The sequence below is a fragment of the Streptomyces sp. NPDC088732 genome (assembly GCF_044751205.1).
GTDB lineage: Bacteria > Actinomycetota > Actinomycetes > Streptomycetales > Streptomycetaceae > Actinacidiphila.
Genome location: NZ_JBIVLI010000007.1, coordinates 1 through 57,671, shown reverse-complemented (window position 1 = coordinate 57,671; position 57,671 = coordinate 1). Strand labels below are relative to the sequence as shown.

At 71.9% G+C, this 57,671-nt stretch carries 48 protein-coding genes and 1 riboswitch (1 of these 49 running past the window's edge); of the genes, 38 read left to right on the top strand and 10 right to left on the bottom strand.

What is annotated here, in order from left to right:
- Positions 1-35, bottom strand: the start of a protein-coding gene (locus tag ACIP9H_RS14360; protein ID WP_401580173.1) for a hypothetical protein. The gene continues 793 nt to the left of window position 1, outside the view; 35 of the gene's 828 nt are visible here — the first part of the coding sequence; its start codon is at positions 33-35; its stop codon lies beyond the left edge, outside the window.
- 341 nt (positions 36-376) lie between these two features.
- Here ACIP9H_RS14360 and ACIP9H_RS14355 point away from each other — a divergent pair, with 341 nt between their 5' ends.
- Genes ACIP9H_RS14355 through ACIP9H_RS14345 form a run of 3 tightly spaced genes read left to right on the top strand, consistent with a single transcriptional unit; the run spans position 377 to position 3,629 of the window.
- On the top strand, positions 377-1,168 hold the full coding sequence (locus tag ACIP9H_RS14355) for an SDR family NAD(P)-dependent oxidoreductase (protein WP_401959230.1): 792 nt from the start codon (positions 377-379) through the stop codon (positions 1,166-1,168).
- A 39-nt stretch (positions 1,169-1,207) separates the two neighbouring features.
- Positions 1,208-1,972, top strand: a complete 765-nt coding sequence (locus ACIP9H_RS14350) for a lysophospholipid acyltransferase family protein (RefSeq protein ID WP_401959228.1) — start codon at positions 1,208-1,210, stop codon at positions 1,970-1,972.
- A complete protein-coding gene (locus ACIP9H_RS14345) occupies positions 1,929-3,629 on the top strand; it encodes an FAD-binding oxidoreductase (protein WP_401580167.1) in 1,701 nt (566 codons plus the stop codon). Before ACIP9H_RS14350 ends, ACIP9H_RS14345 begins: the two co-directional genes overlap by 44 nt.
- Positions 3,630-3,802: 173 nt before the next feature.
- Here the strand turns inward: ACIP9H_RS14345 and ACIP9H_RS14340 are convergent, their stop codons facing one another.
- Complete coding sequence (locus ACIP9H_RS14340; protein WP_401580165.1) at positions 3,803-4,846, bottom strand: LacI family DNA-binding transcriptional regulator; 1,044 nt, start codon at positions 4,844-4,846, stop codon at positions 3,803-3,805.
- 467 nt (positions 4,847-5,313) lie between these two features.
- On the opposite strand from ACIP9H_RS14340, the gene ACIP9H_RS14335 reads away from it, so the two are divergent.
- The 7 genes from ACIP9H_RS14335 (at position 5,314) to ACIP9H_RS14305 (ending at position 11,470) form a co-directional block, all read left to right on the top strand.
- Positions 5,314-6,639: an ABC transporter substrate-binding protein gene (locus ACIP9H_RS14335; protein WP_401580163.1), complete on the top strand. Its 1,326-nt coding sequence runs from the start codon at positions 5,314-5,316 to the stop codon at positions 6,637-6,639.
- Between the two features lie 284 nt (positions 6,640-6,923).
- A complete protein-coding gene (locus ACIP9H_RS14330) occupies positions 6,924-7,916 on the top strand; it encodes a carbohydrate ABC transporter permease (protein WP_401580161.1) in 993 nt (330 codons plus the stop codon).
- Positions 7,917-7,930: 14 nt separating this feature from the next.
- A complete protein-coding gene (locus tag ACIP9H_RS14325) occupies positions 7,931-8,851 on the top strand; it encodes a carbohydrate ABC transporter permease (protein WP_401580159.1) in 921 nt (306 codons plus the stop codon).
- Positions 8,852-9,035: 184 nt separating this feature from the next.
- Positions 9,036-10,487: a GH1 family beta-glucosidase gene (locus ACIP9H_RS14320; protein WP_401580157.1), complete on the top strand. Its 1,452-nt coding sequence runs from the start codon at positions 9,036-9,038 to the stop codon at positions 10,485-10,487.
- A gap of 131 nt (positions 10,488-10,618) precedes the next feature.
- On the top strand, positions 10,619-10,876 hold the full coding sequence (locus tag ACIP9H_RS14315; protein WP_401580155.1) for a type II toxin-antitoxin system Phd/YefM family antitoxin: 258 nt from the start codon (positions 10,619-10,621) through the stop codon (positions 10,874-10,876).
- On the top strand, positions 10,873-11,133 hold the full coding sequence (locus tag ACIP9H_RS14310; protein ID WP_401580153.1) for a Txe/YoeB family addiction module toxin: 261 nt from the start codon (positions 10,873-10,875) through the stop codon (positions 11,131-11,133). Before ACIP9H_RS14315 ends, ACIP9H_RS14310 begins: the two co-directional genes overlap by 4 nt.
- Positions 11,134-11,161: 28 nt before the next feature.
- The gene (locus ACIP9H_RS14305) at positions 11,162-11,470 is read left to right on the top strand and encodes a hypothetical protein (RefSeq protein ID WP_401959224.1); all 309 of its coding nucleotides are present in this window, start codon (positions 11,162-11,164) and stop codon (positions 11,468-11,470) included.
- Between the two features lie 76 nt (positions 11,471-11,546).
- Here ACIP9H_RS14305 and ACIP9H_RS14300 read toward each other — a convergent pair whose 3' ends face one another.
- The 4 genes from ACIP9H_RS14300 to gcvT form a co-directional block, all read right to left on the bottom strand.
- Entirely contained in the window at positions 11,547-12,929 is a 1,383-nt protein-coding gene (locus ACIP9H_RS14300) for an L-serine ammonia-lyase (protein ID WP_360909674.1), read from the bottom strand.
- A gap of 154 nt (positions 12,930-13,083) precedes the next feature.
- The gene (glyA, locus tag ACIP9H_RS14295; RefSeq protein WP_401959223.1) at positions 13,084-14,355 is read right to left on the bottom strand and encodes a serine hydroxymethyltransferase; all 1,272 of its coding nucleotides are present in this window, start codon (positions 14,353-14,355) and stop codon (positions 13,084-13,086) included.
- A 64-nt stretch (positions 14,356-14,419) separates the two neighbouring features.
- The gene (gene gcvH / locus ACIP9H_RS14290; protein ID WP_401959222.1) at positions 14,420-14,800 is read right to left on the bottom strand and encodes a glycine cleavage system protein GcvH; all 381 of its coding nucleotides are present in this window, start codon (positions 14,798-14,800) and stop codon (positions 14,420-14,422) included.
- Between the two features lie 86 nt (positions 14,801-14,886).
- Positions 14,887-15,999: a glycine cleavage system aminomethyltransferase GcvT gene (gene gcvT / locus ACIP9H_RS14285; protein ID WP_401580147.1), complete on the bottom strand. Its 1,113-nt coding sequence runs from the start codon at positions 15,997-15,999 to the stop codon at positions 14,887-14,889.
- A gap of 183 nt (positions 16,000-16,182) precedes the next feature.
- Positions 16,183-16,285: riboswitch (glycine riboswitch) on the bottom strand.
- Between the two features lie 172 nt (positions 16,286-16,457).
- Here gcvT and ACIP9H_RS14280 point away from each other — a divergent pair.
- Positions 16,458-17,147 (top strand): AAA family ATPase, encoded by a 690-nt coding sequence (locus ACIP9H_RS14280; RefSeq protein ID WP_401580145.1) that lies wholly within the window; start codon positions 16,458-16,460, stop codon positions 17,145-17,147.
- A 56-nt stretch (positions 17,148-17,203) separates the two neighbouring features.
- On the opposite strand, the gene ACIP9H_RS14275 is transcribed toward ACIP9H_RS14280, so the two are convergent.
- Entirely contained in the window at positions 17,204-17,884 is a 681-nt protein-coding gene (locus ACIP9H_RS14275) for a hypothetical protein (protein ID WP_401959221.1), read from the bottom strand.
- A gap of 205 nt (positions 17,885-18,089) precedes the next feature.
- Between ACIP9H_RS14275 and ACIP9H_RS14270 the strand changes: the two genes are divergently transcribed.
- Together ACIP9H_RS14270 and ACIP9H_RS14265 are read left to right on the top strand one after the other, a co-directional pair.
- Positions 18,090-18,860 (top strand): enhanced serine sensitivity protein SseB, encoded by a 771-nt coding sequence (locus ACIP9H_RS14270; protein ID WP_401581090.1) that lies wholly within the window; start codon positions 18,090-18,092, stop codon positions 18,858-18,860.
- A gap of 54 nt (positions 18,861-18,914) precedes the next feature.
- Entirely contained in the window at positions 18,915-19,694 is a 780-nt protein-coding gene (locus tag ACIP9H_RS14265; RefSeq protein WP_401959220.1) for an enhanced serine sensitivity protein SseB C-terminal domain-containing protein, read from the top strand.
- 63 nt (positions 19,695-19,757) lie between these two features.
- Here ACIP9H_RS14265 and ACIP9H_RS14260 read toward each other — a convergent pair whose 3' ends face one another.
- Positions 19,758-21,269 carry a DUF885 family protein gene (locus tag ACIP9H_RS14260; RefSeq protein ID WP_401580139.1) on the bottom strand — a complete coding sequence of 504 codons (1,512 nt, stop codon included), beginning with the start codon at positions 21,267-21,269 and terminating at the stop codon, positions 19,758-19,760.
- Positions 21,270-21,554: 285 nt separating this feature from the next.
- Between ACIP9H_RS14260 and ACIP9H_RS14255 the strand changes: the two genes are divergently transcribed.
- The 21 genes from ACIP9H_RS14255 (at position 21,555) to ACIP9H_RS14155 (ending at position 48,303) form a co-directional block, all read left to right on the top strand.
- Positions 21,555-22,553, top strand: coding sequence for an ABC transporter permease (locus ACIP9H_RS14255; RefSeq protein ID WP_401580137.1), 999 nt, complete (start codon positions 21,555-21,557; stop codon positions 22,551-22,553).
- A 65-nt stretch (positions 22,554-22,618) separates the two neighbouring features.
- A complete protein-coding gene (locus ACIP9H_RS14250; RefSeq protein ID WP_401580135.1) occupies positions 22,619-24,385 on the top strand; it encodes an ABC transporter substrate-binding protein in 1,767 nt (588 codons plus the stop codon).
- 78 nt (positions 24,386-24,463) lie between these two features.
- Positions 24,464-25,477, top strand: coding sequence for an ABC transporter permease (locus tag ACIP9H_RS14245; RefSeq protein ID WP_401580133.1), 1,014 nt, complete (start codon positions 24,464-24,466; stop codon positions 25,475-25,477).
- Between the two features lie 218 nt (positions 25,478-25,695).
- Positions 25,696-26,757, top strand: a complete 1,062-nt coding sequence (locus ACIP9H_RS14240) for an ABC transporter ATP-binding protein (protein WP_401581087.1) — start codon at positions 25,696-25,698, stop codon at positions 26,755-26,757.
- Between the two features lie 11 nt (positions 26,758-26,768).
- On the top strand, positions 26,769-27,833 hold the full coding sequence (locus ACIP9H_RS14235) for an ABC transporter ATP-binding protein (RefSeq protein ID WP_401580131.1): 1,065 nt from the start codon (positions 26,769-26,771) through the stop codon (positions 27,831-27,833).
- A gap of 72 nt (positions 27,834-27,905) precedes the next feature.
- Positions 27,906-28,571, top strand: coding sequence for a trimeric intracellular cation channel family protein (locus ACIP9H_RS14230; protein WP_401580129.1), 666 nt, complete (start codon positions 27,906-27,908; stop codon positions 28,569-28,571).
- A gap of 109 nt (positions 28,572-28,680) precedes the next feature.
- The gene (locus ACIP9H_RS14225) at positions 28,681-29,850 is read left to right on the top strand and encodes a cysteine desulfurase family protein (RefSeq protein ID WP_401580128.1); all 1,170 of its coding nucleotides are present in this window, start codon (positions 28,681-28,683) and stop codon (positions 29,848-29,850) included.
- 24 nt (positions 29,851-29,874) lie between these two features.
- Positions 29,875-31,038, top strand: a complete 1,164-nt coding sequence (gene mnmA / locus ACIP9H_RS14220) for a tRNA 2-thiouridine(34) synthase MnmA (protein ID WP_401580126.1) — start codon at positions 29,875-29,877, stop codon at positions 31,036-31,038.
- Positions 31,039-31,093: 55 nt separating this feature from the next.
- A complete protein-coding gene (locus ACIP9H_RS14215) occupies positions 31,094-31,633 on the top strand; it encodes a TIGR00730 family Rossman fold protein (RefSeq protein ID WP_401580124.1) in 540 nt (179 codons plus the stop codon).
- Positions 31,634-31,658: 25 nt separating this feature from the next.
- Positions 31,659-32,348 carry an SDR family oxidoreductase gene (locus tag ACIP9H_RS14210; RefSeq protein ID WP_401580122.1) on the top strand — a complete coding sequence of 230 codons (690 nt, stop codon included), beginning with the start codon at positions 31,659-31,661 and terminating at the stop codon, positions 32,346-32,348.
- 9 nt (positions 32,349-32,357) lie between these two features.
- Positions 32,358-33,392 (top strand): methionine synthase, encoded by a 1,035-nt coding sequence (locus tag ACIP9H_RS14205; protein WP_401581084.1) that lies wholly within the window; start codon positions 32,358-32,360, stop codon positions 33,390-33,392.
- A gap of 7 nt (positions 33,393-33,399) precedes the next feature.
- Entirely contained in the window at positions 33,400-35,628 is a 2,229-nt protein-coding gene (gene ligA, locus ACIP9H_RS14200) for an NAD-dependent DNA ligase LigA (protein ID WP_401959216.1), read from the top strand.
- Between the two features lie 214 nt (positions 35,629-35,842).
- The gene (locus ACIP9H_RS14195; protein WP_401580120.1) at positions 35,843-37,951 is read left to right on the top strand and encodes a putative bifunctional diguanylate cyclase/phosphodiesterase; all 2,109 of its coding nucleotides are present in this window, start codon (positions 35,843-35,845) and stop codon (positions 37,949-37,951) included.
- Positions 37,952-38,155: 204 nt separating this feature from the next.
- Positions 38,156-38,452: an Asp-tRNA(Asn)/Glu-tRNA(Gln) amidotransferase subunit GatC gene (gene gatC, locus ACIP9H_RS14190; protein WP_319659825.1), complete on the top strand. Its 297-nt coding sequence runs from the start codon at positions 38,156-38,158 to the stop codon at positions 38,450-38,452.
- 5 nt (positions 38,453-38,457) lie between these two features.
- Positions 38,458-39,951: an Asp-tRNA(Asn)/Glu-tRNA(Gln) amidotransferase subunit GatA gene (gene gatA / locus ACIP9H_RS14185; RefSeq protein ID WP_401580118.1), complete on the top strand. Its 1,494-nt coding sequence runs from the start codon at positions 38,458-38,460 to the stop codon at positions 39,949-39,951.
- On the top strand, positions 39,948-40,187 hold the full coding sequence (locus ACIP9H_RS14180; RefSeq protein WP_401580116.1) for a hypothetical protein: 240 nt from the start codon (positions 39,948-39,950) through the stop codon (positions 40,185-40,187). The genes gatA and ACIP9H_RS14180 overlap by 4 nt, the downstream gene beginning before the upstream one ends.
- 25 nt (positions 40,188-40,212) lie before the next feature.
- On the top strand, positions 40,213-41,721 hold the full coding sequence (gene gatB, locus ACIP9H_RS14175) for an Asp-tRNA(Asn)/Glu-tRNA(Gln) amidotransferase subunit GatB (protein WP_401580114.1): 1,509 nt from the start codon (positions 40,213-40,215) through the stop codon (positions 41,719-41,721).
- 261 nt (positions 41,722-41,982) lie between these two features.
- Positions 41,983-44,187, top strand: a complete 2,205-nt coding sequence (locus ACIP9H_RS14170; RefSeq protein WP_401580112.1) for an MMPL family transporter — start codon at positions 41,983-41,985, stop codon at positions 44,185-44,187.
- Between the two features lie 17 nt (positions 44,188-44,204).
- Positions 44,205-44,840, top strand: coding sequence for a hypothetical protein (locus tag ACIP9H_RS14165; RefSeq protein ID WP_401580110.1), 636 nt, complete (start codon positions 44,205-44,207; stop codon positions 44,838-44,840).
- A 149-nt stretch (positions 44,841-44,989) separates the two neighbouring features.
- On the top strand, positions 44,990-45,217 hold the full coding sequence (locus ACIP9H_RS14160; protein ID WP_401580108.1) for a hypothetical protein: 228 nt from the start codon (positions 44,990-44,992) through the stop codon (positions 45,215-45,217).
- A 50-nt stretch (positions 45,218-45,267) separates the two neighbouring features.
- On the top strand, positions 45,268-48,303 hold the full coding sequence (locus ACIP9H_RS14155; protein ID WP_401581080.1) for an AAA family ATPase: 3,036 nt from the start codon (positions 45,268-45,270) through the stop codon (positions 48,301-48,303).
- 159 nt (positions 48,304-48,462) lie between these two features.
- On the opposite strand, the gene ACIP9H_RS14150 is transcribed toward ACIP9H_RS14155, so the two are convergent.
- Positions 48,463-49,635: a PQQ-dependent sugar dehydrogenase gene (locus tag ACIP9H_RS14150; RefSeq protein WP_401959213.1), complete on the bottom strand. Its 1,173-nt coding sequence runs from the start codon at positions 49,633-49,635 to the stop codon at positions 48,463-48,465.
- Between the two features lie 118 nt (positions 49,636-49,753).
- The gene (locus ACIP9H_RS14145) at positions 49,754-50,746 is read right to left on the bottom strand and encodes an aldo/keto reductase (RefSeq protein ID WP_401581078.1); all 993 of its coding nucleotides are present in this window, start codon (positions 50,744-50,746) and stop codon (positions 49,754-49,756) included.
- 56 nt (positions 50,747-50,802) lie between these two features.
- On the opposite strand from ACIP9H_RS14145, the gene ACIP9H_RS14140 reads away from it, so the two are divergent.
- The 4 genes from ACIP9H_RS14140 (at position 50,803) to ilvN (ending at position 57,506) form a co-directional block, all read left to right on the top strand.
- Positions 50,803-51,756 carry a 2-hydroxyacid dehydrogenase gene (locus tag ACIP9H_RS14140; protein WP_401580104.1) on the top strand — a complete coding sequence of 318 codons (954 nt, stop codon included), beginning with the start codon at positions 50,803-50,805 and terminating at the stop codon, positions 51,754-51,756.
- 282 nt (positions 51,757-52,038) lie between these two features.
- Positions 52,039-54,858, top strand: coding sequence for an EAL domain-containing protein (locus tag ACIP9H_RS14135; RefSeq protein WP_401580102.1), 2,820 nt, complete (start codon positions 52,039-52,041; stop codon positions 54,856-54,858).
- Between the two features lie 212 nt (positions 54,859-55,070).
- Positions 55,071-56,948, top strand: a complete 1,878-nt coding sequence (locus tag ACIP9H_RS14130) for an acetolactate synthase large subunit (protein WP_401580100.1) — start codon at positions 55,071-55,073, stop codon at positions 56,946-56,948.
- A gap of 30 nt (positions 56,949-56,978) precedes the next feature.
- Positions 56,979-57,506 (top strand): acetolactate synthase small subunit, encoded by a 528-nt coding sequence (gene ilvN / locus ACIP9H_RS14125; protein ID WP_401580098.1) that lies wholly within the window; start codon positions 56,979-56,981, stop codon positions 57,504-57,506.
- Positions 57,507-57,671 lie beyond the last annotated feature (165 nt).

Sequence of the window (57,671 nt, the reverse complement as noted above, 5' to 3'; positions counted from 1 at the left end):
GGTGGCGCGGTCGCCGCCTCGTCGTGTGAGTGCATGCGCGGGCTTTCTGGGGGTGGGGGGAATTCCTGCGGGGCACCGGAACGCGCGAAACGCCGCCGGGGGCCATTACCTGCGACCGGGCCAGGGGCCGATGTGTGACAGGCGGGGCGATTCCCGAGTTCGCGTGATCACGCCCGAAAACGGGTGTCACAGGATCGGCGCATGCCCGGTCGAAGGATGTGAGCCGGAAAACAGGGGTGTGCTGTGCCCGCTTTCCGGCCCGCCCGTCGGACGGCTCGGAAGACCGCTTCCGGATCACCGGCGTGAAAGCGCTTGCCATCTCATATCGCCGTTATGAACGGGGAGTTCGTATGCCGATCAGATGCCCTGTGAAACCATGTTGAGCGGCACGCGGGTCGCGCTCGTCACCGGTGCCACGTCGGGAATCGGCGCGGCGTTCGCACGCGCTCTGGCCGACCGCGGATGGGACTTCGTCTTGGTGGCGCGCGACCGCGAGCGGCTCGCCCGGACGGCGGCCGAACTCGAGTCCCGGGGCCGCGCCGTCGAGGTGCTGCGCGCCGACCTGTCCGACCGCGCCGACGTCCGGCGGGTCGCCGCCCGGCTGGCGGACCCCGCCCGTCCGGTGGACATGCTGGTCAACAACGCCGGCTTTGGCGTGCACGCATTGATGACCTCGGCCGACACCGTGCCGCACGACCAAGCGATCGAGGTCATGGGGCGCGCGGTCATGGTGCTCGGCGGCGCCGCCGGGCGGGCCATGCGCGAGCGCGGCCGCGGCGCGATCATCAATGTGTCGAGCACGGCCGGCTTCGTCACGATGGGCAGCTATTCGGCCGTCAAGGGCTTTGTGACCCTGCTCACCGAGGGCCTGGCGAACGAACTGCGCGGCACGGGCGTCACCGTGACGGCGCTTTGTCCGGGCTGGGTCCGTACCGAATTCCACACCAGGGCCGGAATCCGCTCGTCGGGCATTCCCGACTTCCTCTGGCTCGACGCCGACCGGCTCGTGGCGGCGAGCCTGCGCGACGTACGGCGCGGACGGGTCATTTCCATACCGAGTTTCCGGTACCGGCTGCTCATCTGGGGCACGCGCCATCTTCCGCGCCGCTCGGTGCGATGGATCTCGCGGCGGATCTCGTCCAGCCGCAACGACACTCCCACTCCCTGAAAGAAGCAGTGCGGGCGAGCCCGCACCGGAAGGAAGCGGATGGCCGCGACGATGCGCGACCGTTTCACCTCACGCTCCCACGCCGCCGCGCGGTTCGTCGCGCAGCGCGGGCTGCTGAAGCCCGTCGTCTGGAGCGTGACCACCGTCACGGTGCTCGGGCGCGAGCGGCTGGCGGCCGTCGAGGACACGTACGTCGTCGTCGCCAACCACACCTCGCACCTCGACACGCCCCTCATCATGGGCGCGCTGCCCCGCCGGCTGGCGCGCTACCTCGCGGTCGGGGCCGCCGCCGACTACTTCTTCGACGTGTGGCGGCGGCGGGGCCTGACCGCCCTGTTCTTCAACGCCTTCCCGGTCGACCGCAGCGGGACCAACGCCCGCAAGGTGAGCGCCAGATCACTGCTGAACCGGGGAGTGCCGCTGCTGATCTTCCCCGAGGGCACCCGCTCGCGCGACGGATCGCTCGGGGCGTTCAAGCCCGGGGCGGCGGCGCTCGCCTCGTCGGCCGCGGTGCCGGTGCTCCCCGTCGCGGTCATCGGCGCGCACGCGGCGCACCCCCGCGGATCGAACTGGCCCCAGCCGGGCCGCCTGCCGGTCGGGGTGGTCTTCGGCGAACCGCTCACCGCCCGTCCCGGCGAGCCGGTGGGCGAGTTCAGCGAACGCATCCGCTCGGCGGTCGCCGCCCTGGCCGAGGAGCACACCGACCGGATCCTCGGCCCGCACACACCACCGCACGCCGTCACATCTGAAGGAGACCCCCGTGACCGAACCCGCCCGCCGCACCGAGGCACCGCGCACCGATGAGGTGACACACATGAAGTGGTGGGGCTGGGGCGTGGAAGGCGTCGGCTTCCACCACGAGGACAAGCCCGCCTTCGCCCCGTTCGTCCACCGGGCCGTCGGGCTCGACCTCCGGGCGGCCGCGCGCACCGAGCGGCCCGACTTCTCGCAGGTCGAGGTGCCCGCCTCGACGGCGCCGGAGGAGTTCGTCGCGGCGCTGCGCGGCATCGTCGGACCCGGGAACGCCGTCGTGGACGACCTGGCCCGGGTCGTCCACACGTACGGCAAGAGCCTGCGCGACCTGGTCCGCCTGCGCGCCGGAAAGATCGCGCGCTGTCCCGATGTGGTCGTCTACCCGGCCGACGAGGCGCAGGTGCGGGGCGTCGTCGACGCCGCCGTCGCGGCGGACGCCGTGATCATCCCCTTCGGGGGCGGCAGCAACATCGCGGGCAGCCTGGAGCCGCACCCGGACGAGCCGCGGGTGGTCGTCTCGCTCGACCTCGGCCGCCTGCGCCGGGTGCTGGAGATCGACACGGACTCCGGCCTGGCACGCATCCAGGCCGGGACGCTCGGACCCGACCTGGAGGAGCAACTCAACCGGCACGGCTGGACGATGGGCCACTTCCCCGACTCGTTCACCCACTCCTCGCTCGGCGGGTGGGTCGCCACGCGCTCGTCCGGCATGCAGTCGGACAAGTACGGCGACATCGCAGACATCGTGAAGGGGCTGCGGGTCGTGCGGCCCGGCGGGGTCCTGGTGATCCGCGCCGTTCCGAGCGCGTCGACCGGGCCGAGCGTGCGGGAGATGGTGGTGGGCTCGGAAGGGCGGCTCGGCGTCATCACCGAGATCACGGTGCAGGTGCACCGGATCCCCGAGCGGCGCGCCATCCACGCGTACTTCTTCAAGGACTTCGACCACGGCCTCGCCGCCATGCGGGAGATCGCCGAGAGCGACGTCCCGCCCTCGGTCACCCGGGTCTCGGACGCACACGAGACGGGCTTCTCCCTGGCGACGGGCAAGGAGTCCAAGGGCGTCAAGAAGGCGGCCCAGGCCGCGCTGACGGCGTACCTCAAGAGACGCGGCTGGAAGCTCGACGAGATGTGCCTGTCCTTCATCGGCTTCGAGGGCGGCGAGGCGCACGTGAAACTCCAGAAGTCGCACATCGACCGGATCGTGCGCAAGCACCAGGGCATCGGCGTCGGCAAGGGACCCGGCGCGCTCTACGACCGGAAGAAGTTCGACACGCCGTACATCCGCGACTTCCTGCTCGACCGCGGCGCCGCCGGCGACGTGAGCGAGACCGCCGGTCCCTGGTCGAGGCTGCGTGACATCCATGCGGCGGTCTACGCGGCGGCCGACCGCGCGTACGAGGAGATCGGCCGCAGGGGATGGACGATGTCGCACCTGTCGCACTCGTACCACTCCGGTGCCTGCCTGTACTTCACCTTCGCCTTCGTCTTCGGCGACGACCCGCTCGGCGAGTACGACACGGTCAAGCGCGCGATCCAGCAGGCGTTCGCCGACGCCGGCGGCACGGTCTCGCACCACCACGGGGTGGGCCTGGAGCACGCGCCGTGGCTGGCGGAGGACATCTCGGCGCAGGGTGTCGCGGTCATGGCGGGGCTCTTCGAGGCCGCCGACCCGGGCGGCAACTTCAACCCGCGCAAGATCGTGGTCTGAGCGTGGCGGTGCGTCGCCGCCGGGTTCCGCACGCGCCGCCCCGAGGGCACGCGGGGCCCCGGCCGGTGCCGCGCGCGGGTGCGGGTCCGCCTGGTGGCCGCGCCGGCGACGCCGTGACCGCGACTCCGCGGCCGGCGCGTTCCGGCGCGCCCGGGCTCACCGCCCGGGAGCGCTCACGCGGACTGCCGCACCACCAGCCGCGTGGGCAGGACGACTTCCTGCCGGCCCGTGCCGAACTGGGCGATCTCGTCGAGGAGCAGTTTCGCCATCCGGTGGCCCATCTCCTCGATCGGCTGGCGGACGCTGGTCAGCGGGGGATCGGTGTGCCGGGCCACGATCGAGTCGTCGAAGCCGATGACGGCGACGTCGTCGGGTATCCGGCGTCCTGCCGCGCGCAGTTCGAGGATGGCGCCCGACGCCGTCACGTCGGAGGCGGCGAAGACGGCGTCCAGTCCGGGGCGCCGCCGCAGCAGTTCGCGCATGGCGGCCCGCCCGCCGTCCTCGGTGAAGTCACCGGCCGCGACGAGCCCTTCGTCGGCCACGACACCGGCGGCGTGCAGGGCGTTGCGGTAGCCGTCGAGGCGCCCCCGGGCGACGTCCATGTCCAGCGGGCCCGTGATGGTGGCGATGGTGCGCCGGCCCCCGTCGAGCAGGTGCCGGACCGCGGCCCGCGCGCCGCCCTCGTTGTCGGCGCGGACGTGCCCGAGGGGCTCCTCGGCGCCGCGGCGCCCCGCCAGCACCGTCGGGATGGCGCGCTCGGCCAGCAGGTCGGGGAGCGTGTCGTCGCGGTGGACCGCCACCATCAGCACGCCGTCCACGCGCTGTTCGGTCAGGTACGTGGCGAGCCGGGCCCGCTCGCTCTCGTCGCGCACGAGCACCAGCAGCAACTGCATGTCGGAGTCGGCGAGGCCGGAACTGACGCCCCGGATGATGGCCGAGAAGTACGGCTCGGAGAAGAGCCGGGTCTCGGACTCGGGGACGACCAGGGCGATGGAGTCGGTACGGCTGGTGACCAGCGAACGGGCCGCGCGGTTGGGGACGTAGCCGAGTTCGGCGATGGCCTTCTCGACGGCGGCGCGGGCCTGCGGGCTGACCTTGGGCGAGCCGTTGATCACCCGGGAGACCGTGCCGCGGCCCACACCGGCGCGAGCGGCCACCGCGTTCAGCGTGGGGCGTCTGGCTCGGGTGACCTCTGGTGGCTGTGCGGCAGGACTCATGATTCACCTTCCGGCGTACTGCGCGGGCTGCTTCATTGTGACCCCGGAGACCGGGAGGGCGGTCCTCGGGTGGCCCACCGGCCGCACTCCCGCGGCCTCTCAACCGTGACCTGCGAGGATTGTGCACCACGCTTCCGCGGCGCGACACATCCATGTGACGCGACGGACACGCTTGCGCAACGACGTCGTTTTCAACTCTTGACATCTGGCCCGTCACGAACGAGTCTTCCGGCATGCCGCATGGGAGCGGTCCCACGGTTCGCCGGGGGCGTCTCGCGCGGCGCCGAAGAACCGCAGGCCTTTCCCTCCGATCGTGCATCGAATGCCGTATGACCAGTGCTTTTTCGCCGTGCGTGGCGCTCTTGCACTGGCCGGCGCTCGACCCGCGAGGGACTGGTCAGGACCGTCGACCGCTGACGGCCCGAATCCTGAGGTCCGTTCCCCCACTGGAACAAGGAGTAGTGGAAATGCGCATAACTGGCACCGGCGGCGGTCGCGGCCGCAAAGTGGCGGTCCTGACCACGTCGGTCCTGGCGGCCTCGGCTCTGCTGCTCACGGGATGCAGCAGCAGTGACGACGGCGACTCGGACGCGTCCGCCTCCGGCGGCGGCATCACTCTCACCGTGGCCGACTTCGGACAGTTCGGCTACAAGGAAGCCGACCTGTTCGCCAAGTACCACCAGCTCCACCCGAACATCACGGTGAAGGAAGAAGTCACTGCGAACGAGCAGGACTACTACCCGAAGCTTCTTCAGCAGCTGAACACGGGGAGCGGTCTCGGGGACGTCACCGGCATCGAGGTCGGCCGCATCAAGGAGGTCGTCGACACCCAGGCCGACAAGTTCGCAGACCTGAGCAAGTCGATCAACGTGAGCGACTGGGTGTCCTGGAAGGAGAAGCAGGCCACCACGAAGGACGGCGCGGTCATCGGCGCGGGCACGGACATCGGCCCGATGTCGCTGTGCTACCGCAAGGACCTCTTCCAGCAGGCGGGCCTGCCGACCGACCGGGCGGAGGTCGCCAAGGCGGTCGCCGGCGGCTGGGAGGACTACCTCAAGCTCGGTGAGAAGTACAAGGCGAAGGCCCCCGCCGGGACCTTCTTCATGGACTCCGCGAGCGCCATGTACAACGCGGTTGTCAGCTCGGACGCCAAGCAGTACTACGACGCCGACGGCAACCCGATCTACAAGGACAGCCCGGCCGTGCAGCAGGGCTGGAACCTGGCCGCCGAGGCCGCGCAGAAGAAGCTGAGCCAGGGCCTGCCGCAGTTCACCGACGCCTGGACGGCGGCGCTGCGCAAGGGCTCCGTGGCCACCGTGGCCTGCCCGGCGTGGATGGCCAACCAGATCTCCAACAACTCCGGTGACGCCTACAAGGGCAAGTGGGACATCTCCCGCGCGCCCGGCACCACCGCGGCCAACTGGGGCGGTTCCTTCCTGGCCGTTCCCAAGGGCGGCAAGCACGTCAAGGAGGCCACCGACCTGGTCAAGTGGCTGACGGCCCCCGAGCAGCAGGCCGCCGTGTTCAAGGCGGCCGGCATCTTCCCGTCGAACCAGGGCGCCTACGAGCTCCCCGACGTGAAGAACGCCACGCTCGCGTACTTCAGCGACGCCCCCATCGGCCAGATCTACGCCGAGGAGGCCAAGTCCATCCCCGAGGCCGTGCTCGGCCCGAAGGACGGCGTGATCAAGGACACGATCTCCACGCAGATCAACAACATGGAGCAGCGGGGCACCAAGCCCGACGACGCGTGGAAGGCCGCGACCGACACGATCGACAAGGCCATCGGCTGACGCACTCCGGTGCGGGCGGCTCTGGCTGCCGCCCGCACCGGCCCGGGTGCCCGGGCCGCGCGGCGGGTCAGGGCCCGCCGCGGGGGCGGGGCACCCGGGCCCGTGAGGGCGAGGGCGTCGCGGCGCCCGCCGCGCGGTCCCGGTACGGTGCCGTGCCGTGCCGGCCGTGCCGCGCCCGGAACCGTACCGACCCGCTTCGGGGGATGAGGGGACCGGCGCCCGGCCCAAGGACGCGACTTCGGTCCCGAACGTACCCGGCCGAACCCCAGAGAAGGACCTCCTCCGTGGCAACAACGACCCCCACCCCGGACGCCGTCAGCCCGCCGCCCAGCGGCTCCGGCACCGCGTCGAAGAGCAGGCAGGCGTGGCGCAGCCGGCTGTGGCGCTTCGACGACAAGGCCTCCCCCTACGCGTACATCGCGCCCTTCTTCCTCATCTTCGGCGCCTTCGGCCTCTACCCGCTGCTCTACACCGGGTGGATCGCCCTGCACCGGGTGGAGATGACGAGCCTGGACCAGTCCCAGTGGGTGGGCTTCGACAACTTCACCAAGATCCTCCAGGACTCCGAGTTCTGGACGGCCGTCGGCAACACCTTCGTGATCGGCGTCATCTCCACCGTCCCCCAGCTGCTCGTCGCGCTGGGCCTCGCGCACCTGCTCAACTACAAGCTGCGCGCCAGCACCGTGTGGCGGACCGTCATCCTCACCCCGTACGCGACCTCGGTCGCGACCGCGGCCCTGGTGTTCGCCCTGGTCTTCCGGGCCGACGGCGGTCTGCTCAACTGGGTGCTGCACTTCGTCGGGTTCCACAACATCGACTGGGGCAACGGGGAGTGGACGTCCAAGATCGCCATCTCGGTGATCGTGATCTGGCGCTGGACGGGCTACAACACGCTGATCTACCTGGCGGCCATGCAGGCCGTGCCGGCCGACCTGTTCGAGGCGGCGGCGATCGACGGGGCGTCGCGGTGGCAGCAGTTCCGCAAGGTGACCATTCCCTCGCTGCGGCCGACGATCCTGTTCACGATCGTCATCTCCACCATCGGCTCGATGCAGCTCTTCGGTGAGCCGCTGCTGTTGCAGGGCGGAACCCTCGGATCCATCGGCGGCAGCGAGCACCAGTACGAGACCCTCAGCATCTATCTCTTCAATTACGGCTGGAAGCTGGGGCACTTGGGCCCGGCCGCGGCCGTGGCCTGGGCGATGCTCGTCCTGCTGCTGCTCATTGCCCTGATCAACTGGATCGTCGGCCGGCTCGTGCGCAAGAGCGCGGCCTGACGGGAGCGACTTCGATGACCACGACCAGTCCCACCAGCACCGCACCCGACCTCCGTGCGGCAGGTCTGCCCAAGCCCCAGGGCCGGGGCCGGGGCCGCCTCAAGCTCGGCGCCGGCCAGCAACTCAAGGCCGGCCCGCTGACCTACACCGCTCTCGTCGTCGTCGGCCTGGGTTCGATCTTCCCCCTGTACTGGACCCTGGTCGCCGCCTCGCACGACCAGCAGCGCGTCCTGGACACGCCGCCGCCGCTCGTGCCGGGCGGCCGCCTGTGGAGCAACCTCCAGGCGGCCTGGGAGCAGGCGAACCTGGGCAAGGCGATCGTCAACAGCATCGTGGTGTCCGGCTGCATCACGCTCGCCACGCTGTTCTTCTGCACCCTGGCCGGATACGCCTTCGCCAAGATGCGGTTCCGCGGGCGCGGCGCCCTGATGACGGCCGTCATCGCCACGCTCACCATTCCGCCGCAGCTCAGCGTCGTCCCGCTGTTCATGATGATGTCGGACATCGGCTGGGGCGGAAAGCTGGAGTCGGTGATCTTCCCGACCCTCGTCGGCGCCTTCGGTGTCTTCTTCATGCGCCAGTACCTCATCGAGGCACTGCCCTACGAACTGATCGAAGCCGCCAAGGTGGACGGCGCGAACAACCTCCGGATCGTCTGGAGCGTGGTCCTGCCGGTGGCACGCCCCGCGATGATGGTGCTGGGCATGCTCACGTTCGTCCAGGCGTGGAACGACTTCTTCTGGCCCTTCCTCGCGTTGAACCAGCAGAACCCCACGATCCAGGTGGCCCTCGGCCAGCTCAGCGCCTCCTACACCCCGGACCAGAGCATCGTCATGGCCGGCGCCCTGATCAGCACCCTGCCGCTGCTCCTGGTGTTCGTGATCTTCGGCAAGCAGATCGTCGGAGGCATCATGGCGGGCGCCGTGAAGGGCTGACACCGACCGCACCGGGCCGGAGGCCGCGGCAGCCCAGGTGCCGCCGCGTCCACCGTGCCCCGCGGCCCGCCCCGAGGGCGGGCCGCACCCGGCGGGCGCCCACGCCCACTTCCCCGCCGCACTTCCCGCGAGCCGGACCCCGCTGTCCAGGCCGTTCACCCGATACTTTGGGAGCGTTCTCACGATGACCGCCGTACGACCCGAGGCGAGCCCCCGGCCGGCCTCGGCCTCTTCCTTCCCGCAGGGCTTCATCTGGGGAGCCGCCACCGCCTCGTACCAGGTCGAGGGAGCCGCAGCCGAGGACGGCCGGACCCCCTCCATCTGGGACACCTTCAGCCACACCCGCGGAAAGGTCAGAAACGGCGACACGGGGGACATCGCCGCCGACCACTACCACCGCTACCGCGACGACGTCGCGCTCATGAAGGACCTCGGACTCCAGGCGTACCGCTTCTCCGTCTCCTGGTCCCGCGTGCAGCCCACCGGCCGCGGGCCCGCGGTCGAGCGCGGCCTGGACTTCTACCGCCGGCTCACCGACGAGCTGCTGGAGGCCGGCATCACCCCGGTCGCCACCCTGTACCACTGGGACCTGCCCCAGGAGCTGGAGGACGCGGGCGGCTGGCCGCACCGCGACACCGCCCACCGCTTCGCCGAGTACGCCGACATCATGGCCCGCGCCCTCGGCGACCGGGTCGGCGTCTGGACCACCCTCAACGAGCCGTGGTGCTCGGCGTTCCTCGGTTACGGCTCCGGCGTGCACGCGCCGGGCCGCACCGACGCGGCCGCCACCCTGCGCGCCGCCCACCACCTCAACCTGGGCCACGGCCTGGCGATCGGCGCCCTGCGGGCCGCGCTGCCGGTGTCCGCGCAGACCTCCATCACGCTCAACCTGCACCAGGTGCGCCCGCTCACCGACAGCGCGGGCGACGTCGAGGCCGCGCGCCGTATCGACGCCGTCGGGAACCGGGTCTTCACCGGCCCGATCCTGGACGGCGCCTACCCCGAGGACCTGCGCCAGGACACCCGGCACCTGGTCGACTGGGACGCCCTGGTGCACGACGGCGACCTGGCGGAGATCTCCCGCCCGATCGACGTTCTCGGCGTCAACTACTACTCCCCGACGGTCGTCTCGCTGCCCGCCGACGGCGCCGGCACCACGAAGAACGACGGGCACGGCGCCAGCGACCACTCGCCGTGGAGCGGCTCCGAGCACATCGCCTTCCACCTCGCCAACGACAACCTCACGGCGATGAACTGGGCCATCGACCCCAGCGGACTGCGCACCCTGCTGACCGACCTGGCGGCCTCGCACCCCGAACTCCCCCTGATGGTCACGGAGAACGGCGCCGCCTTCGACGACTACGTCTCGCCCGAGGGCGTGGTCAACGACCCGCAGCGGATCAGCTACCTCCACGCCCACCTGGACGCGGTGCGCGAGGCCATCGCCCAGGGCGCGGACGTGCGCGGCTACTTCCTGTGGTCCCTGCTGGACAACTTCGAGTGGTCCTACGGGTACTCCAAGCGCTTCGGCACGATCTACGTCGACTACGCGACCCAGCGCCGCATCCCGAAGGCGAGCGCGCACTGGTACGCGAACGTGATCCGGGAGAACGCGCTCCCCGCCGGCGAGGAGTAAGCGCCGACCTGTCGCGGGTCCGAAGGGCGCCGGGGGTGCCGCCGTGTGGGGCGGCGGCACCCTCGGCGCCCGTTCCGTTGCCCGCTCGCACCGCAGGACGTACAATTTTTTGTACCTATAGGAGGCCGACTGTGAAGACCATGTCGTACTCGGAATCGCGGGCGAAGTACGCGGAAGTGCTCAACGCGGTGACCGACGACCGCGAAGAGATAGTGATCACGCGCGCCGGGCACGAGCCGGTTGTCATCGTCTCCCTCGAGGACTACGAGTCCTTGAAGGAGATGGCGTATCTCCTGCGCAGCCCCGCGAACGCACGCCGCCTCCTGGCTTCCATCGAGGAGTTGGAGAACGGTGGCGGCACGGTGCGGGAGCTGACGGACCCGGAGTGAAGATCACCTTCTCCTCCCGTGCCTGGGAGGACTACCTCTGGTGGCAGGTCCAGGACCGCAGGATTCTGAAGCGGATCAACACGCTCATCGCAGATGTGGCACGCAACGGCAATGAGGGAATCGGCAAACCCGAACCCCTCAAGCACGGCTTCCCTGGCTATTGGTCGCGCCGCATCAATGACGAGCACCGACTGATCTACAAAGTCACGGACGACTCGATTCTGGTCGCGCAGTGCCGATACCACTACGAGAGCTGACGACTGCGTTTCCGGGAGACGGATACTGATGTCCGCCATGGTGGGATTCAGCGACGGAAGCGACTGGTCGGTCGGCCGGCGCGGCTGGAACAGCCTGCTGGACCGGACCCGAGAGCAGCTTCGCGCGCAGGGGCTCGACAGCCTGCAGTGGGAAATCTTCGACTACGGCGTGGATTTCGAGGCGCACCCGGAGCACATTCGCCGTCCCCTGGCGCGGGCACTCCTCGCCGCGGCTCGCGGGCTGCAGATCGAGCTCGGTGCCCAGGAGGGCTGGGACGCCGGCAACGGCCCCTACTTCGGCAGCCTGGTGGAACTGCTCGAGCGCGAAGCGGCCTGACGGCACCGTACATGGGACGGCGGAGCCCCCCGCGAGGTTCTCGCGGGGGGCTCCGGGCCAGGTATGACCCCGCGGGCTAGCACTCGATGACGTTCACCGCGAGACCGCCCCGCGCGGTCTCCTTGTACTTGACCTTCATGTCCGCCCCGGTCTCCTTCATGGTCTTGATGACCTTGTCGAGGGAGACGTGGTGCCGCCCGTCCCCGCGCATCGCCATCCGCGCGGCCGTGACGGCCTTGACCGCGGCCATGCCGTTGCGCTCGATGCAGGGGATCTGGACGAGGCCGCCGACGGGGTCGCAGGTGAGGCCGAGGTTGTGCTCCATGCCGATCTCGGCGGCGTTCTCGACCTTCTCCGGGCCGCCGCCGAGGACCTCGGCGAGCCCGCCCGCGGCCATCGAGCAGGCCGAGCCGACCTCGCCCTGGCAGCCGACCTCGGCGCCGGAGATCGAGGCGTTCTCCTTGAACAGCATGCCGATCGCGCCCGCCGCGAGGAGGAAGCGGACGACGCCGTCCTCCTTCTCCGCCTCCGTCGACGCCTGGGCCACGAAGTTCACGTAGTAGTGGAGGACGGCCGGGATGATGCCGGCGGCGCCGTTGGTGGGCGCGGTGACGACGCGGCCGCCCGCCGCGTTCTCCTCGTTGACGGCCATGGCGTACAGCGTCACCCACTCCATGGCGTGGGCGGCCGTGTTGCCCTCCGCGCGCAGCTGCCGGGCGGTGGCCGAGGCGCGGCGGCGGACCTTGAGGCCGCCGGGGAGGATGCCCTCGCGGGTCATGCCCGCGGCGACGCACTCCTTCATGACGCCCCAGATCTCCAGCAGCCCGGCCCGGATCTCCGCCTCGGAGCGCCAGGCCTTCTCGTTCTCCAGCATCAGGCCGGAGATGGACAGACCGGTCTCCTGGGTGAGGCGCAGCAGCTCGTCGCCGGTGCGGAAGGGGTACTTCAGCACGGTGTCGTCGAGCTTGATGCGGTCCTCGCCCACCGCGTCCTCGTCGACGACGAAGCCGCCGCCCACCGAGTAGTAGGTCTTCTCCAGCACGGGCGCACCGGACTCGTCGTAGGCGAAGAGCGTCATGCCGTTGGCGTGGTACGGCAGGGAACGGCGCCGGTGCAGGACGAGGTCGTTGTCGGCGGAGAAGGGGATGTCGTGGGCGCCGAGCAGGTTGATGCGGCCGCTGCTGCGGATGAGCTCGACACGCTCGTCGGCGGTCTCCACGTCGACGGTGCGGGGGGACTCGCCCTCGAGGCCGAGCAGGACCGCCTTGGGGGTGCCGTGGCCGTGCCCGGTGGCGCCGAGGGACCCGAAGAGCTCGGCGCGCACGGAGGCGACACCGACGAGCAGTCCGTCGTTCTTCAGGCGCTGGGCGAACATCCGGGCGGCCCGCATCGGGCCCACGGTGTGCGAGCTGGAGGGGCCTATGCCGATCGAGAAGAGGTCGAAGACGGAGATGGCCACGGTGAAGGACTCCTCGGGTTCACGGACCCCGTTGTCCGTGGGTGGCCGGCGGGATCGCCGCCGGGTGGTGCGGATGGCGTGCACGGGTGTGGCGCGCAAGGTCCAGTGTGCGGGACCGCCCGCCCGGGCGGTCCCGCACACGGGGTGACGGCCGTTACTTCAGGCCGGGGTACAGCGGGTGCTTCCCGGCGAGCGCGGCGACCCGGGCGCCGAGCGCCTTGGCGGTCTCCGCGTCGAATCCGGGCTTGAGGGCCTCGGCGATGACGTCGGCGACCTCGCGGAAGTCGTCGGTGCCGAAGCCGCGGGTGGCCAGCGCGGGCGTGCCGATGCGCAGACCGGAGGTGACCATCGGCGGGCGCGGGTCGTTCGGGACGGCGTTGCGGTTGACCGTGATGCCGATCTCGTGGAGCCGGTCCTCGGCCTGCTGCCCGTCCAGCTCGCTGTCGCGCAGGTCGACCAGGACCAGGTGCACGTCCGTGCCGCCGGACAGGACCGAGACGCCGGCCTCGGCGACGTCGGACCGCGTCAGCCGCTCGGCGAGGAGCTTCGCGCCCTCCAGGGTACGGACCTGGCGGTCCTTGAAGTCCTCGCTCGCCGCGACCTTGAAGGCCACCGCCTTCGCCGCGATGACGTGCTCCAGCGGGCCGCCCTGCTGGCCCGGGAAGACCGCCGAGTTGATCTTCTTGGCGAGTTCGGCCGTGCTCAGGATGACGCCGCCGCGCGGGCCGCCCAGGGTCTTGTGCGTGGTCGTGGTGACGACGTGCGCGTGCGGCACGGGGGAGGGGTGGAGCCCCGCCGCGACCAGGCCGGCGAAGTGCGCCATGTCGACCATGAGGTAGGCGCCGGCCTCGTCGGCGATCCGCCGGAAGGCCGCGAAGTCCAGCTGGCGCGGGTACGCGGACCAGCCGGCGATGATCAGCTTCGGCCGGGACTCCTTGGCCAGCCGCTCGACCTCGGCCATGTCGACCTGGCCGGTCTCGGCGTCCACGTGGTAGGCGACCACGTTGTAGAGCTTGCCGGAGAAGTTGATCTTCATGCCGTGGGTCAGGTGCCCGCCGTGGGCGAGGTTCAGGCCCAGGATCGTGTCGCCGGGGTTCAGCAGCGCGAACATCGCGGCCGCGTTGGCCTGCGCGCCCGAGTGCGGCTGGACGTTGGCGTGCTCGGCGCCGAACAGCGCCTTGACCCGGTCGATGGCGAGCTGCTCGACGACGTCGACGTGCTCGCAGCCGCCGTAGTAGCGGCGGCCGGGGTAGCCCTCGGCGTACTTGTTGGTGAGCACCGAGCCCTGGGCCTGGAGCACCGCGACCGGAGCGAAGTTCTCCGAGGCGATCATCTCCAGGGTGGACTGCTGGCGGTGCAGTTCGGCGTCGACGGCGGCGGCGACGTCGGGGTCGAGCTCGTGCAGGGAGCTGTTGAGAAGCGACATCTGGGGGGTCATCCGTCCGGAGGTCGGGGTGGGCAGGTCGGGGCGGCGGGGCGCCGCGGCGGCGTCAGCTGCCGGTGAAGGCGGTGTACTCGTCCGCCGAGAGCAGGTCGGCGGGCTCCTCGGACACCTTCACCTTGAACAGCCAGCCGCCCTCGAAGGAGGCCGAGTTCACCAGGGAGGGGTCGTTGACGACGTCCTCGTTGACCTCGGTGACCTCACCGGAGACGGGGGAGTACAGGTCGCTGACCGACTTGGTGGACTCCAGCTCGCCGCAGGTCTCGCCCGCGGACACCGAGTCGCCGACCGCCGGGAGCTGGACGTAGACGACGTCGCCGAGGGCGTTCGCCGCGTGCTCGGTGATGCCCACCGAGGACACGCCGTCCGCGTCCGCGGCCGACAGCCACTCGTGCTCCTTGCTGTAACGCAGCTGCTGGGGGTTGATCATGACGTGATTCTCCTGGATGACGGGATGTGCTGGTGAACGGCTGTCTTGACAGGTGGGACGGCTGTGCCCGGGGTACGGACGGGGCCTCAGCGCTGCCGCTTGTAGAACGGCAGGGCCACCACCTCGTACGGCTCATGCGTACCGCGGATGTCCACGCCCACACCGGAGGTGCCCGGCGCGGCGTGCGCGGCGTCCACGTAGGCCATGGCGATCGGCTTGCCCAGGGTCGGGGACGGGGCGCCCGAGGTGACCTCGCCGATCACGGCACCGCCGGCCACCACCGGGTAGCCCGCGCGCGGGACCCGGCGGCCCTCGGCGACCAGGCCCACCAGCGTGCGCGGCGGTTCGGCCGCGGCGCGCTCCGCGGCGGCGGCCAGCGCCTGCCGGCCCACGAAGTCACCGGGCTTGTCGAACTTCACGACCCGGCCGAGGCCGGCGTCGAACGGCGTGAGGGCGGTGGTCAGTTCGTTCCCGTACAGCGGCATGCCCGCCTCCAGGCGCAGCGTGTCCCGGCAGGACAGGCCGCACGGCACCAGGCCGGCGTCCGCCCCCGCGTCGGTGAGCGCCTGCCACAGCTTCTCGGCGTCGGCCGGGTCGACGAACAGCTCGAAGCCGTCCTCGCCGGTGTACCCCGTCCGGGCGATCAGCGCCGGGACGCCGGCGACCGTGCCGGGCAGTCCGGCGTAGTACTTCAGCCCGTCGAGGTCCGCGTCGGTCAGCGACTTCAGGATGCCGGGGGACTGCGGCCCCTGGACGGCGATCAGCGCGTACGCGTCGCGGTCGTCGCGCACGGCCGCGTCGAAGCCGGCCGCCCGCTCGGTCACGGCGTCCAGGACCACCTGCGCGTTGGAGGCGTTGGCGACGACCATGTACTCCTGGTCGCCGAGGCGGTAGACGATCAGGTCGTCCAGGATGCCGCCGTCGGGGGCGCAGATCATCGTGTAGCGCGCGCGGCCGACCGCCAGCGCGGAGATGTGGCCGACCAGCGCGAAGTCCAGCGCCTCGCCCGCGGCGGGGCCGGTGACCGTGATCTCGCCCATGTGGGAGAGGTCGAACAGACCGGCCCTGGTCCGTACGGCGGTGTGCTCGTCGCGCTCGCTGGCGTACCGCAGCGGCATGTCCCAGCCCGCGAAGTCGGTCATGGTGGCACCGAGGGACCGGTGCAGGGCGTCCAGCGCGGTACGGCGGGGTTCACTCATCGGGCGGGCTCCCAAGGACATGGAAAACAGGTCGGACGATGACAGGAAGGGGGCTTGCCCTCCCCATCTGTCATCGGAACCTGAGAGGTTCACCTGGACCCTCCGCGCGGAGGAGCCCCGGTTTGCACCTTGGGTGGGGCGGCCGCCCCCGACCGGGAGGGCTCGCCCGCTTTTCAGATGTGCCTCGGACGCGCGGTATCTGTGCCTGAGAGATTCAAGGGAGGACTTGCTCCTTCGGCGCCCCGCCCGCCACGGCGGGAGCGGGGAACTCTCCCGCGCGGCCTCGAACGGCCGATATGTGATTGAGGCCGCCATCATTGCACGGCCGCTCCGCCTTGTCGCGGTCGTGTCCCCGATGTCCCGGTCGGGTCCCGATCGTGTCGTCACCGCGTCGCTTCCCTGGGTAGGTGCATACCGAGGATTTACCATTTCTTGAAAGTCTCACCGGGAGGGCGACTGTGCGGTGGCAGAGTGCGTACGCGACGGCCGGGGCACCGGCCGCTTCCCCTCCGGCGGCCCTGCGGCCGGCGGTCCCTCCCCGCGGCGCGGTCCGCGCCGCACGCTCGGTGCGCCCGCGCAGGCTGGTCGACCTGCGCGCGGGGCGCACCCGGGTGCGGCGGCTGCGCTACCCCGCCGGCGACGTGCTGATCGTCTCGGGGCTCCCCGGCGGCGGCAAGAGCACGCTGATGCGCCGCGTGTCCGGTGACACCGTGCTGATCGACTCCCAGGACGTCCGTGAACGCTGGCAGGCCCGCATGCCGCGGCTGCTGCCGTACGCCGTCTACCGCCCCCTGGTGCGGCTGGCGCACTACCTGGGGCTGTGGCGGGCGCTGCGCTCCGGGGCCGGTGTCGCCCTGCACGACTGCGGCACCCTGCCGTGGGTGCGCGCCTGGGTCGGACGGGAGGCCCGGCGCCGCGGCCGGGGGATGCACCTGGTGCTGCTCGACGTGCCCGTGGAGGCCGCCCGTGACGGGCAGCGGGAGCGGGGGCGGGGGGTGTCGGCGTACGCCATGGCCCGGCACCAGCGGGCCTCGCGGCTGCTGCTGCGCGCGGCCGAGGAGGGCCGGCTGCCGGCCGCGTGCACCTCGGCGGTGCTGCTGGACCGCGAAGCGGCCCGGCAGCTCGAGGCCATCGACTTCGACGGCTGAGCGGCCGGGCCGCCACGGTGCTGCGGTGACCGGGCGCCACCTGCCTTGCCGGCGGACTACTGGACCGGCGCGGCGGCCTCGGGCGCCACGGGCACGCCCGGGTCCTGCGCCGACTCGTCCTCCAGCGGCAGCGGGACGGGAAGGGGAAGCGGAAGGAGGCCGGTCAGCAGCTTCGGCACGGACAGCAGCAGCGCCTGCAGGTCGGCGACGACGGTGGCCACACCGGCGGTCACCGCCGCGAGGTTCTTGTCCACGACGGCCTTCACCAGCGTGGCGACGTCGTCCACCAGCTTCTTGAGCTGGGCCTGGATGTCGGACACGGCGTCGGCCGCGCGCTCGCTGCCGTCGGCGGGGTCGGCCGGAAGCTGTGCGGCCGGGTCGGCGGGGACGGAGGAGTCCTCGGCCGACGGGTCCGCCGAGGCGACCGCCTGGTCGACGACCGTGGACAGCTGCCGGGTCGCCTCCTCCAGGCCCTGGCGGAGCTCGTCGAGCTTCGCGGAGTCGGGACCCTGGGCCTGGGCCTCCTGCGTGAGCTTCGCGCCGATCGACAGCGTGTCACCCAGCTTGGCGATGAGGTCGGCACGGCCGGAATCCGCCGCGTCGGCGGCAGGCGCCAGGTGAACGGCCGTGATCCGGACCGGGGCGTGGGCACTCGCGACACCGCCGGTGAGGCCCATCGTCAGCGAGCCGCAGACGGCGGCGGCTATGAGGGCGGAGGTGGTCCTGGTGATGCGCATATTGAGGAATCTCCCAAGTGAGGGTTTTGTCCTTGCCTGCCCCACCTTGTGAGAAGTCGTGACCCCTCGCAACCGGACGGTCGCCCGGTGTGACGGTTCCGGGCCCGGAGGGGTCCGCGGCGCCCGCCTGCGGATAGGGTTTTGGCAGAGGGCACCACGACCGGTTATTGCGAGGCGAGACGCAGTGAACATCCCTGGGCAGCGGATACCCGACGGATTCGCCCCGGCGTTCGCCGGCGAGCAGGCCGCCGGTACCTGGCCCGCCAATGAACTCGAGGAAGTCCTCTCCGCCGCCCTCGGCGATCCCGGTGCGACCGCCCGGGTCCTGGAGGTGCTCGGCCGCTCGGAGTTGTGGATCCCGCTGCCGGCCGGCGGCAGCCAGGCCAGCGCCGATCTGGACCTGCCCACCATCGAACTCGGCGGCGGCGCCTTCGTCCCGGTGTTCAGTTCCGAGCAGCAGTTCCTGCACGCCGCGCGGGGCATGGACTTCGCCGTCGCCCCGGCCCGCGAGTTCGCGCGCGGACTGCCGCCGCAGGTCGGCATCGCGGTCAACCCCGGTGGCGCGGTGGGGATTCCGCTGCCGCCCCCCGCCGTCATGGAACTGTGCCGCACGGCCCGCGAGCCCGGCACGCCGACCGGCGCCCGGGTGCGGCTGTGGGAGCCCTCGCCGGACGAGGAGCCGGTGGAGTTCCTGGCCGCCGCCGCGGGCGAGTTCGCCGTCACCCCGGTCGTGCTCAGCGCGCGCCGCGCCCTGGCCAGCGTCGAGGGGGACCCGGCCGTGCTCTTCATCGGCGTCGAACTCGACCGCTGGCAGGAGGAGGACCGGGCCGCGGCGATGACCGCGCTCGGCACGGCGCTCGGCGCCGTCCCGGTGCCGTGGCCGGTCAATCTCGTACTGCTCGACGTCGCACAGGACCCCGTGGGGGACTGGATGGTCGAACGCGTGCGACCCTTCTTTGTCGGTGCCGGCGCATAACCTGGGTCCGGCAGGCGAAGCAGCAGACGACGCAGAGGCGGAAGGGCGGGTCACGTGAGCGCGGGCGCGGGAGGGGACGGCGGGCTGGAGCAGGCGCTGCGGCAGGTGACGCCCGGTGGGTTCGACGCGTACGAGACGCTGCTGCGCGCGCTCGCCGACGGCGAGGTGTGGATGCTGCTGTGGCAGGGCACCCCGGGCGGCACGGACGCGCAGTACGGCAACATGGAGGTGGGCGGCCTCGGTTACGCCCCCTGTGTGACGTCCTCGCGCGAACTGGCCGCCAGCGGCTGGACCCGGGCCCACGAGGTGGTGTCCGGACGGGAGGTCGCCGCCTCCCTCTTCCCGGACCGCTGGGGCCTGTGGCTCAACCCGCACGCGCCCGGCGGCGGGGTCGGCGTCCCCTGGCTCGACCTGCGCCGGATCGGTCTCGGGCTGGACCAGGCCCCCGCCGGACCGCTGCGGATCGCCGAACCCGCGCTCCAGATCCCGCAGTACTACGCCCTGTTGTCGCAGCAGGCCCACCGCACCCCCTCGGTGCGCTCCCTGCGGCGCGCCTGGGTCCAGCCGGTCCTGGGCGAGCCGTATCTCGCGATCGGCGTCGACCTCTACGACGCGGGCCCCCAGTCCGCGGAGACGGTGCGCCAGATGATGCAGTCCGCCCTTCCCGCGGTGCCCCAGGGGCTGCCCGTCGCCGCGGTGGCCCTCACCGACGAGTACGACCCCGTGGGCATGTGGATGCGGTCCGCCGCACAGCCCTTCTACGACCGTGACGCGCACGCGGGCGGCGGGGGCGCCGGCGCCGTCCACGGGGGCTGGGCGCCGCAGCGCTACTGAGGGCCCAGGAGGCGGCCGAGGGGTCTGCCCCGGCCGCCCCCGGGATCCGTCCTCCCGGGTCCGTCAGAGCACCGCGGGGATCAGTCCGAGCGGAGGGCTGCCCAGCTCCAGCAGGGACGTGTGGAACCGCTGGAGCGTGAAGTCCTGCCCCCACTCCTGCCGGGCCCGCTCCCGCAGCCGCATGATCTCCAACTTGCCCCAGGTGTACCGCCCGTAGGCCGCGTCGAAGGTGCCCCTGCGGGCCTCGGAGGCCGCGCCCGCGCGTGCCAGGTGGGCGTCGCGCATGAACCGCGCGGTGGCCTCCTCCGGCGTCATCGCCCCCGTGTGCAGCCCGATGGCGCAGGCGAGCCGGGTGACGCGGACGAGCGCCTCCAGGGCGACGCCGATCGCGAAGCGCGGGTCGCGGGAGCGGAAGCCCTCCTCCAGGCAGACCTCCTCCACGTAGTGGGCCCAGCCCTCGCAGAAGGAGAGCGAGTGCAGCACCCGCCGGACCTGGGTGGGTGCGTGCCGCAGTGCCCGGCCGTGGGCGAAGTGCCCCGGTGCGACCTCGTGCACGGTGATCGCGGGCAGGCTGGTGCGGCTGAAGACCGACAGCCACTCCTCGCGCTCCTCCTCCGGCCACTCCGGCTCCGGCGGGGTGACGTGGTACCAGGAGGCGCTGTCGGCCTCCTCGGGGGCCGCCCAGGTCATCATCGCCATCGACCAGCGCCGCGACGGCGGCGCGGGACCCACCAGGCAGTCCCCGTCGAGCCACGGCACGAGCCGCCGGCGCCGGGTGAACTCGATGACCTCCTCGGTGAGCCGGGCGGCCTCGGGGATCACCCCCTCCGCGCCGGGGTGGTCGGCGAGCAGCCGCGGGATCAGCTCGTCGACGGTGTGCCCGGGGTCGAGCCGCCGGCAGGACTCGGTCAGCAGCTCGGTGAGCCGGTCGCGTTCCCGTTCGGCCTCCTCGGCGAGCGCGGACAGGTCGACCGGCAGGCCTTCCTGACTGCCCATCAGCAGAGCGAGGGCGTCGCCGCCGAGCCGCGGGTCGGGGTCGCCGGTCTCGGCGGCGCGGGCGATGTGGTCCACCAGCCGGCGGTGCGCGGCGAGCGCGGGACCGGCCTCGGGCTCCTCGTCCGGGTCCAGCCCGGCGGCCAGCCCGCGAACCGCCCCCAGGAGTGCCCCGGCGACGGGCGCACTCACCCGGTCGAGGGACGCGACGGCCGCGTCCACGGCGTCCGGCCACTGCGCCAGGTGCCGTCTGCGGGCCTCGGCGAGCTCCTCACGCGGGGCGTACTCCCGGTCGTAGGGGGTCAGTTCGAGGTTCGACAGATGCGGATAGGGGTCGCGCCGGTGCAGCTCCAGCTCGCCGTACTGGACCCTGAGGGTGTCCTCGAAGACCGAAAGGTGCCGTTCGTCGTGCGGGTCCTCCAGGGCCGCCTCGCGGCGCCGCGAGGCGGCCAGTGCTGACAGGCCGCGGCGCACGCCGTCCGGGGACAGATCCTGCACCTGACCGTCGTACTCGTGCAGTCCCGCCATCTCCCTGACGACGGGAACCATGAGGTCGCACACCGCGCGCAGCCGATCATTCATGGCCCCGAAGGTAGCGAGTCGAGAGCACTCCCGGCGATCTGTCAACGCGCGTAACACTGCGGTAATAACAGGCGAAGGGTCACCACATCACGGTTGCGCATACATTCACCGCCAGGTCTGGTGTGTGATCGCGACCAGCATCCAGACTCACCCGCCAGGGGGTTCCACAACCCCCGCATTCACTTTGTCACAGCACCTCGGCATCACCAGCACCAACGATGAGTAAAGCCGCTACAGCGGCGGGCGCGCGCCGGTAACCCGCCGGCGAGAGGGGTCAGTTTCACCATGACCGCACCGATAGAGACCACCGCTTCACAGACCGAGGCACCGCCGGAGGCTGTGCTGAGCGGGGCCACCCGGAGTCAGATCGAGGGACGTTCCCTCGGCCAGATCGCCTGGATGCGCTTCAAGCGTGACAAGGTGGCCGTGGCCGGCGGCATCGTTGTGATCCTCCTGGTGCTGCTGGCGGTCCTTGCCAAGCCCATCGAGATGGTCTTCCATCTCGACCCCAACGCGTTCCACCAGGACCTGGTCGATGCCGAACTGCTGTCCCCCAAGGGCGGCTGGGGCGGTATGAGCTGGTCCCACCCGCTGGGTGTGGACCCGCAGTTCGGCCGCGACATCCTGGCCCGCATCATCGAGGGCTCCTGGATCTCGCTCCTGGTCGCCACCGGGGCGACGATCCTCTCCAACGTGATCGGCACCGTGCTCGGCATCGTCGCCGGCTACTACGGCGGCTGGGTCGACAGCCTGATCAGCCGGATGATGGACATCTTCCTGGCGTTCCCGCTCCTGCTCTTCGCGATCTCCATCTCGGCCTCGCTGCAGGACGGCGCCTTCGGCCTGAACGGGCTGCCGCTGCGGATCTGCGTACTGATCTTCGTCATCGGCTTCTTCAACTGGCCGTACATGGGACGTATCGTCCGCGGCCAGACCCTGAGCCTGCGGGAGCGCGAGTTCGTGGACGCGTCCCGCAGCCTCGGCGCCCGTGGGCCGTTCATCCTCTTCCGGGAACTGCTGCCCAACCTGGTGGCGCCGATCCTCGTCTACTCGACGCTGCTGATCCCGACCAACATCCTCTTCGAGGCGGCGCTCAGCTTCCTCGGGGTCGGCATCGCCCCGCCGCAGGCTTCCTGGGGCAACATGCTGACCAGTGCCGTCGACGTGTTCCAGGCGGACCCGCAGTACATGTTCGTGCCGGGCCTGGCCATCTTCATCACCGTCTTGGCGTTCAACCTGCTGGGCGACGGGCTGCGTGACGCCCTCGACCCCCGCAGCAAGTGACTCGGCGCGCGGTCAACGTGCTCCGCAGTGCAGCAACATCACCGAATGAGGGGGCTTACCTCGGCATGAACAGCAGAAAAGCAACAGCCATAGTGGCGCTTGCCACGGCTATGGCCCTGGGCGCGTCCGCGTGCAGCAGCGGCACCAAGAGCGGCGGCTCCGGCGGCGGCGGCAGCAAGGCGAGCGCCGCCAAGGACGCGGCCCTGACCTCGATCGTCAACAAGTCGGACAAGAAGGGGGGTACGGTCACGATGGAGGACTCCGACGTGCCGGACTCCCTGGACCCGGGCAACACGTACTACGGCTGGGTGCAGAACTTCTCCCGTCTGTACGCCCGCACTCTGCTGACGTTCAAGCCCGCCGCGGGCAAGGAGGGTCTGGAGCTCGTCCCGGACCTGGCGACCGGCCTCGGCAAGGCGTCCGCGGACGCCAAGACCTGGACCTACACCCTGCGTGACGGTGTCAAGTTCGAGGACGGCACCCCGGTCACGTCCAAGGACGTCAAGTACGCGATCGAGCGCAGCAACTTCGCGCCCGAGGTCATGGCCAACGGCCCGACGTACTTCAAGGCCTACCTCGACGGTGGCGACAAGTACCAGGGTCCGTACAAGGACAAGTCCCCCGAGGGCCTGAAGTCCATCGAGACCCCGGACGACAAGACCATCGTCTTCCACCTGAGCAAGCCCTTCGCGGACTTCGACTACCTCGCGACGTTCTCGCAGACGGCCCCCGTGCCGGCGGCGAAGGACACGGGCGCGACGTACGTCCAGCACATCGTGTCGACCGGCCCGTACAAGTTCTCCTCGTACACCGAGGGTTCGGGTGCCACGCTGGTACGCAACCCGCAGTGGGACAAGTCCACGGACCAGATCCGCACCGCGCTGCCGGACAAGTTCGTGCTGAAGCTGAAGGTCAACCCGCTCACCATCGACAACAACCTGCTGGCGGACAACAGCACGGTCGACGGTGCCGGCGCCGGTGTGCAGCCGCAGACCCAGCCGAAGATCCTCACCAGCCCGAAGAACCTGAAGAACAGCGACAACTCCATCGCCGGTGCGACCTCGTACATGGCGATGAACGTCAACGTCGCGCCGTTCAACAACGCCGACTGCCGCAAGGCCGTCCAGTGGGCGCTCGACAAGGCCTCGGTCCAGGCGGCCGCGGGTGGTGGCGTCAAGGGCGACATCGCCTCCACGCTGATCCCGCCGTCGGTCAACGGGTTCAACAAGTTCAACCTGTACGAGACCCCGGGCGACAAGGGTGACGCGGCCAAGGCCAAGGCGTCCCTGACCGCTTGCGGCAAGCCGGACGGCTTCAGCACCACGCTGACGGCGCGCACGGACCGTCCGTCCGAGGTCGCCATGGCCACCGCGATCCAGGCCTCGCTGAAGAAGGTCGGCATCGACGCCAAGATCCAGACCTTCCCGGCCGGCAAGTACTTCTCGAACTACGTCGGTGTGCCGAGCTACGTGCACGAGCACAAGATCGGCCTGATGATGATGGCCTGGGGTGCCGACTGGCCGACCGGCTACGGCTTCCTCGACCAGATCGTCGACGGCTCCGCGATCAAGCCCTCGGGTGGCAACAACCTGATGGAGCTGAACGACCCGGCCATCAACAAGGCCCTGTCCGACGCCATCGCGAACACCGACTCCGCGGCCCGCACCAAGGCCTGGGGCGACATCGACAAGATGGTCATGGAGAACGCCTCGGTCGTGCCGCTGCTGTGGCGCAAGAACCTCCTGTACCGTCCGCCGTCCGCCACCAACGTCACGGTGACTGAGGCGTACCTCGGTATGTACGACTACCTGCTGATCGGCTCGTCCAAGTAATCGGAAGGCAGGTGAAGGCATCGGTGTCCCGCCGGGCCGGGTGACCCCCCGGCCCGGCGGGCCCGACGCCGCACGGCTGTGGCTGCGTACATCATTCGACGCGTGTTCGCCGCGGTGATCCTGCTGCTGGTCGTCAGCGCAGTCACCTTCGCGATCTTCTTCCTGGTCCCCCGCCTCGGCGGGCAGACCACCACCCAGTTGGCGACCCAGTACGTGGGCAAGGACGCCAACCCCGCCTCCATCGCGGCGGTCAAGAAGAACCTCGGGTTCGACCTGCCGCTCTACCAGCAGTACTGGCACTTCCTGAAGGCCCTGGTCGTCGGCGCCGACTACAAGTTCGGCCCGGACGCCACCCACTGCGGCGCCCCCTGCTTCGGCTACTCCTTCAAGTCGCACGTCGAGGTCTGGCCGCAGCTGAAGGACCGGATCCCGGTCTCCTTCTCGCTGGCCATCGGCGCGGCGGTCATCTGGGTGATCAGCGGTGTGGCGGTGGGTGTGGTCTCCGCCCTCAAGCGGGGTTCCCTCTTCGACCGGCTCTCGATGGGTGTGGCCCTCGCCGGCGTCTCCCTCCCCATCTTCTTCACCGGCATCCTGGTGCTCGGCGTGTTCCAGTTCCAGATCCCGATCTGGTCGGAGGGCATCAACTACGTCCCGTTCACCGAGAATCCGGCGGACTGGGCATGGAACCTGCTGCTCCCCTGGTGCACCCTCGCGTTCCTCTACTCGGCGCTGTACGCCCGGCTCACCCGGGCAGGCATGCTGGAGACGATGGGCGAGGACTACATCCGCACCGCGCGGGCCAAGGGCCTGCGGGAGCGCAAGGTCGTCGTCAAGCACGGCCTGCGGGCCGCGCTCACCCCGATCGTCACCATCTTCGGCATGGACTTCGGTCTGCTCATCGGCAGCGCGGTCATCACGGAGAACGTGTTCTCGTTCAAGGGGATCGGCGCCTACGCCGTCTCCGGCGTCCAGGACAACGACCTGCCGATCGTGCTGGGTGTGACCCTGGTCGCCGCCTTCTTCATCGTCGTCTGCAATCTCCTGGTGGACCTTGTGTACGCCGCCATCGACCCCAGGGTGAGGTTCTCGTGAGCACCGCCGACAGCACCTCGAACGGCTCCTCCGGGGCCACGGAGGCCTCCTCGGAGGCTTCCGGGGAGGCCACGTCCGCGAAGGAAGGTTCCGGCACGGAGCCCGCCGTGGACCTCGTGGACACCGCGTCCCCCGAGGACGTCACGGCGGACGCCGCCGGCGAGGAGGCCGCCGCTCCGGCGGCCGCCGAGGTCCCGGCGCAGCAGCCCCGGGCCTCCCTGGCGGTCGGCGAGCCCGGGCCCGCCGTACCCCCGGACGCCGGGGACGCGTTCCTCTCGGTGCGCGACCTGAGGATCCACTTCAACACCGACGACGGCCTCGTCAAGTCGGTGGACGGGCTGAGCTTCGACCTCCGCCGCGGCCGCACGCTCGGCATCGTCGGCGAGTCGGGTTCCGGCAAGTCGGTCACCTCGCTCGGCATCATGGGCCTGCACCGCACGGCCAAGGCCACGATCTCCGGTGAGGTCTGGCTGGACGGCGAGGAGCTCATCGGCGCCGACCAGGACCACGTCAGGCGGCTGCGCGGCAGCAAGATGGCGATGATCTTCCAGGACCCGCTGTCCGCGATGCACCCCTATTACAGCGTCGGCGCGCAGATCGTCGAGGCGTACCGGGTGCACCACTCGGTGACCAAGAAGGCGGCCCGCGCCCGGGCCGTGGAGATGCTGGACCGGGTCGGCATCCCCGAGCCCGCCAAGCGCTTCGCGGACTACCCGCACCAGTTCTCCGGCGGTATGCGCCAGCGCGCGATGATCGCGATGGCGCTCTCCAACAACCCCGAGCTGCTGATCGCCGACGAGCCGACCACCGCGCTCGACGTCACCGTGCAGGCGCAGATCCTGGACCTCATCCGGGACCTGCAGAAGGAGTTCGGCTCCGCGGTCATCATGATCACCCACGACCTCGGTGTCGTGGCGGAGCTCGCCGACGACCTGCTGGTGATGTACGGCGGCCGGTGCGTGGAGCGCGGCAGCGCCGAGAAGGTGTTCTACGAGCCGCAGCACCCCTACACCTGGGGCCTGCTCGGCTCGATGCCGCGCATCGACCGCGAGCGCACGGACCGGCTGATCCCGGTCAAGGGATCGCCGCCCAGCCTCATCAACGTGCCCTCCGGGTGCGCCTTCCACCCGCGCTGCCCGTACGCGGGACTCACCGACGGCGCCAGCAGCACGGTCGTTCCGGAGCTGCGCGACGTCGGCGCCGGGCACCTCGCGGCGTGCCACCTGAGCACGGCGGACCGGGAGCGCATCTGGACCGAAGAGATTGCGCCGAAGCTGTGAAAGGCCAGGAGATGACGATCCCCCAGCAGTCGACCGCCGAAGGGTCGGACGCCCTGCTCAAGGTGAGCGGCCTGGTCAAGCACTTCCCGATCACCAAGGGCCTGCTGCGGCGCCAGGTCGGCGCGGTCAAGGCCGTCGACGGCATCGACTTCCACGTCAACGCCGGCGAGACCCTGGGCGTGGTCGGCGAGTCCGGCTGCGGCAAGTCCACCATGGGCCGGCTGATCACCCGGCTGCTCGAACCGACCGGCGGGACCATCGAGTTCGACGGCCGGGACATCACGCACCTCGGCACGGGCAGCATGCGCCCGCTCCGCCGTGACGTGCAGATGATCTTCCAGGACCCGTACTCCTCCCTCAACCCGCGGCACACCGTCGGCACCATCGTCGGCGCGCCGTTCCGGTTGCAGAAGGTCCAGACGGAGAACGGGGTGAAGAAGGAGGTCCAGAACCTCCTGGAGCTGGTCGGCCTCAACCCCGAGCACTACAACCGCTACCCGCACGAGTTCTCCGGCGGCCAGCGGCAGCGCATCGGCATCGCCCGCGCGCTGGCGCTCAAGCCGAAGCTCGTGGTCGCGGACGAGCCGGTCTCCGCGCTGGACGTCTCCATCCAGGCCCAGGTGGTCAACCTCCTGGACGACCTCCAGTCCGAGCTCGGCCTGACGTATGTGATCATCGCGCACGACCTGTCGGTGATCCGGCACGTGTCGGACCGCATCGCGGTCATGTACCTCGGCAAGGTCGTCGAGGTCGCCGACCGCGAGGACCTCTACACCAAGCCGATGCACCCGTACACCAACGCCCTGCTCTCCGCGGTGCCGGTGCCGGACCCCAAGCGGCGTACCGAGCGGGAGCGCATCCTGCTCACCGGCGACGTCCCGTCGCCGATCGCACCGCCGCCGGGCTGCCGGTTCCACACCCGGTGCTGGAAGGCGACCGAGGTGTGCAAGACCACCGAGCCGCCGCTGGTCGCCCTGGCCACCGGCCACCAGGTGGCCTGCCACCACCCCGAGAACACCGGCGGGGAGTCCGGCGGGGCGACCGGCCCCGCACGGAAGGCGGCCACCGAGGCCTGACCGGCCTGACCGGCCCGACCGGCCGCACCGGCCGCACCGGCCGCACCGGGCCGCCCCTGCACAATGGGACCGGTGCACACCGAACTGTTCAGCCACTCCGTCCAGCACATACTCGACCTCGCCGGAATCTTCGTCTTCGCGATATCCGGCGCCCTGCTCGCCGTACGCAAGAACTACGACGTGTTCGGCATGGCGGTGCTCGCCGAGGTCACCGCGCTGGGCGGAGGGCTGTTCAGGGACCTGATCATCGGGGCGGTCCCGCCGGCCGCGTTCACCGACCTCGGGTCCTTCCTGACCCCGCTGATCGCGACCGCGGTGGTCTTCTTCCTCCATCCGCAGGTGGAGCGGATCAACCCCACCATCAGCGTCTTCGACGCCGCCGGGCTCGGCCTGTTCTGTGTGACCGGCACCACCAAGGCCTACGCGTACGGGCTGAACCTCACCGCCTCCGCCACACTCGGGCTGGCCACCGCGGTCGGCGGCGGTGTGCTGCGCGACCTGCTGGGCAACGAGGTGCCGTCCCTGCTGCGCTGGGACCGCGACCTGTACGCCGTGCCGGCCATCGTCGGGGCCTCCGTCGTGGCCCTGCTCATCCACTTCGGGGCGCTGACCCCCGCCACCGGCGTGGTCGCCGTCGTGAGCGCCTTCGGTCTGCGGCTGCTGGCGATGCGCTTCCACTGGCGCGCCCCGCGCGCCTGGCACCGGCACAGCCGGGCCGAGGAGGACGCCGCCGTGTGAGACGTGCCACGGCGGCTGCCGGACGGTGCTTGTGCGGCCCGGGACCGGCCTTTGACGGGGCGCCGGGGCGGGTCCGGGAGGCCGCCGGACCCGTAGAATCACGCTCACCATGGCCTACTTCGACCACGCCGCCACGACACCGATGCTGCCGGAAGCCGTGGCGGCGATGACCGCGCAACTCGCCGTCACGGGCAACGCGTCCTCCCTGCACGCGGCCGGCCGAAGGGCCCGGCGCACGGTGGAGGAGTCCCGTGAAGCCCTGGCCGCCGCGCTCGGCGCCCGGCCCAGTGAGATCGTCTTCACCGGGGGCGGTACCGAGGCCGACAACCTCGCCGTCAAGGGCCTGTTCTGGGCCCGGCGCGAGGCCGATCCGCGGCGTACGCGCGTGCTGGCCAGCCCGGTCGAGCACCATGCCGTACTGGACGCCGTCGACTGGCTCGCCGAGCACGAGGGCGCGCGCGTGGAGTGGCTGCCCGTCGACGGACACGGGCGCGTGCACGCGGAGGCGCTGCGCGAGGCCATCGCCCGCGACCCGGACGATGTCGCCCTGGCCACCGTGATGTGGGCCAACAACGAGGTCGGCACCATCATGCCGATCAAGGAACTCAGCGCCGTGGCGCGGGAGTTCGACGTGCCCCTGCACTCCGACGCGGTGCAGGCGCTCGGCCAGGCCGAGGTGGACTTCGCGGCCTCGGGACTCGACGCGATGACCGTCACCGCCCACAAGGTCGGCGGCCCTTACGGGGTGGGGGCGCTGGTGCTGCGCCGCGAGGTCGGTCCCGTGCCGCTGCTGCACGGCGGCGGCCAGGAGCGCGGCGTGCGCTCCGGCACCCTGGACGTCCCCGCGGTCGCCTCCTTCGCCGTCGCCGGCGCCCTGGCGGCCGAGCACCGCCAGGAGTTCACCCGGGACGTGGGCGCCCTGCGCGACGACCTGGTCGACCGGGTCCGCGCCGCCGTCCCCGACGCGATCCTCAACGGCGACCCCGACCCGGAGGGCCGTCTCGCGTCCATCGCGCACTTCTCCTTCCCCGGGTGCGAGGGCGACTCCCTGCTCCTGCTGCTGGACGCCCAGGGGGTCGAGTGCTCCACGGGCTCCGCCTGCACCGCGGGTGTGCCGCAGCCCAGCCATGTCCTGCTGGCCATCGGCGCCGACCCCGACCTCGCCCGCGGCTCCCTGCGCTTCTCGCTGGGCCACACCTCCACCGCCGCCGACGTGGACGCCCTGGTGACCGCCATCACGCCGGTCGTCGCCCGCGCCCGCAGCGCCGGGCTGTCCTGACGCGCGCGTATTGTGGACAGCGCTATGACTGACTTCCCCGGTGCACCCACAGGCCCTGGCGACGGCCGTCGCCTCCGTGTGCTCGCCGCGATGAGCGGCGGCGTCGACTCGGCCGTCGCGGCCGCCCGTGCCGCCGAAGCGGGGCACGACGTGACCGGCGTGCACCTGGCGCTGTCCGCGAACCCCCAGTCGTTCCGTACCGGCGCGCGCGGCTGCTGCACCATCGAGGACAGCAACGACGCCCGCCGGGCCGCCGACGTGATCGGCATCCCCTTCTACATCTGGGACCTGGCCGAGCGCTTCCGGGCCGATGTCGTCGAGGACTTCGTCGCCGAGTACGCCGCCGGGCGCACGCCCAACCCGTGCCTGCGCTGCAACGAGAAGATCAAGTTCGCGGCGCTGCTGGACAAGGCGCTCGCCCTCGGCTTTGACGCGGTGTGCACCGGCCACTACGCCGCGGTCGTGGTCAACGACGACGGCAGCCGTGAGCTGCACCGCGCCTCGGACGCCGCCAAGGACCAGTCGTACGTCCTCGGCGTGCTGGACGAGCGGCAGCTGGCGCACGCGATGTTCCCGCTCGGCGACACGCTCACCACCAAGGACGAGATCCGGGCGGAGGCGGCCCGCCGCGGCCTGTCCGTGGCGAAGAAGCCGGACAGCCACGACATCTGCTTCATCGCCGACGGCGACACGCAGGGTTTCCTCGCCCGGCGGCTCGGCACCGCCGAGGGCGACATCCTCGACGAGGACGGCAACCGCCTGGGCAGCCACGACGGCGCCTTCGGCTTCACCGTGGGCCAGCGCAAGGGCCTGCGGCTCGGCGTCCCGGCCGACGACGGCAAGCCCCGCTACGTGCTGGACATCTCTCCGGTGAACAACACCGTCACCGTCGGCCCGGCCGACGCGCTCGACGTCACGGCGCTCACCGCGATCCGCCCGCGCTGGTGCGGCACCGCCCCCGTGGGGGACGGCCCGCGGGCGTACACCGCGCAGTTGCGCGCGCACGGCGAGGACGTGCCGGTCGTGGCGGAACTGGCCGGTGAGGAGCTGCGCGTCCGCTTCACGGGCGACCCCGTCCGGGGTGTCGCGCCGGGCCAGGCGGTCGTGCTGTACGACGGCACCCGCGTCGTCGGCTCGGCCACCATCGCCGCCACGGAGCGCCGCGCCCGGGCCGCCGCCTCGGCGTGACCGGGCGGGGGCCCTCCGCATCGGCCCGACCGGCCGATGCGGGAGACTGGGCCGTATGAACATCTGCGTCTTCCTCTCCGCCGCCGACCTGGACGCCCGTTACACCGAACCGGCCCGCCGGTTCGCCGAGTTGATCGGCAAGGGGGGCCACACCCTGGTGTGGGGCGGCTCGGACGTGGGCCTGATGAAGGTGGTGGCCGACGGGGTGCAGGAGCACGGCGGACGCCTGGTCGGGGTCTCGGTGGAGTTCCTGGCGGCCAAGGCCCGCAAGAACGCCGACGAGATGGTGACCGCGGCCGACCTCGCCGAGCGCAAGGCGGAGCTGCTGGCCCGCGCCGACGCCGTCGTGATCATGGTGGGCGGCACCGGTACCCTGGACGAGGCCACCGAGATCCTGGAGCTGAAGAAGCACGGCCTGCACGCCAAGCCGGTCGTCCTGCTCAACACCGCGGGCTTCTACGACGGGCTCAAGCAGCAGTTCCAGCGCATGGACGCGGAGGGCTTCCTGCCGCTGCCCCTCACCGACCTGGTGTTCTTCGCGGAGGACGAGGTCGCGGCGCTCGCGTGGCTGGAGGAGACCGCGGGCATCCTGTGAGCCCGGGTGATGCGAGCATGGGGCCATGTCGATTCACCTGATCACCGGAGCCGGTTCCGGCATCGGCGCCGCCGTGGCGCGGCGCCTGCTCGACCGCGGCGACGAGCTGTGGCTGCTGGCCCGCAACGCCGGACGCGCCAAGGAACTGGCCGACAGCTTCCCCGGCGCCCGTACGCTCGTCGGCGACCTGGCCGAGCCCGAGCGGCTGTCGTGGGCCCTGGGCCACCAGGAACCGCCGGACCGGCTGGACTCGCTGCTGCACGTGGCGGGCGTGGTGGACCTCGCGCCGGTCGGCGAGCTGACCCCGAAGACCTGGAACCAGACGCTCGCGGCCAACCTCGTCGGCCCCGCCGAGCTGACCCGTCTCGTCCTGCCCCAACTGCGGCTCTCCCGCGGCCACGTGGTGTTCGTCAACTCCGGCGCGGGTCTGAACGCCCACGCGCAGTGGGGCGCGTACGCGGCCAGCAAGCACGGACTCAAGGCGCTCGCGGACTCGCTGCGCGAGGAGGAGCACGCCGGCGGGGTGCGGGTCACCTCCGTCTACCCGGGCCGCACCGCGACGCCCATGCAGGTCAAGGTGCACCAGCAGGAGGGCAAGCCGTACGACGCCTCCCGCTGGATCGACCCGGAGTCGGTCGCGACGGCGGTCCTGGCCGCCCTCGACCTGCCGCGGGACGCCGAGGTCAACGACCTGACGATCCGCCCGGGAGCCTGACCGGTGGCCATGGGCGAGGAGAAGCGGTTCGTGCTGCGCCCCGGCACGGCCACCGGCGTCGGCTCCCTGCCGGGCGGCGACGCCCGCGAGGCGGCGCGCACGGCGACGGGGGCGCTGGAGGCGCTCCCGTTCCTGCCGGAACTGCCCGCGCGCGGCCCGGGCGCCGACATGATCGGCCGCACCCTCGGGATGCTGGTCGAGCTGTACGCGCGGGTGGAGCCCAGCGGCTGGCGGTTCGGGGACCGGCCGGGCCGGGACACCCGGCGGGCCAGGGCGTGGCTGGTGGAGGACCTGGACGCGCTGGAGGAGTTCACCCAGGGCTACCAGGGACCGCTGAAGGTCCAGGCCGTGGGCCCGTGGACGCTGGCGGCCTCGGTCGAGCTGAAGAACGGCGAGGCGGCCCTGTCCGACCCGGGGGCCTGCCGCGACCTGGCCGCCTCGCTCGGCGAGGGACTGCGGCTGCACCTGGAGGACGTGCGCCGGCGCGTGCCCGGCGCGCAGCCCGTACTGCAGCTGGACGAGCCGTCGCTGACGGCCGTGCTGCGCGGGCAGGTCAGGACGGCCAGCGGCTACCGCACGCACCGCGCGGTCGACCGGGGAGTGGTCGAGGGCGCGCTGCGGGACGTCATGGCGGCCGCCGGCGGCGATGCGGGCAGCGTCGGTGGTGTACCGGTGATCGTGCACTCGTGCGCGCCGGACGTGCCGTTCGCGCTGCTGCGGCGGGCCGGGGTGGCCGGGGTGTCGTTCGATTTCGCACTGCTCACGGAGCGTGACTGGGACGCCTTCGGTGAGGCGGCCGAGGCAGGGACCGCGCTCTTCACCGGTGTCGTGCCGGGTACCGATGCCCCATTGTCCGACCCTGCCGGTAGCGTCAGTGGTGTTCGGGCGCTGTGGCGCAGGCTGGGGCTGTCCCCGGAGGCTCTGGGCACCTCCGTGGCGGTCACCCCGGCCTGCGGTCTGGCGGGGGCCTCACCGGCCTATGCCCGTGCCGCGCTCACGCACTGCGCGAAGGCGGCACGCTCGCTCGTCGACAACCCTGAGTGAGCCCTGAGTGAGGAAGGACGTGGACGTGGAGAACTCCGAGATCCCCGAGGCCGCCCGGAACGAGGACGTGCCGGCGGAGGCGCGCGAGCTGCACGCCTCGCTGGCCGAGCAGGTCGAGGAGCACCGCTTCCGCTACTACGTCAAGGACCAGCCGGTCGTCAGCGACGCCGACTTCGACAAGCTGCTGCGGCAGTTGGAGGCGCTGGAGGACGAGCACCCCTCGATGCGCACCCCCGACTCGCCGACGCAGAAGGTGTCCGGTGCCTACGAGACCGAGTTCACCTCGGTCGAGCACCGCGAGCGCATGCTCTCGCTCGACAACGCCTTCACCGAGGAGGAGCTCGACGCCTGGGCGGAGCGGCTGGCCGGCGAGCTGGGCCCCCCGGCGGGCGAGGGCGGCGGCTACCACTTCCTGTGCGAGCTCAAGGTGGACGGCCTCGCCGTCAACCTCACCTACGAGAACGGGCGCCTGGTGCGGGCCGCCACCCGCGGCGACGGCCGCTCCGGTGAGGACATCACGTCCAACGTCCGCACGATCGCCGAGATCCCCGACCGGCTGGCGGGGGAGCGGGTGCCAGCCCTGGTGGAGATCCGCGGCGAGGTCTTCTTCCCCATGGAGAAGTTCGAGGAGCTCAACGCCCGCCTGGTCGAGGCGGGTGACAAGCCCTTCGCCAACCCGCGCAACGCCGCCGCCGGTTCGCTGCGCCAGAAGGACCCGCGGGTCACCGCGAGCCGGCCGCTGCACATGGTGGTGCACGGCATCGGCGCCCGCGAGGGGTTCGCGATCGACTGCCAGTCGCACGCCTACGAGCTGCTGCACGAGTGGGGCCTGCCCACCACCAAGTACGCCCGCGTCGTGGACACGATCGCGGGGGTCAAGGAGGCCATCGCCTACTACGGCGAGCACCGCCACGACGTCGAGCACGAGATCGACGGCATCGTCGTCAAGGTGGACGAGATCCCGCTCCAGGGCCGGCTCGGCTCCACCGCCCGCGCCCCGCGCTGGGCCATCGCCTGGAAGTACGCCCCGGAGGAGGTCAACTCCAAGCTGGTCGACATCCGGGTCGGCGTCGGCCGTACGGGCCGGGTGACGCCGTACGCCGTGGTCGAGCCGGTCACGGTGGCCGGCTCCGAGGTCGAGTTCGCCACCCTGCACAACCAGGACGTGGTCAAGGCCAAGGGCGTGCTGATCGGTGACACCGTCGTGCTGCGCAAGGCCGGCGACGTCATCCCGGAGATCCTCGGCCCGGTCGTCGACCTGCGCGACGGCAGCGAGCGCGCGTTCGTCATGCCCGCCGAGTGCCCCGCGTGCGGCACCCCGCTGCGGCCCATGAAGGAGGGCGACATCGATCTGCGCTGCCCCAACGCGCGGGGCTGTTCGGCACAGATCCGGGAACGGGTGTTCTACCTGGCCGGCCGCAGATGCCTGGACATCGAGAACTTCGGCTACGTCGCGGCCGCCGCGCTCACCGGGCCGCTGGAGCCCGCCGACCCGCCGCTGCGCGACGAGGGCGACCTGTTCGACCTGACCCCCGAACAGCTGCTGCCCATCCGCGCCCATGTGCTCGACCAGAACAGCGGCCTGCCCAAGCGCGACCCGAAGACCGGGGAGGAGAAGGTCGTCTCCGTCTTCGCCAACCAGCAGGGCGAGCTCAAGAAGAACGCCGTGGCCATGCTGGAGAACATCCAGAAGGCCAAGGAGCAGCCGCTCGCCCGCGTCATCGCCGGGCTGTCGATCCGTCACGTCGGCCCGGTCGCCGCCGAGGCGCTGGCGCGCGAGTTCCGCGACCTGGACGCCGTCTTCGCCGCGGACGAGGAGCGGCTGGCCGGCGTGGACGGGGTCGGCGGGATCATCGCCGCCTCCCTCAAGCAGTGGCACGAGGAGGACTGGCACCGCGAGATCCTGCGCAAGTGGAAGGCGGCCGGCGTCCGCTTCGCCGAGGAAGGCTCCGACGAGGGGCCGCGCCCCCTGGAGGGGCTGACCGTGGTCGTCACCGGCACCCTCGCCACGCACACCCGCGACGGCGCCAAGGACCAACTCACGGCCCGCGGCGCCAAGGTCACCGGCTCGGTGTCCAAGAAGACCGACTTCGTGGTGGTCGGCGACAGCCCGGGATCCAAGTACGACAAGGCCGTGCAGCTCAAGGTGCCGATCCTGGACGAGGCCGGGTTCGCCGTCCTGCTGGAGCAGGGCGCCGACGCCGCCCGGGAGGCCGCCGTGAACCCCGCGGAATGACGTCCCATCACCACCCGTTCGGCCCATACCAGAACGATCCGGTTGACTGGGATCCATTCGGGCAACCCCCGCCGATCGGTGCCCGTGACAGCCTTTGGCGGCCTACTGTTGAGAGGCGCGCCTTCCGGGCATCAGCCCTGCAGCGGTTCCGCGGCTCCCTGCCGCGGGCAGGGCGTGTGGTTCGACGGCACACGCGGCTGCGAGAGGGACGGGCATGGAACCGACGGACAGCGCCGGACCGGCGCCACGGCTGCGCAGGCAGACCGTGCCGGTGCTGCCCGCCGCGGCGCTGCGCTACGCGGTTGTGGGGGCGGCCACGGCGGCCCTCCTGGTGGGCGTCGTCCGGATGGTGCTGGACGGCGCCGCGTTCTTCCCCGGCGGTGACGTGGGCTGGGCGTTCGCCGTGCTCACCGGGATCATCGTCGGCCACCTCGTCGCGATGGGCCGCGACCGCTGGTGGGGAGGCACGGGCTCCGGCGCCGCCCTGACCCTGGCGATGCTGCTGCTGTACGGCTGGGTGCCCGCGGTCCTGGTCAGCCTGGCCGTCGTCGTACTCGTCGGCACGGCCCGCCGGCACCGCTGGCGGCAGGCCCTGCTGCACGGCGCGGTGGACATCCTCGGCATCGGCGCGGCCTCGCTCGCGCTGTCCGGCTTCGGTATCCACCCGACCGTCGAACACCCCTGGCAACCCGCCACTTGGGGTATGGGAGCGATCCCGTCGGTGTTCGGCGCCGCGCTCGCCTACCTGGCTGCGACCCGGACCCTGCTGTGGTACGCCATCGTGCCGCGCGCCGGAGCCCTGCCGACGGTGGCCAGGACCGCCCTCATACGCCAGGGCTTCGTCGGTGTGGCGCTGCTCGGGATCTCCCCGCTGATCATCATCGTGGCGGCCGATCTGCCGCTGCTGCTGCCGCTGTTCGCCGTGCCGCTCATCGCCCTGGACTCCACCTTGTGGATCGCCCACGCGCGCGCCGAGGAGCAGCTGCGCGATCCGCTGACCGGGCTGCCGAATCGTCAGTGGCTGCTGGAACGCACCTGGACGGCACTGGAGGACGCCGACCGCGAGGGCGCGCGGACCGCGCTCGTGCTGATCGACCTCGACAAGTTCCGCTCCGTCAACGACACGCTCGGCCACATGGCCGGCGACCGCCTGCTGCTGCAGATCGCCGACCGGCTGCGGCTGGCGCTGCCGCGCGGCGCGGAGGCCGCCCGGCTCGGCGGCGACGAGTTCGCGGTCCTGCTGCCCACCTGCGACTCGCCCACCCGCGCCCAGCGCATCGCCCGGGCCCTGGTCGCGGCGCTCGGCTCACCGCTCAGTCTCGACGGCCTGACCCTGGTGCTGGAGGCCAGCGCCGGGGTCGCCGTCTTCCCCGACCACGCCTCCGACGCCGAGGGACTGCTGCGCCGCGCCGACGTCGCGATGTACCAGGCGAAACGTGACCGCAGCGGGGTCGAGGTCTACGAGTCCTCCCGCGACGGCAACACCCCCGACCGGCTCGGGCTCCTCGGCGACCTGCGCCGCGCCCTGGACCGCGGCGAGGTCGAACTCCACTACCAGCCCAAGGTGCGCTTCGACGGGCACGTCGCCGGGCTGGAGGCGCTGGTGCGCTGGGTGCATCCCGAGCGGGGGAGGGTGAGCCCGGAGGAGTTCATCGCCATCGCCGAGACCTCCGGGCTGATGCCGCAGCTGACCGAGTACGTCCTGGAGACCGCGCTCGGCCAGGTCGCCCGCTGGCGCGCGATGGGCCTGGACGTGCCCGTCGCCGTCAACGTCTCCCCGCGCGACGTCCACTCGCCGGGTTTCGCCGGGGCCGTCGCCGCGCGCCTGGCCCGGCACGGGGTCCCGCCGGGGGCGCTGCAACTGGAGATCACCGAGCACGTGCTCCTGGACGACCCGCAGCGCGCGGCGGACACGATGGCCGGGCTCACCGGCCACGGCGTGAAGATGTCCCTGGACGACTTCGGCACCGGCTACTCCTCCCTGGTCCACCTCAGGCGCCTGCCGGTGAGCGAACTCAAGATCGACCGCTCGTTCGTCGCCCGCCTCGTGGTCGACGCCGAGGACGCGGAGATCGTGCGCTGCACGATCGACCTCGCGCACTCCCTCGGCCTCCTCGTCGTGGCGGAGGGCGTCGAGGACGACCGGACCTGGGAGCGCCTGCGCGACCTGGACTGCGACGCCATCCAGGGGTGGCTCGTCGCCGCCGCCATGCCCCCGGACGAGGCCACCGCCTGGCTCCGGCTGCGCAGCCACGTCGGCTGGCACCGCCCGGCCGAGCTGGAAGCCGCCAAGGAGCGCGCCGCCGTCCCCGACGCCCAGTGACGGTTCCCCTGCGCCCGTGCGGCCTACTGCCCTGCCCCGGGAAACCGGCACCGTGACCCCGCCCGCCACACGGGCATCACGGGCCGCAGGGACGGCCGCGCGGACCCGCGGACGGCGGCAAGCGCAAACCGTTTCGCCCCCGGGGCGCCCGCGCCCATAGGATTGGGCGCGAAAAGACCGAACTCACCCCCAGAGGATCGCTGCATGCCAGGCATCACGCGCGAGGAGGTCGCCCACCTCGGACGGCTGTCGCGTCTTGAGCTGAAGGACGAAGAGCTCGACCACTTCGCCGGACAGCTCGACGCCATCATCGGCGCGGTCGCCCGCGTCGCCGAGGTGGCCGGCGAGGACGTACCGCCGACCTCCCACCCGCTGCCGCTGACCAATGTCATGCGCCCTGACGAGGTCCGGCCCAGCCTGACCCCGGCGGAGGCGCTGTCCGGCGCCCCCGCACAGGAGCAGCAGCGCTTCAAGGTGCCGCAGATCCTGGGGGAGGACTGATCACGATGAGCGAACTGACCAGGCTCACCGCCGCGCAGACCGCGGCCGCCGTCGCCTCCGGCGAGACCTCCGCCGTCGAGGTCGCCAAGGCCCACCTGGACCGCATCGCCGCGGTCGACGAGAAGGTGCACGCCTTCCTGCACGTGGACACCGAGGGCGCCCTGAAGGCGGCGAAGGCCGTCGACGACAAGCGCGCCGCGGGCGAGAAGCTGGGCCCCCTCGCGGGCGTCCCGCTGGCCCTGAAGGACATCTTCACCACCAAGGGCATCCCGACGACCGTCGGCTCCAAGATCCTCGAAGGCTGGATCCCGCCGTACGACGCGACGCTGACCGCCCGCCTCAAGCAGGCCGGCATCGTCATCCTCGGCAAGACCAACATGGACGAGTTCGCCATGGGGTCCTCCACCGAGAACAGCGCCTACGGCCCGACCGGCAACCCGTGGGACCTCACCCGCATCCCCGGCGGCTCCGGCGGCGGTTCGTCGGCCGCCCTGGCCTCCTTCCAGGCCCCGCTGGCCATCGGCACCGACACCGGCGGCTCCATCCGCCAGCCGGCCGCCGTCACCGGCACCGTCGGCGTCAAGCCGACGTACGGCGGAGTCTCCCGCTACGGCATGGTGGCCTTCAGCTCCTCCCTGGACCAGGGCGGCCCCTGCGCCCGCACGGTCCTGGACGCGGCGCTGCTGCACGAGGTCATCGCGGGCCACGACCCGATGGACTCCACCTCCATCGACGCGCCCGTGCCGCCGGTCGTCGAGGCCGCGCGCCAGGCCGACGTCAAGGGCATGCGGATCGGCGTCGTCAAGGAGTTCGCGGGCGAGGGCTACCAGGCCGGCGTCATGGAGCGGTTCACCGAGTCGGTCGAGCTGCTGCGCGAGCTCGGCGCCGAGGTCGTGGAGCTGTCCTGCCCGTCGTTCCAGTACGCGCTCGCCGCGTACTACCTGATCGCGCCGTCCGAGGCCTCGTCCAACCTGGCCCGCTTCGACGGCCTGCGCTACGGCCTGCGCGTCGGCGACGACGGCACCCGCAGCGCCGAGGACGTCACCGCCCTCACCCGCGAGGCCGGCTTCGGCCCCGAGGTCAAGCGCCGCATCATGCTCGGCACGTACGCGCTCAGCTCCGGCTACTACGACGCGTACTACGGCAGCGCCCAGAAGGTCCGCACCCTGATCACGCGGGACTTCGAGCGCGCCTTCGGGCAGGTCGACGTGGTGATCTCGCCGACGACCCCGACCACCGCCTTCCCGATCGGGGAGCGCGTGGACGACCCCATGGCGATGTACCTCGCCGACCTGTGCACCATCCCGGCCAACCTGGCGGGCAACTCCGCCATGTCCGTGCCCTGCGGCCTCGCCTCCGAGGACGGGCTCCCGGTCGGGCTGCAGATCATCGCCCCGGCGATGGCCGACGACCGGCTCTACCGTGTCGGTGCGGCCGTCGAGGCGGCCTTCACCGCACGCTGGGGGCACCCGCTGCTGGAGGAGGCACCGATCCTGTGAGCAAGCTCGAGAAGGCCAAGGGCTTCAAGAAGAGCAAGTCCGGCACCTACCTGTCCATCGGCACCACGCTCTTCGGTGCGGTGAGCGTCGCACGGCAGCTGAAGAAGAGCCGCGCCGAGAGCGACACGCTGCTGCTGATCGACGCGGTCGTCAGCGCCGCGGCGATCGCGACCGGCGTCGCCCTGCTGGTCCGCCAGCTGCGGCGGCTCGGCGACGACGACGTGCTGTCATCCTGACGGGGAACTGAGAGGTATCAAGACTGTGACCGTCACGGACCTGGTGTCCTACGAGGACGCGCTCGCGTCCTACGACCCGGTGATGGGCCTGGAGGTCCACGTCGAGCTCGGCACCAAGACGAAGATGTTCTGCGGCTGCTCGACCACCCTGGGCGCCGAGCCGAACAGCCAGGTGTGCCCGGTGTGCCTGGGCATGCCCGGCGCGCTTCCGGCCGTCAACGCGACCGGCGTCGAGTCCGCCATCAAGATCGGTCTCGCGCTCAACTGCGAGATCGCCGAGTGGTGCCGCTTCGCCCGGAAGAACTACTTCTACCCGGACATGCCGAAGAACTTCCAGACCTCCCAGTACGACGAGCCGATCGCCTTCAACGGCTACCTCGACGTGCAGTTGGAGGACGGCGAGGTCTTCCGCGTGGAGATCGAGCGCGCCCACATGGAGGAGGACACCGGCAAGTCCACCCACGTGGGCGGTGCCACCGGCCGCATCCACGGCGCCTCGCACTCGCTGCTGGACTACAACCGGGCCGGCATCCCGCTGATCGAGATCGTCACCAAGCCGATCGAGGGCGCCGGCGAGCGCGCGCCCGAGGTCGCCAAGGCGTACGTCACCGAGCTGCGCGAGCTGATCAAGGCGCTGGGCGTCTCCGAGGCCCGGATGGAGATGGGCCAGATGCGCTGCGACGTGAACCTGTCGCTGCGCCCCATCGGCCGGGAGAAGTTCGGCACCCGCAGCGAGACCAAGAACGTCAACTCGCTGCGCAGCGTCGAGCGGGCCGTGCGCTTCGAGGTCCAGCGGCATGCGGCGGTGCTCTCCTCGGGCGGCACGATCGTCCAGGAGACCCGGCACTTCCACGAGGACACCGGCTCCACCACCTCCGGCCGCATCAAGGAGGAGGCGGAGGACTACCGGTACTTCCCGGAGCCCGACCTCGTCCCCGTGGCGCCGGCCCGGGAGTGGGTCGAGGAGCTGCGGGCGGGCCTGCCCGAGCTGCCGCGCGTGCGCCGGATGCGCCTCCAGGAGGACTGGGGCATCTCGGACCACGAGATGCAGTCGGTGCTCAACGCGGGCGCGATCGACCCGATCGTCGCCACCATCGAGGCCGGGGCCGACGCGGCCTCCGCCCGCAAGTGGTGGATGGGCGAACTGGCCCGCCGCTCCAACGAGGACGGCGTGGAGCTGTCCGCCCTGCCGATCACCCCGGCCCAGGTGGCCCGGGTGTCGGCGCTGGTGGCCGAGGGCTCGCTCAACGACAAGCTGGCCCGCCAGGTCATCGAGGGCGTGCTGGCCGGCGAGGGCGGGCCGGACGAGGTCGTCGACAAGCGCGGCCTGAAGGTCGTCTCGGACGAGGGCGCGCTCGGCGCGGCCGTCGACGAGGCCATCGCGGCCAACGCGGCGGTCGCCGACAAGATCCGCGGCGGCAACCTGGCCGCGGCCGGCGCGCTCATCGGCGCCGTCATGAAGATCACCCGCGGCCAGGCGGACGCCAAGCGCGTGCGCGAACTGGTCCTGGAGAAGCTCGGCGTGCAGGGCTGATCCCGGCGCGGCCGGTACGGCCGGCGCGGCGACGCAGGAAGGGGCGGGCTCCCGTTGACGGGGGCCCGCCCCTTCGGCTTTGTCACGGGTCCGCCGGAGATAAGGCCGCGATAAATTCCCCTGGGGCCATGTGATTCGAGGCACGAAAACGGCCAACGATCTCCTCTTCCTGGTTCAGTCGAAGACGAACGTGGTGTTCTTCGCGGGGCCTTCTCCTCCCGTAAAGATCCACGCAACCTCCAGGGAAGAGCAGGAGCGCGTATGGCTGCACTGGCCCGGTGGTGCCTCGACCGCCGACTCCTCGTCGTCGTCCTCTGGCTGGCCGCCCTCGTCGGCCTGTCCTCGGCGGCCCTGGTGGCCGGCTCCGCGTACTCCAACGACTACGACATCAAGGGCACGGACTCCAGCACGGCGACCGCCCTGCTCAAGGAGGCCTTCCCGGGCTCCTCCGGCGACAGCGACACGATCGTCTGGCACACCGACCGGGGCACCGTCAGCGCCGCGCCCGTCAAGGAGCGGCTGACCGGGGCCCTGGAGGAGGTCGCGGCGCTCCCCGGCGTCGCCTCGGTCACCGGCCCGTACGGCGCCGAGGGCGCCGGCCAGATCAGCCGGGACGGCCACACCGCCTACGCCATGGTGATGTTCGACCGGCCGTCGGAGGAACTGCATGCGGGCGAGGTGCAGAAGGTCGTCGACACCGCGCGGGCGGCCGCCGACGCCGACACCGCGGTCGCGCTCGGCGGCAGTGCCATCGCGCTCACCGAGGGCGGCGGCGGCCACATGAGCGAGGTCGTGGGCGTCGCCGTCGCGGCCGTGGTCCTGCTGCTGGCGTTCGGCTCGCTCTTCGCGATGTTCCTGCCGATCGTCACCGCGCTGGTGAGCGTGGGCACCGCGTACATGGCCGTCGAACTGCTCAGCCACCTGCTGCGGGTGGCCGACTTCGCGCCGATGCTCGGCCTGCTCGTCGGGCTCGGCGTGGGCATCGACTACGCGCTGTTCATCGTCACCCGGCACCGCAGAGGCCTCAAGCAGGGACTGCCGGTGCGCGAGGCCGCGGAGAAGGCGGTCGCCACGACCGGGCGGGCCGTGGTCTTCGCGGGCGGCACCGTGTGCGTGGCGCTGCTCGGCATGCTGATCCTGCGGCTGTCCTTCCTCAACGGCGTCGCCGTCGCCGCGTCCCTCACCGTGATGCTCACCGTCGCCGCCTCGGTGACGCTGCTGCCGTCCCTGCTCGGCGTGATCGGCATGAGGGCGCTCAGCCGCCGGGAGCGCCGCCGGCTCGCCGAGCACGGTCCCGCACCGGAACTGCCCACCGGGCTCGCCGCGCGCTGGTCCGCCTTCGTCGAGCGGCACCCGCGGATCCTCGCGACGGTCGCCGCCGCCGTGATGCTGCTCCTGGCCGTGCCCACCCTGTCCCTGCACCTGGGCGCCTCGGACCAGGGCAACGACGCCACGGGGACCTCCACCCGGCAGGCGTACGACATGCTGTCGGACGGCTTCGGGCCCGGCTTCAACGGGCCGCTGCAACTGGTCGCCAAGTCCGGCGACGCGGCCGACCGGGCGGCCCTGGACCGGCTCACCGACGTACTCCAACGCACTGAGGGCGTCGCCGCGGTTCACATGGAGTCCGCGCAGCACGGCAACGGCCTGAACGTCCTGGACGTCGTCCCGACCACCTCCCCGCAGGACCAGGCGACCGACCGGCTCGTCACCCACCTGCGCCGGGACGTCGTCCCCGAGGCCACCGAGGGCACCTCGCTCCAGGTGTACGTCGGCGGCGTCACCGCCGGCTACGCGGACTTCGCCTCGGTGATCGTCGGCAAACTCCCGCTGTTCGTCGGCTCGGTCGTCGGCCTCGGCTGCGTGCTCCTGCTGCTGGCGTTCCGCAGCATCGGCATCCCGCTCAAGGCGGCGGTCATGAACATCGCCGCGGTCGCCTCCTCCTTCGGGATCGTGGTGGCGATCTTCCAATGGGGCTGGGGCAGCGAGCTGCTGGGCCTCGGGGCCGCCGGGCCGATCGAGCCCTTCCTCCCGGTGATCATGGTCTCGGTGCTCTTCGGGCTCTCGATGGACTACCAGGTCTTCCTGGTGAGCCGGATGTACGAGGAGTGGCGGGAGACGCACGACAACCGGCGGGCCGTCCGGGTCGGCCTGACCGAGACCAGCCGCGTGATCAACTCCGCGGCGGTCATCATGGTCTCCGTCTTCCTGGCCTTCGTCCTCAGCGGCGACCGGGTGATCGCGATGTTCGGCATCGGACTGGCCGCCGCCGTGGCCCTGGACGCCTTCGTCCTGCGAACGCTGCTGGTCCCGGCGTTGATGCACCTGCTGGGGCGGTGGAACTGGTGGCTGCCGGAACGGCTGGACCGGCGCCTGCCGAAGATCTGCATCGAGGGTCCCCGAGGCACCTGCGACGGCTCCGGGGGGCCCGAAAGCGCGGATTCTCAGGAAGTTCTCAGAATTTGACCCTACGGTTGCCGCTCATGGAGACCATCAAGACCGCGGACGCGGCAGCCGGCACGACCACCGACGCCGTGGAGACCGTGTCCGACGGCGCCACGACGGACGCCGCCGCCAAGAACAGCGCGCAGACCGAGACCAGCACCAGCACCAGTACGGAGCAGGCCGAGAAGGCAGAGCCCGTCGAGAACACCGACGCGGACGACGAGTTCGCCGAGGACGAGGGCGACGGGGACACCCCCGCCGGCCGCTCCGCCGCGGTCGCCCCGGGCGCCGCGGCCGTCGTGGGCGCCGCCCTCGGCCTGGCCTCCCTGACCGGCACCTGGATGGGCACCGTCCTGTCCGCCCGCCGTGAACTCGTCGGGCAGATCGGCGCCTCCTCCGCGAGCCCCGCGGAGCAGATCAACCAGATATACGCCGCGCCCTGGCACACCGTGGCCGCGATCAACGGGGCCTTCGCGCTGGTGGCGCTCATCGTCACCGGCATCGTGCTGCTCGCCGTGCGGGACTCCGCCCCGTGGGCGCGCGCCCTCGCCTGGGGCGGGTTGGTGCTCGGTGCCCTGGGCCTGCTCATCGCGGTCGGGATGTACTTCGACCTGTTCGCCTCCCTGCCCACCGTGCCCGCCACGCCTGCCGCGCCCGCCGGAGCCGGCGGCTGACCCTGGGCACCCGCCGGGGCCGCCTAAGGCATCCCGGCCGCCGAACCCTGGGAGGTTGCCCGATGCGGCGCCCCCGCCTTGGGGGCGAGGCTGAAGTCACCGGAGAACGAAGCCGGTCGACCATCCGCCCCGTCCCCAAGGAGTCGGCGATGTACCTGCACGAAATGCTCGGCCGGGCCCGCACCGAGGAACTGCTGCGCGAGGCCGAGGAGTTCCGCCTGGCGCGCGCCGTGCGGCAGGCCGCGCGCGAGACCGCCGCCGTTCGCCGGGCCGCGCGCCGCGGCGGCACCGAGGCCGCACCCGACGACGGGGAGGCCCGGCCCGCCAGGGCCGCCCGGCGCGGCCGGCGACCGCGCCGGCTGGGCGCGACCGGATGACCGTCACGGTGCCGGCGCAAACCGGTACCGCGCTGTCGGACCCCCGTGCGATGCTCGGGACCGTGCAGAACCAGTCCGTCAGCCCGGTGTTCGTGGGCCGAGCCCGCGAACTGACCCGGCTCGCCTCCGCGCTCGCCCGCGCCCACGCGGGCGAGCCGCAGGCGCTGGTCATCGGCGGCGAGGCGGGGGTCGGCAAGACCCGGCTGGTGGAGGAGTTCCTGACCGCGGCCCGCGGTCCCGGCACGGTGACCGCCGTCGGCGGCTGCGTCGAGATCGGCGCGGACGGCCTGCCGTTCGCCCCTGTCGCCACGATCCTGCGCTCCCTGCACCGGCAACTGGGCGACGAACTGACCGCCGCCGCCACGGGCCGCGAGGGCGAACTCGCCCGTCTGCTGCCCGGGATCGGGCTGCCCGGCGGCCCCGACGCGCCGCAGGACCGGCACGACGAGGACGGCCGGGCCCGGCTGTTCGAGCTCACCGCGCGCCTGCTGGAGCGGCTCTCCGAGGACCGCACCCTCGTCGTCGCCCTGGAGGACCTGCACTGGGCGGACCGCTCCACCCGCGAACTCCTCTCCTACCTGCTGCGGTCGGCGTCCCGCGGACGGCTGGTCGTGCTGGCCACGTACCGCTCCGACGACATCCACCGCCGCCACCCGCTGCGGCCCTTCCTCGCCGAACTCGACCGGATGCGCACCGTGGAGCGCGTCGAGCTGTCCCGCTTCAGCCAGGCCGAGGTGCGCGCCCAGGTCGCCGGCATCCTCGCCGCGGAGCCCACGCCCTCGCTGGTCGAGCGGGTCTTCGCCCGCTCCGACGGCAACCCCTTCTTCGTCGAGGAACTCGCCTGCAGCATCACGCAGGGCTGCCGTACCGGACTCAGCGACAGCCTGCGCGACCTGCTGCTGGTGCGGGTCGAGACGCTGCCCGAGACCGCGCAGCGGGTCGCCCGCGTCGTCGCCGAAGGCGGCTCCGCCGTCGAGTACCGGCTGCTCGCCGCCGTCGCCGGGCTCGGCGAGGACGAACTCCTGGAGGCACTGCGGGCCGCCGTCGGGGCCAAGATCCTCCTGCCGACCGAGGACGGCGACGGCTACCGCTTCCGGCACGCGCTGGTCCGCGAGGCCGTCGGCGACGACCTGCTGCCGGGGGAGCGCAGCCGCCTCAACCGCCGCTACGCCGAGGCGCTGGAGGCCGAACCCGCCCTCGTCCCGGCCGACGAACTGCCCGCCCGGCTGGCGAGTCACTGGTACCACGCGCACGATCCGACCCGCGCGCTGCCCGCCGTGCTGCGCGCCTCGGTCGCCGCGCGGCGCCGGCACGCCTACGCCGAGCAGCACGGCCTGCTCGAACGCGCCCTGGAGCTCTGGGACGACGCCCCGCGGGACGTCCGGGCGGCACTGCGGCCGATGGACTACGTCGAGGTCTACCCGCCCTGCGGCTGCGACCCCGGCAGCACACCCCTGCGCTATCTCGACCTGCTCGCCGAGACCGCCGTCGCCGCCCGGCTCAGCGCCGACCGCGAAGGGGCGTACGACGTCACCAAACGCGCCCTGCGGCTGCTCGAACGCGACGACGACCCGCTGCGCGCCGCCTGGTTCTGGATTCAGCGGTCGCGGCTGATGGTGGCGATGGGGCGCGGCGACGGGTGGGCGGAGATATCCCGCGCCGAGAAGCTCGTCGAGGGCCTGCCGCCGTCACCTGTCCACGCCGACGTGCTGGAGAGCGCCGCCGGCTGGGGCATGCTGCACAATCCGGGGCCGGAGAGCGTCGGCACCGCCGAGCGCGCCGTCGAACTGGCCCGGCTCGTCGGGGCGGAGGAGACCGAGATCCGCGCCCGCATCACCCTCGGCGTCCTGCTCGGCGCCTGCGGCGACGTGGACGGCGGCCTCCGCGAGCTCGCCGCGGCCCGCGAACAGGCCGCCGACTCCGGCCGGCACGCCGGCCTCGTGGTCAACGCGGACGCCAACCTCGCGGCCGCCCTGGAGGCGGTGGGCCGCTCGGAGGAGGCCGTGGCCACCGCACGCCGGGGCGTCGAGAACGCCCTGTGCCACGGGCTGCGCGACGGCGCTGCCTTCGCCGCCGCCAACGAGGCCGAGTCCCTGCTCGCGCTCGGCCGCTGGGACGAGGCGGCGGCTCTCGCCACCCACGGCCGCGACACCTCGGAACACGCCCTCTACCTCGGCTGGGCGGCGACGCTGCTGGCCCATGTCGCCGTGCTGCGCGGCGACCACGCGGCGGCCGAGGCCGAGGTCGCCGCCGCCCGCGAGCACCTGGGCGCCGAGGAACACCAGCCGCAGAACACCGTGCCGCTGCGCCACTTGGCGGTGGCCGCCGCGGCCGGACACGGACGCTTCCTCGAAGCCCGCGCCGGGGTGCGCGCCGCACTCGCCGCCGGGTTGCCGCCCGCCGTCCACCGGTACGCCTGGCCGCTGCTGCACACCGCCGCCGCGCTGGAGGCCGACGCGCTGGGCCTGCCCGGCGCCGACGCCGACCGGGCCGACACGCTCGCCCTCATCCGCGCCGCCGCGCGGCGGCTGCCCCGCCTCGCCCCGGTGTGGGCGGCCTACGCCCTGCTGGTCGACGCCGAACTGGCGCGTGCGGAAGGCGGCACGGAGCCCGCGCCCTGGGCGGCCGCGGAGGAGGCGTTCGGGGCCCTGGACCGCCCGCACCCGCTGGCCCAGGTACGACTGCGGCACGCCGAGGCACTGCTCGCCCGGGGCGGTCCTGAGGCCCGCGACCGCGCGGCCGCCCTGCTCCGGCAGGCCCGTGACGCGTCGGCCGCCCTGGGCGCGGCGTCCCTGACCGAGGCCGTGGAACTGCTCGCCCGCCGCGGCCGCCTGTCGCTCGACGCCGCGGAGGCCCCGGCCGAGGAGGAGCCCGAGCCGTTCGGCCTCACCACGCGCGAGCGTGAGGTGCTCCGCCGCGTCGCCGCGGGCTGGACCAACCGCCGCATCGCCGAGGAGCTGTTCATCTCGCCCAAGACCGCGAGCGTGCACGTCTCCAACATCCTGGCCAAACTCGGCGTCTCCGGCCGCGGCGAAGCCGCCGCGCTCGCGCACCGACTGCGTCTCTTCCCGGACGTGCCTGCCTAGGTCGCGCGTTGGCGTTCCTCCGTGGCCCGGGAGTCCGGTTCGGGCGTGCGGATCACCGCGGCGCTGGAGGCGGGGTCGATCGGGTCGTGGCCCGGGTCGGCGTTCCGGCGCGAACAGCTCCCGCAGCGCGTCGAACATCGCACCCCCGGGGTGTCGTCGTCAGCCGACCTTCAGCCGCAGTATGCGGTCGTCGCCCTTGCGGGGATCCCCCCGGCCGTCGGTGTTGCTCGTCGTCAGCAGCAGGTCGCCGTCGGCTTCGGCCACGACCGTGCGCAGCCGCCCGTAGGTGCCGACGAGGAAGGCCTGCGGCGGCGCCGCGGCCTTCGTGCCCGCCAGCGGGATGCGCCACAGCCGGGCGCCGCGCAGCGAGGCCATCCACAAGGAGCCCTTGGCGTAGGCGATGCCGCTGGGGGAGGCGTCGTCGGTGTGCCAGGTGGCGATCGGGTCGGCGTAGCCCGCGCGGTGGGCCAGCCCCTCGACGACGGGCCAGCCGTAGTTCTTGCCGGGCTCGATGAGGTTGACCTCGTCCCAGGTGTCCTGGCCGAACTCCGAGGCCCACAGCCGCCCCTCGGCGTCCCAGGTGAGGCCCTGCACGTTGCGGTGGCCGTAGGAGTAGACGAGGGAGTCCGCCTCGGGATTGCCGTGCACGGGTTCGCCGTCGGGCGTCATGCGCAGGATCTTGCCGCCGAGGGACTTCTTGTCCTGGGCCAGGCCGCGGTCGCCGCTCTCGCCGGTGCCCGCGTACAGCATGCCGTCCGGGCCGAAGGCGATCCGGCCGCCGTTGTGGATGGCGCCGTGCGGAATGCCGCGCACGATGGTGTCGGGGGCGCCGAGCTGCTCGCCGGCCGGTTTGGCCGGGTCGTAGAGCATGCGGGCGATGCGGTTGTCGGAGTCGGTGGTGAAGTACGCGTACACCAGGTGGTCGGTCGCGAAGCCGGGGGAGACCGCCAGCCCGAGGAGGCCGCCCTCGCCGCCCGAGGAGACCCCGGGCACCGTGCCGGCCTCGGTCGTGCGGCCGGTGGCCGGGTCCACCCGGACGATCCTGCCGGTGTCGCGCGAGGCGACCAGCAGCCCGCCGTCCTGCAGGACCGCCACGCCCCACGGGGTGTTCAGCCCGGTCGCGACGGTGCCGACGACCTTCACCGAGCCCTTCGCGGGCGCGGCGGGGACCGTCGAGCCGCCGCCGGGCGGCGAGGCCGGGGCGGCACCGGAGGAGGAGGAGGCGGGGGCGGAGGTCGCGGAGGCCGTCAGCGCGTCCCCGGAGGAGCATCCCGCGGTCAGCAGTGCGGCAGCGGCCAGCACGGCGGTGACAACGGCGGCACGGCGTCCCACGCTTCCCTCCCGGCGGTCCTGCGGCACGGACTTCAAGCACATCACATCTGTCTCTACACCGCCCGGCCGTTGCCGGTTCCCGCCGCGGCGGGAAAACCGGGACAAGGGGGCGGCGCGGTCAGTCCCAGGAGCCGCGGGCCGGCGGCAGGCCGGCTATCTCGGTGAAGTCCTCGGCGGTCAGCGCGAGTTCGGCGGCACCGGCGTTCTCGGCCGCCCACCGCTCCCGCTTGGTCCCCGGCACCGGCACCACCTGCGGTCCCTGGGCGAGCACCCACGCCAGCGCCACCTGCGCAGGCGTCGCGCCGCGCGCCTCGGCGACCCGGCGCAGTCCCGCCACGATCGGCTGGTTGGCGGCCATCATCTCGGCGGTGAACCGCGGGTGCCGTGCCCGCGTGTCGTCGCGCTCGAAGCCCTGGCCCGGGGTGAGCGTGCCCGTCAGGAAACCGTTGCCCAGCGGCATCGCCGCCATGAAGCCGACACCGCGCTGCGTGCACCACGGCAGCAGCTCGGCCAGCGCGTCGGGCGACCACACCGACAGTTCGGCCTGCACACAGCTGACCGGGAACACCTGCTGGACCCGCCGCAGGTGGGCGAGCGTCTCGTCGTAGATCCGCGACCCGGCGCGGCGTGCCGGCCGCGCGCCGACCGCGCACCACCCCAGCGCGCGCACCTTGCCGGCGGTGACCAGTTCCGCCATCGCGCCCCAGGTCTCCTCGACCGGCACCTCCGGATCGGCCCGGTGCAGTTGGTAGAGGTCGATCACGTCCGTCTGCAGCCGCCGCAGCGAGGCGTCGCAGGCCCGCCGCACATAGGAGGGCCGCCCGTTGGCCACCAGGTGCTGCTCGCCCACCAGCAGACCGCACTTGGTGGAGACGAACGCCTCGTCCCGGCGCTGCTTCAGCACCCGCCCCAGCAGCAGCTCATTGGTGAACGGGCCGTAGATGTCGGCGGTGTCCAGCAGCGTCGCCCCCCGGTCCAGCGCCGCGTGCACCGTCCGCAAGGACGCTTCCCCGTCCTGCTGCGATGTGGTGTACGCCCAGCTCATCGGCATGCACCCGAGTCCCACGGCGCCCACCTCGAGAGCCGCCGCCCCGACCGTCCTGCGCTCCACCTGGATGACCTCCGCTGACCACTCGCGCCGCCCCACTGTGTCATAGCCTCCTGACCATGGCTGACATCACCCGGAACCACCGCCCCACCGCATGGCTGCCGATCCCCGCCGAGGACATCGGGGGGCTCCCGGACACCGTCGACTACCTTTTCTGGGACGGCGCCGAGGACTACCCCGGCGACCCGGCGGAGACGGACTTCTACGTAGTGCCGTACATGAAGGGCGCGGAGGTCGCGGGCCGTCCGCTCCCGCGGATGACGGGCCTTCAGGTGGTGCAGACGCTCAGCGCCGGCGTGGACCACGTACTGCCGCACCTGGCCGAGCTCCCCTCCGGCGTGCGCCTGTGCAACGCGCGCGGTGTCCACGAGGCGAGCACCGCGGAACTGGCCCTGGCGCTCACCCTGGCCTCCCTGCGCGGCATCCCGCGCTTCGTGCGCGGGCAGGACGCCGAGGAGTGGCACGACGGCTTCTACCCCGCCCTGGCCGACAAGAGCGTCCTGATCGTCGGGTACGGGTCCATCGGCGCCGCGATCGAGGACCGGCTCGCGCCCTTCGAGTGCGACGTCGTCCGGGTCGCCCGCCTGGCGCGCCGCTCCCCGCGCGGCCCGGTGCACGCCCTGGGGGACCTGCCCGCGCTGCTGCCCGCCGCCGACGTGGTCGTCCTGTCGACCCCGCTGACCGAGGCCACCCGGGGGCTGGTGGACGCCGCGTTCCTGGCCCGGATGAAGGACGGCGCCCTCCTGGTGAACGTCGCGCGCGGGCCCGTGGTGGACACCGGTGCCCTGGTCGCCGAGCTGACGTCGGGCCGGGTGCGCGCGGCACTCGATGTCACCGACCCCGAGCCGCTGCCCGCGGGGCACCCCCTCTGGCACGCCCCCGGTGTCCTCATCAGCCCGCACGTCGGCGGCAGTACGTCCGCCTTCCTCCCCCGGGCCAGGCTGCTGCTGCGCGAGCAGCTGCGCCGGTTCGCGGCGGGTGAGAACCTGGCCAACATCGTGACCACGACCTGACGGCCCCTTAACTCCCTTGTGGCACCGGGTGACTGGAAACGCTCCTGGAACCGCTTGCCGGTCACGCTGTGTAGAGGAACTATGTCCCTGAGTGACCGCTCTGGTGTATCGTCCCGGATTGGGGGAACGCGACCGGCGTGGCGTGGAATGCCGCGAACGGGCGCGGGACGGCTCAGGACTTGATGGGGGGCGACGGGCGATGTGCGGCCAATGGAGAGAGCACCGCAAGCGGGACCACGGCACACCACGCCGGGAGCGCTCACGGCATTCCCGGACGACGCCGTGAGTGCCCAGGGGGCGGTTCTCGCGGGACCCCCGGTCCCCGAGGGCCGGTCGATCCTGCCGCAGCTCGTCGTGGCCGTGCTCTGCGGCGGCTATGCGATCGGCGCCGCCCTCGGATGGGGTTCCGAGGAGCTGGCCGTGGTGATGGGGGACTTCGGGCTCTCCGGCGCCGCCCTGGCGGCCACCGTCTCGTGCCTGGCGTACATCCGCACCGTGTCACGCCGAAAGCGGCCCGCCTGGGTGCTGTTCGCCCTGTCGTCCGCCATGGTCGCGCTCGGCAACGGCATCTGGGGCTGGTACGAGGTCGTGCTGCGCGAAGACGTGCCGCGCACCTCGCTCGCCGACTTCTGCTTCCTGCTCTTCGCCCCGCCCGCGATCATCGGCCTGCTGGTGCTGGCCAAGCGCCCGGACAGCCGGTCCGGCTGGGTCTGCCTGGGGCTGGACGCCTGGCTCATCGCCGGCTCGCTGGTCACCCTGTCCTGGACGCTCGCGCTCGCCCAGGCCGCACTGTGGGACGGGCGGAGCACCGCGTGCATCGCCCTGTCGCTGGCGTATCCGCTGCTCGACATCCTGCTCGTCAGCATGGTGCTGGCGCTGCACTTCCGGCGTTCCTCGGCCAACCGGGCGGCGGTCAACACCGCCATCGCCTCGCTCGCCCTGACGGTGCTGTGCGACGCCCTGTTCACCTCGCCCCTGCTGCGCGAGCACTACCGTTCCGGCCAGATCCTCGACGCGGGCTGGTTCGCGGGCAGCATGCTGCTGGCCTACGCGCCCTGGGTGGGCCACCGGGAGCGGGTCGCCGAGCGGCGGGCCGCCCCCCAGCCGCGCCGTGCGACCGGCTCCCTGGCCGCGCTCACGCCGTACCTCGCCGCCGCGGTCTGCGTCCTCGGCATCCTCTACAACGCCATCGACGGCCGCAGGATCGACCGCGTGGTGCTGTTCGCCGGCTGCACCGTGGTCCTCGCCCTGGTGGTGCGCCAGGGCATCATGCTGCTCGACAACATCTCCCTCGCCCAGGAGCTCGCCCAGAAGGAGAACCACTTCCGCTCCCTGGTGCAGGGCTCCAGCGACGTCATCATGATCGCCTCGCCCACCGGCGTGCTGCGGTACGTCAGCCCCGCCGCCACCGGTGTGTACGGGAGGGAGGCGGAGGAGATGGTCGGCACCGAGTTCGCCTCCCACATCCATCCCGACGACCTCGGGCGGGTGCTGCACGAGGTGCGGCGCTTCCTGGCCGCGCATCCCGCGCAGGAGCCCGCCACCCGCATCGAGTGCCGCATCCACCACGGGGACGGAAGCTGGCTCAATGTCGAGTCCAGCGTCAACCGCTACCAGGGCGGCCTGATCTTCAACAGCCGCGACGTCACCGAGCGCGTCCGGCTCCAGGCGCAACTGCAGCACAGCGCCTCCCACGACCCGCTCACCGACCTGCCCAACCGCGCCCTGTTCACCGAGCGCATCCGGCAGGCCCTCGGCGGCCGCCGCGCCGGGGACGGCGAACCCGGCACCACCGCGGTGCTCTTCATCGACCTCGACGGCTTCAAGGCGGTCAACGACACCGTGGGCCACCAGGCCGGCGACGAGCTGCTGATCCAGGCCGCCCGCCGGCTCCAGGAGTCCGTGCGCGCCGGCGACACCGCGGCCCGCCTCGGCGGCGACGAGTTCGCCGCCCTCATCTGCGGCACCAGCGCCGACCGCCATCTGCGCGAGTACCAGGTGCACGAGGTCGCCGACCGGCTGCGGGCCGCGCTCTCCGAGCCCTATCGCGTGGACGGCACGGAGGTGCGGGTGGCCGCCAGCATCGGTGTCGCCTTCGCCGACCCGGGCGTCAGCCCCGGCGAGCTGCTGCGCAACGCCGACCTGGCGATGTACCGGGCCAAGCAGGCCGGCAAGGGCCGGGTGGAGATGTACGCGCCCGCCATGCAGGCCGAGGTGGTACGCCGTGCCGAACTGGCCGGACGCCTGCGCTCGGCGCTGCGCGACGGCGAGTTCGCGCTGCTCCACCAGCCGGTGGTCGACCTGTGCAGCGGTGAGGTCACCGCGGTCGAGGCGCAGGCCCGCTGGCGCTCCGCCCAGGGCATCCTCTTCACCCCCGCGGAGTTCCTGCGGGTCGCCGAGGACACCGACCGCACCTCCCAGCTGGCCCGCTGGCTGCTGGAGGAGGCCGTGCGCCAGGCCGCGCTGCGGCACGCGGCGGGCCTGCCGGTCCCCGTCGCCGTCCGGCTGTCCACGCGCCGGCTGATGCACCGCGAGCTGCCCACGAAGGACATCGAGGCGCTGCTCGCCCAGCACGAGCTGCCCCCGGGCGCCCTGCTGCTCCAACTGGCCGACCAGGACCCCCGCATCTCCTTCGACGAGCTGGAGCGCCGGCTGACCGCGCTGCGCCGCCTCGGGGTGAAGATCGCCCTGGAGGGCTTCGGCACCGGCTACGCGCCGATGAACGTCCTGCGGCGGCTGCCGCTGGACGTCCTCAAGCTGGACCGGGGACTGACCGAGGGCGTTGTGGAGTCCGCCCGGCTGCGCAAGATCACCGCGGGGCTGCTGGGCATCGCCGAGGACCTCGGCATCCGCTCGGTGGCCGAGGGGGTGGACCGCCCGGAGCAGGTGCTCGCGTTGCGTGAGATGCGATGTACGCACGGCCAGGGCATGGCATTCTCGGGGCCTCTGGACGAGCACCGGCTGCGCTCCTCGCTGACCCGCGGCGGCTACCCCGTCCCCGGGGACACGGCCCTCCTGGCGGGCGGCAGGACCCCCGCGCACGGCACCTGCACCACCGACGAGATTCTCTCGAATGCTGAGACGCCCGTCCCACCCGCTTGACACCCCGCAGGCCCGAGGAGGAAGGTCAGTCCCATGCGCACCCGAATTCTCGTACTTGGAAAGCGCGTCGGCTGACCCGAGGCCGCATCCCGCCTCGTGGAAACCACCGACGCGCTCCCCTCGCTTGCCCCTGGGCACGAGGGGTTTTTTGTTGCCTGGGATTCAGACAAACCACCCTCTCCACCCTCAAACTTCTGAGAGATGAGAAGCAGATGACCGAGCAGGCCACCGGGGCCCACCACCCGCAGCCGCGGGCCCGCGGCGCCGCGCCGCAGCCCGTCACCGCCGAGCGCGTCACGGGCGCCCAGTCCCTCATCCGCTCGCTGGAGGCGGTCGGCGCCGACACCGTGTTCGGTATCCCGGGTGGCGCGATCCTTCCGGCCTACGACCCGCTGATGGACTCCAAGAAGGTGCGCCACGTCCTGGTCCGCCACGAGCAGGGCGCCGGACACGCCGCCACCGGCTACGCGCAGGCCACCGGCAAGGTCGGCGTCTGCATGGCCACCTCCGGTCCCGGTGCCACCAACCTCGTCACCCCGATCGCCGACGCGCACATGGACTCGGTCCCCATGGTCGCGATCACCGGCCAGGTCGCGTCCAAGGCGATCGGCACCGACGCCTTCCAGGAGGCGGACATCTGCGGCATCACCATGCCGATCACCAAGCACAACTTCCTGGTCACCGATGCCGCCGAGATCCCGCGGACCATCGCCGAGGCCTTCCACATCGCCTCCACCGGCCGCCCCGGCCCGGTCCTGGTCGACATCGCCAAGGACGCCCTCCAGGCGCAGACCACCTTCTCCTGGCCGCCGGCCACCGATCTGCCCGGCTACCGCCCGGTGACCAAGCCGCACGCCAAGCAGATCCGCGAGGCCGCCCGGCTGATCAACGAGGCCCGGCGCCCCGTGCTGTACGTCGGCGGCGGCGTCCTCAAGGCCCGCGCCACGACGGAGCTGCGCATCCTGGCCGAGCTGACCGGCGCCCCGGTGACCACCACGCTGATGGCTCTCGGCGCCTTCCCCGACAGCCACGCCCAGCACGTCGGCATGCCCGGCATGCACGGCTCGGTCTCCGCCGTCGCCGCGCTGCAGAAGGCCGATCTGATCATCGCCCTCGGCGCCCGCTTCGACGACCGGGTCACCGGCAAGCTGGACTCCTTCGCCCCGTACGCCAAGATCGTCCACGCCGACATCGACCCGGCCGAGATCTCCAAGAACCGGGTCGCCGACGTGCCGATCGTCGGTGACGCCCGCGAGGTCCTCGCCGACCTGATCGTCGCGGTCCAGGCCGACCACGACGCCGGCCACCGCGGCGACTACACCGAGTGGTGGAAGCTGCTCAACGGTCTGCGCGACACCTACCCCCTCGGCTACGACCTGCCCGCCGACGGCAGCCTGTCCCCGCAGCAGGTCATCCAGCGCATCGGCGAGCTGGCCCCGGAGGGCACCCTCTTCGCCGCCGGCGTCGGCCAGCACCAGATGTGGTCCTCGCAGTTCATCTCCTTCGAGCGGCCCAACACCTGGTTCAACTCCGGCGGCGCCGGGACCATGGGCTACGCGGTGCCCGCGGCGATGGGTGCCAAGGCGGGCATGCCCGGCTCCACCGTGTGGGCGATCGACGGCGACGGCTGCTTCCAGATGACCAATCAGGAACTGACCACCTGCGCGCTGAACAACATCCCGATCAAGGTCGCCGTCATCAACAACGGTGCCCTCGGCATGGTCCGCCAGTGGCAGTCGCTCTTCTACAACGAGCGCTACTCCAACACCGTCCTGCACGGCGGCGAGACCAACGCCGGCAGCGGCTCCCACACCGGCGCCAGCGAGGGCCCGCGCAGCGGCACCCGTGTCCCGGACTTCGTGAAGCTGGCCGAGGCCATGGGCTGCGTCGGCCTGCGCTGCGAGGACCCCGCCGACCTCGACGAGATCATCGAGAAGGCCAATGCCATCAACGACCGCCCCGTGGTCGTCGACTTCATCGTCCACGAGGACGCCATGGTGTGGCCGATGGTCGCCGCCGGCACCTCCAACGACGAGATCATGGCCGCCCGCGACGTCCGCCCGGACTTCGGCGACGCGGCCGACGACTGAGGACCGAGAGAAGCAGAGGAACGACGCGACATGTCCAAGCACACGCTCTCCGTCCTGGTGGAGAACAAGCCCGGTGTCCTCGCCCGGATCACCGCCCTGTTCTCCCGCCGCGGCTTCAACATCGACTCCCTCGCGGTCGGCACCACGGAGCACCCCGACATCTCCCGCATCACCATCGTGGTGAACGTGATCGACGAGCTCCCGCTGGAGCAGGTCACCAAGCAGCTCAACAAGCTCGTCAATGTGCTGAAGATCGTCGAGCTGGAGGCCGGTTCCGCCGTCCAGCGCGAGCTGGTCCTGGTGAAGGTGCGAGCCGACAACGAGTCGCGCTCCCAGATCGTCGAGATCGTGCAGCTGTTCCGGGCCAAGACCGTTGACGTCTCCCCGGAGGCCGTCACCATCGAGGCCACCGGCGGCGCCGACAAGCTGGAGGCCATGCTGAAGATGCTGGAGCCGTTCGGCATCAAGGAACTGGTCCAGTCCGGCACGATCGCGATCGGCCGCGGCGCCCGTTCGATCACCGACCGGTCCCTGCGTGCCCTCGACCGGACCGCATAGCGAGACCGCAAAACTAGTTCTCCGCCCACGGACGTACTGTGTGGGCAACCCGCCAGATCCAAGGAGAGACCCGAAGTGGCCGAGCTGTTCTACGACGACGATGCCGACCTGTCCATCATCCAGGGCCGCAAGGTCGCGGTCATCGGCTACGGAAGCCAGGGCCAC

What these genes read in the sequence shown, in the direction of transcription:
- ACIP9H_RS14165 (WP_401580110.1), top strand. Translation starts at nt 44,205, where the DNA reads ATGGAGACCATCAAGACCGCGGACGCGGCAGCCGGCACGACCACCGAC.
- ACIP9H_RS14140 (WP_401580104.1), top strand. Translation starts at nt 50,803, where the DNA reads ATGGCTGACATCACCCGGAACCACCGCCCCACCGCATGGCTGCCGATC.
- ACIP9H_RS14160 (WP_401580108.1), top strand. Translation starts at nt 44,990, where the DNA reads ATGTACCTGCACGAAATGCTCGGCCGGGCCCGCACCGAGGAACTGCTG.
- gcvH (WP_401959222.1), bottom strand. Translation starts at nt 14,800, where the DNA reads ATGATCAACCCCCAGCAGCTGCGTTACAGCAAGGAGCACGAGTGGCTG.
- ACIP9H_RS14340 (WP_401580165.1), bottom strand. Translation starts at nt 4,846, where the DNA reads ATGAGTCCTGCCGCACAGCCACCAGAGGTCACCCGAGCCAGACGCCCC.
- ACIP9H_RS14225 (WP_401580128.1), top strand. Translation starts at nt 28,681, where the DNA reads ATGGCCTACTTCGACCACGCCGCCACGACACCGATGCTGCCGGAAGCC.
- ACIP9H_RS14235 (WP_401580131.1), top strand. Translation starts at nt 26,769, where the DNA reads ATGACGATCCCCCAGCAGTCGACCGCCGAAGGGTCGGACGCCCTGCTC.
- ACIP9H_RS14320 (WP_401580157.1), top strand. Translation starts at nt 9,036, where the DNA reads ATGACCGCCGTACGACCCGAGGCGAGCCCCCGGCCGGCCTCGGCCTCT.
- ACIP9H_RS14325 (WP_401580159.1), top strand. Translation starts at nt 7,931, where the DNA reads ATGACCACGACCAGTCCCACCAGCACCGCACCCGACCTCCGTGCGGCA.
- gatA (WP_401580118.1), top strand. Translation starts at nt 38,458, where the DNA reads ATGAGCGAACTGACCAGGCTCACCGCCGCGCAGACCGCGGCCGCCGTC.
- ACIP9H_RS14215 (WP_401580124.1), top strand. Translation starts at nt 31,094, where the DNA reads ATGAACATCTGCGTCTTCCTCTCCGCCGCCGACCTGGACGCCCGTTAC.
- ACIP9H_RS14170 (WP_401580112.1), top strand. Translation starts at nt 41,983, where the DNA reads ATGGCTGCACTGGCCCGGTGGTGCCTCGACCGCCGACTCCTCGTCGTC.
- ACIP9H_RS14250 (WP_401580135.1), top strand. Translation starts at nt 22,619, where the DNA reads ATGAACAGCAGAAAAGCAACAGCCATAGTGGCGCTTGCCACGGCTATG.
- ilvN (WP_401580098.1), top strand. Translation starts at nt 56,979, where the DNA reads ATGTCCAAGCACACGCTCTCCGTCCTGGTGGAGAACAAGCCCGGTGTC.
- ACIP9H_RS14205 (WP_401581084.1), top strand. Translation starts at nt 32,358, where the DNA reads ATGGGCGAGGAGAAGCGGTTCGTGCTGCGCCCCGGCACGGCCACCGGC.
- mnmA (WP_401580126.1), top strand. Translation starts at nt 29,875, where the DNA reads ATGACTGACTTCCCCGGTGCACCCACAGGCCCTGGCGACGGCCGTCGC.
- ACIP9H_RS14350 (WP_401959228.1), top strand. Translation starts at nt 1,208, where the DNA reads ATGGCCGCGACGATGCGCGACCGTTTCACCTCACGCTCCCACGCCGCC.
- ACIP9H_RS14195 (WP_401580120.1), top strand. Translation starts at nt 35,843, where the DNA reads ATGGAACCGACGGACAGCGCCGGACCGGCGCCACGGCTGCGCAGGCAG.
- ACIP9H_RS14355 (WP_401959230.1), top strand. Translation starts at nt 377, where the DNA reads ATGTTGAGCGGCACGCGGGTCGCGCTCGTCACCGGTGCCACGTCGGGA.
- ACIP9H_RS14305 (WP_401959224.1), top strand. Translation starts at nt 11,162, where the DNA reads ATGTCCGCCATGGTGGGATTCAGCGACGGAAGCGACTGGTCGGTCGGC.
- ACIP9H_RS14155 (WP_401581080.1), top strand. Translation starts at nt 45,268, where the DNA reads ATGCTCGGGACCGTGCAGAACCAGTCCGTCAGCCCGGTGTTCGTGGGC.
- ACIP9H_RS14275 (WP_401959221.1), bottom strand. Translation starts at nt 17,884, where the DNA reads ATGCGCATCACCAGGACCACCTCCGCCCTCATAGCCGCCGCCGTCTGC.
- ACIP9H_RS14255 (WP_401580137.1), top strand. Translation starts at nt 21,555, where the DNA reads ATGACCGCACCGATAGAGACCACCGCTTCACAGACCGAGGCACCGCCG.
- ACIP9H_RS14130 (WP_401580100.1), top strand. Translation starts at nt 55,071, where the DNA reads ATGACCGAGCAGGCCACCGGGGCCCACCACCCGCAGCCGCGGGCCCGC.
- ACIP9H_RS14210 (WP_401580122.1), top strand. Translation starts at nt 31,659, where the DNA reads ATGTCGATTCACCTGATCACCGGAGCCGGTTCCGGCATCGGCGCCGCC.
- gcvT (WP_401580147.1), bottom strand. Translation starts at nt 15,999, where the DNA reads ATGAGTGAACCCCGCCGTACCGCGCTGGACGCCCTGCACCGGTCCCTC.
- ACIP9H_RS14260 (WP_401580139.1), bottom strand. Translation starts at nt 21,269, where the DNA reads ATGAATGATCGGCTGCGCGCGGTGTGCGACCTCATGGTTCCCGTCGTC.
- glyA (WP_401959223.1), bottom strand. Translation starts at nt 14,355, where the DNA reads ATGTCGCTTCTCAACAGCTCCCTGCACGAGCTCGACCCCGACGTCGCC.
- ACIP9H_RS14335 (WP_401580163.1), top strand. Translation starts at nt 5,314, where the DNA reads ATGCGCATAACTGGCACCGGCGGCGGTCGCGGCCGCAAAGTGGCGGTC.
- gatC (WP_319659825.1), top strand. Translation starts at nt 38,156, where the DNA reads ATGCCAGGCATCACGCGCGAGGAGGTCGCCCACCTCGGACGGCTGTCG.